The 56,561-nt window shown below is 67.5% G+C and carries 51 protein-coding genes; 26 read left to right on the top strand and 25 right to left on the bottom strand.

Features of this window, described 5'->3' with window-relative positions; translation table 11 throughout:
• Positions 1-43: 43 nt before the first annotated feature.
• The gene (locus QZ588_RS01340) at positions 44-883 is read right to left on the bottom strand and encodes a thymidylate synthase (RefSeq protein WP_295538884.1); all 840 of its coding nucleotides are present in this window, start codon (positions 881-883) and stop codon (positions 44-46) included.
• A 13-nt stretch (positions 884-896) separates the two neighbouring features.
• Positions 897-1,298: a Rap1a/Tai family immunity protein gene (locus QZ588_RS01335; protein WP_295538881.1), complete on the bottom strand. Its 402-nt coding sequence runs from the start codon at positions 1,296-1,298 to the stop codon at positions 897-899.
• A 460-nt stretch (positions 1,299-1,758) separates the two neighbouring features.
• On the opposite strand from QZ588_RS01335, the gene QZ588_RS01330 reads away from it, so the two are divergent.
• Entirely contained in the window at positions 1,759-3,015 is a 1,257-nt protein-coding gene (locus tag QZ588_RS01330) for a glucose-1-phosphate adenylyltransferase (protein ID WP_295538878.1), read from the top strand.
• 135 nt (positions 3,016-3,150) lie between these two features.
• Here the strand turns inward: QZ588_RS01330 and QZ588_RS01325 are convergent, their stop codons facing one another.
• From QZ588_RS01325 to QZ588_RS01305, 5 genes are all read right to left on the bottom strand, one after another.
• The gene (locus QZ588_RS01325; protein ID WP_295538875.1) at positions 3,151-3,933 is read right to left on the bottom strand and encodes an ABC transporter permease; all 783 of its coding nucleotides are present in this window, start codon (positions 3,931-3,933) and stop codon (positions 3,151-3,153) included.
• Positions 3,934-3,975: 42 nt separating this feature from the next.
• A complete protein-coding gene (locus QZ588_RS01320; RefSeq protein ID WP_295538873.1) occupies positions 3,976-4,887 on the bottom strand; it encodes an ATP-binding cassette domain-containing protein in 912 nt (303 codons plus the stop codon).
• A gap of 112 nt (positions 4,888-4,999) precedes the next feature.
• Positions 5,000-5,320 carry a sel1 repeat family protein gene (locus QZ588_RS01315; protein ID WP_295538870.1) on the bottom strand — a complete coding sequence of 107 codons (321 nt, stop codon included), beginning with the start codon at positions 5,318-5,320 and terminating at the stop codon, positions 5,000-5,002.
• 333 nt (positions 5,321-5,653) lie between these two features.
• Complete coding sequence (locus QZ588_RS01310) at positions 5,654-6,556, bottom strand: isocitrate lyase/PEP mutase family protein (protein ID WP_295538867.1); 903 nt, start codon at positions 6,554-6,556, stop codon at positions 5,654-5,656.
• Positions 6,557-7,074: 518 nt separating this feature from the next.
• On the bottom strand, positions 7,075-7,272 hold the full coding sequence (locus QZ588_RS01305) for a hypothetical protein (protein WP_295538866.1): 198 nt from the start codon (positions 7,270-7,272) through the stop codon (positions 7,075-7,077).
• Positions 7,273-7,637: 365 nt separating this feature from the next.
• Between QZ588_RS01305 and QZ588_RS01300 the strand changes: the two genes are divergently transcribed.
• From QZ588_RS01300 to soxZ, 5 genes are all read left to right on the top strand, one after another.
• Complete coding sequence (locus QZ588_RS01300) at positions 7,638-8,681, top strand: MoxR family ATPase (protein ID WP_295538864.1); 1,044 nt, start codon at positions 7,638-7,640, stop codon at positions 8,679-8,681.
• 200 nt (positions 8,682-8,881) lie between these two features.
• On the top strand, positions 8,882-10,243 hold the full coding sequence (locus tag QZ588_RS01295; RefSeq protein WP_295538861.1) for a VWA-like domain-containing protein: 1,362 nt from the start codon (positions 8,882-8,884) through the stop codon (positions 10,241-10,243).
• A 186-nt stretch (positions 10,244-10,429) separates the two neighbouring features.
• A complete protein-coding gene (locus tag QZ588_RS01290) occupies positions 10,430-11,968 on the top strand; it encodes a M48 family metalloprotease (RefSeq protein WP_295538858.1) in 1,539 nt (512 codons plus the stop codon).
• A 565-nt stretch (positions 11,969-12,533) separates the two neighbouring features.
• A complete protein-coding gene (soxY, locus tag QZ588_RS01285) occupies positions 12,534-13,007 on the top strand; it encodes a thiosulfate oxidation carrier protein SoxY (protein WP_295538855.1) in 474 nt (157 codons plus the stop codon).
• A gap of 176 nt (positions 13,008-13,183) precedes the next feature.
• Positions 13,184-13,495, top strand: coding sequence for a thiosulfate oxidation carrier complex protein SoxZ (gene soxZ / locus QZ588_RS01280; protein WP_295538852.1), 312 nt, complete (start codon positions 13,184-13,186; stop codon positions 13,493-13,495).
• Positions 13,496-13,801: 306 nt separating this feature from the next.
• Here the strand turns inward: soxZ and QZ588_RS01275 are convergent, their stop codons facing one another.
• Positions 13,802-14,488, bottom strand: a complete 687-nt coding sequence (locus QZ588_RS01275; protein WP_295538850.1) for an HAD hydrolase-like protein — start codon at positions 14,486-14,488, stop codon at positions 13,802-13,804.
• 337 nt (positions 14,489-14,825) lie between these two features.
• Here QZ588_RS01275 and hemF point away from each other — a divergent pair, with 337 nt between their 5' ends.
• On the top strand, positions 14,826-15,776 hold the full coding sequence (gene hemF, locus QZ588_RS01270; protein WP_295538847.1) for an oxygen-dependent coproporphyrinogen oxidase: 951 nt from the start codon (positions 14,826-14,828) through the stop codon (positions 15,774-15,776).
• A 33-nt stretch (positions 15,777-15,809) separates the two neighbouring features.
• Here hemF and QZ588_RS01265 read toward each other — a convergent pair whose 3' ends face one another.
• On the bottom strand, positions 15,810-16,886 hold the full coding sequence (locus QZ588_RS01265; RefSeq protein WP_295538844.1) for an FAD:protein FMN transferase: 1,077 nt from the start codon (positions 16,884-16,886) through the stop codon (positions 15,810-15,812).
• A gap of 211 nt (positions 16,887-17,097) precedes the next feature.
• Here QZ588_RS01265 and QZ588_RS01260 point away from each other — a divergent pair, with 211 nt between their 5' ends.
• Both QZ588_RS01260 and arfB read left to right on the top strand, forming a co-directional pair.
• Positions 17,098-18,048 (top strand): HAD hydrolase family protein, encoded by a 951-nt coding sequence (locus QZ588_RS01260; protein ID WP_295538841.1) that lies wholly within the window; start codon positions 17,098-17,100, stop codon positions 18,046-18,048.
• Positions 18,049-18,167: 119 nt separating this feature from the next.
• Positions 18,168-18,593, top strand: a complete 426-nt coding sequence (gene arfB, locus QZ588_RS01255; RefSeq protein ID WP_295538837.1) for an alternative ribosome rescue aminoacyl-tRNA hydrolase ArfB — start codon at positions 18,168-18,170, stop codon at positions 18,591-18,593.
• 137 nt (positions 18,594-18,730) lie between these two features.
• On the opposite strand, the gene QZ588_RS01250 is transcribed toward arfB, so the two are convergent.
• From QZ588_RS01250 to pssA, 4 genes are all read right to left on the bottom strand, one after another.
• Positions 18,731-21,058, bottom strand: coding sequence for a multiheme c-type cytochrome (locus QZ588_RS01250; protein WP_295538834.1), 2,328 nt, complete (start codon positions 21,056-21,058; stop codon positions 18,731-18,733).
• 86 nt (positions 21,059-21,144) lie between these two features.
• Positions 21,145-21,801 (bottom strand): cytochrome b/b6 domain-containing protein, encoded by a 657-nt coding sequence (locus QZ588_RS01245; RefSeq protein WP_295538830.1) that lies wholly within the window; start codon positions 21,799-21,801, stop codon positions 21,145-21,147.
• Complete coding sequence (locus tag QZ588_RS01240) at positions 21,798-22,826, bottom strand: cytochrome c3 family protein (RefSeq protein WP_295538827.1); 1,029 nt, start codon at positions 22,824-22,826, stop codon at positions 21,798-21,800. The genes QZ588_RS01245 and QZ588_RS01240 overlap by 4 nt, the downstream gene beginning before the upstream one ends.
• Before the next feature lie 260 nt (positions 22,827-23,086).
• Entirely contained in the window at positions 23,087-23,926 is an 840-nt protein-coding gene (gene pssA / locus QZ588_RS01235; RefSeq protein ID WP_295538825.1) for a CDP-diacylglycerol--serine O-phosphatidyltransferase, read from the bottom strand.
• A gap of 510 nt (positions 23,927-24,436) precedes the next feature.
• Between pssA and hoxE the strand changes: the two genes are divergently transcribed.
• From hoxE to QZ588_RS01200, 7 genes are all read left to right on the top strand, one after another.
• The gene (gene hoxE / locus QZ588_RS01230) at positions 24,437-24,931 is read left to right on the top strand and encodes a bidirectional hydrogenase complex protein HoxE (RefSeq protein WP_295538823.1); all 495 of its coding nucleotides are present in this window, start codon (positions 24,437-24,439) and stop codon (positions 24,929-24,931) included.
• Complete coding sequence (locus tag QZ588_RS01225; protein ID WP_295538820.1) at positions 24,928-26,544, top strand: NuoF family protein; 1,617 nt, start codon at positions 24,928-24,930, stop codon at positions 26,542-26,544. The genes hoxE and QZ588_RS01225 overlap by 4 nt, the downstream gene beginning before the upstream one ends.
• A gap of 103 nt (positions 26,545-26,647) precedes the next feature.
• Positions 26,648-27,379 carry a bidirectional hydrogenase complex protein HoxU gene (hoxU, locus tag QZ588_RS01220; protein WP_295538818.1) on the top strand — a complete coding sequence of 244 codons (732 nt, stop codon included), beginning with the start codon at positions 26,648-26,650 and terminating at the stop codon, positions 27,377-27,379.
• Positions 27,376-27,921 (top strand): NADP oxidoreductase, encoded by a 546-nt coding sequence (locus QZ588_RS01215; protein ID WP_295538815.1) that lies wholly within the window; start codon positions 27,376-27,378, stop codon positions 27,919-27,921. The genes hoxU and QZ588_RS01215 overlap by 4 nt, the downstream gene beginning before the upstream one ends.
• A gap of 173 nt (positions 27,922-28,094) precedes the next feature.
• On the top strand, positions 28,095-29,525 hold the full coding sequence (locus tag QZ588_RS01210) for a Ni/Fe hydrogenase subunit alpha (protein WP_295538813.1): 1,431 nt from the start codon (positions 28,095-28,097) through the stop codon (positions 29,523-29,525).
• Between the two features lie 177 nt (positions 29,526-29,702).
• On the top strand, positions 29,703-30,179 hold the full coding sequence (locus tag QZ588_RS01205; protein ID WP_295538812.1) for a hydrogenase maturation protease: 477 nt from the start codon (positions 29,703-29,705) through the stop codon (positions 30,177-30,179).
• A gap of 255 nt (positions 30,180-30,434) precedes the next feature.
• A complete protein-coding gene (locus QZ588_RS01200) occupies positions 30,435-31,553 on the top strand; it encodes an alkene reductase (protein ID WP_295538811.1) in 1,119 nt (372 codons plus the stop codon).
• 58 nt (positions 31,554-31,611) lie between these two features.
• Here the strand turns inward: QZ588_RS01200 and zwf are convergent, their stop codons facing one another.
• Positions 31,612-33,108: a glucose-6-phosphate dehydrogenase gene (gene zwf / locus QZ588_RS01195; protein WP_295538809.1), complete on the bottom strand. Its 1,497-nt coding sequence runs from the start codon at positions 33,106-33,108 to the stop codon at positions 31,612-31,614.
• A 299-nt stretch (positions 33,109-33,407) separates the two neighbouring features.
• Between zwf and glgA the strand changes: the two genes are divergently transcribed.
• A complete protein-coding gene (gene glgA, locus QZ588_RS01190; protein ID WP_295538807.1) occupies positions 33,408-34,934 on the top strand; it encodes a glycogen synthase GlgA in 1,527 nt (508 codons plus the stop codon).
• A 534-nt stretch (positions 34,935-35,468) separates the two neighbouring features.
• Here the strand turns inward: glgA and QZ588_RS01185 are convergent.
• The 6 genes from QZ588_RS01185 to QZ588_RS01160 all read right to left on the bottom strand — a co-directional run bounded on the left by QZ588_RS01185 (position 35,469) and on the right by QZ588_RS01160 (position 40,999).
• Complete coding sequence (locus QZ588_RS01185; RefSeq protein ID WP_295538805.1) at positions 35,469-36,236, bottom strand: ABC transporter ATP-binding protein; 768 nt, start codon at positions 36,234-36,236, stop codon at positions 35,469-35,471.
• 32 nt (positions 36,237-36,268) lie between these two features.
• Positions 36,269-37,297 (bottom strand): iron ABC transporter permease, encoded by a 1,029-nt coding sequence (locus QZ588_RS01180; protein WP_295538803.1) that lies wholly within the window; start codon positions 37,295-37,297, stop codon positions 36,269-36,271.
• A complete protein-coding gene (locus QZ588_RS01175; protein ID WP_295538801.1) occupies positions 37,270-38,379 on the bottom strand; it encodes an iron ABC transporter substrate-binding protein in 1,110 nt (369 codons plus the stop codon). Before QZ588_RS01175 ends, QZ588_RS01180 begins: the two co-directional genes overlap by 28 nt.
• A gap of 292 nt (positions 38,380-38,671) precedes the next feature.
• The gene (locus tag QZ588_RS01170; RefSeq protein WP_295538798.1) at positions 38,672-39,526 is read right to left on the bottom strand and encodes an extracellular solute-binding protein; all 855 of its coding nucleotides are present in this window, start codon (positions 39,524-39,526) and stop codon (positions 38,672-38,674) included.
• A gap of 50 nt (positions 39,527-39,576) precedes the next feature.
• On the bottom strand, positions 39,577-40,305 hold the full coding sequence (locus QZ588_RS01165; protein ID WP_295538796.1) for an ATP-binding cassette domain-containing protein: 729 nt from the start codon (positions 40,303-40,305) through the stop codon (positions 39,577-39,579).
• Positions 40,292-40,999, bottom strand: coding sequence for an ABC transporter permease (locus QZ588_RS01160; protein WP_295538794.1), 708 nt, complete (start codon positions 40,997-40,999; stop codon positions 40,292-40,294). Before QZ588_RS01160 ends, QZ588_RS01165 begins: the two co-directional genes overlap by 14 nt.
• A 752-nt stretch (positions 41,000-41,751) precedes the next feature.
• Between QZ588_RS01160 and QZ588_RS01155 the strand changes: the two genes are divergently transcribed.
• The gene (locus tag QZ588_RS01155) at positions 41,752-42,498 is read left to right on the top strand and encodes a twin-arginine translocation signal domain-containing protein (protein WP_295538792.1); all 747 of its coding nucleotides are present in this window, start codon (positions 41,752-41,754) and stop codon (positions 42,496-42,498) included.
• 212 nt (positions 42,499-42,710) lie between these two features.
• Here QZ588_RS01155 and QZ588_RS01150 read toward each other — a convergent pair whose 3' ends face one another.
• The 5 genes from QZ588_RS01150 to moaA form a co-directional block, all read right to left on the bottom strand.
• Positions 42,711-43,466 (bottom strand): ankyrin repeat domain-containing protein, encoded by a 756-nt coding sequence (locus tag QZ588_RS01150; RefSeq protein ID WP_295538791.1) that lies wholly within the window; start codon positions 43,464-43,466, stop codon positions 42,711-42,713.
• 166 nt (positions 43,467-43,632) lie between these two features.
• Positions 43,633-44,127, bottom strand: a complete 495-nt coding sequence (locus QZ588_RS01145) for a DUF6505 family protein (protein ID WP_295538788.1) — start codon at positions 44,125-44,127, stop codon at positions 43,633-43,635.
• Positions 44,127-45,038: a helix-turn-helix transcriptional regulator gene (locus tag QZ588_RS01140; RefSeq protein ID WP_295538786.1), complete on the bottom strand. Its 912-nt coding sequence runs from the start codon at positions 45,036-45,038 to the stop codon at positions 44,127-44,129. Before QZ588_RS01140 ends, QZ588_RS01145 begins: the two co-directional genes overlap by 1 nt.
• A gap of 73 nt (positions 45,039-45,111) precedes the next feature.
• Complete coding sequence (locus QZ588_RS01135) at positions 45,112-46,011, bottom strand: formate dehydrogenase accessory sulfurtransferase FdhD (protein WP_295538785.1); 900 nt, start codon at positions 46,009-46,011, stop codon at positions 45,112-45,114.
• A gap of 5 nt (positions 46,012-46,016) precedes the next feature.
• On the bottom strand, positions 46,017-47,039 hold the full coding sequence (moaA, locus tag QZ588_RS01130) for a GTP 3',8-cyclase MoaA (RefSeq protein WP_295538783.1): 1,023 nt from the start codon (positions 47,037-47,039) through the stop codon (positions 46,017-46,019).
• Between the two features lie 516 nt (positions 47,040-47,555).
• Between moaA and QZ588_RS01125 the strand changes: the two genes are divergently transcribed.
• The 8 genes from QZ588_RS01125 (at position 47,556) to QZ588_RS01090 (ending at position 56,387) form a co-directional block, all read left to right on the top strand.
• Positions 47,556-48,113 (top strand): DUF3305 domain-containing protein, encoded by a 558-nt coding sequence (locus QZ588_RS01125; protein ID WP_295538780.1) that lies wholly within the window; start codon positions 47,556-47,558, stop codon positions 48,111-48,113.
• On the top strand, positions 48,110-50,188 hold the full coding sequence (locus QZ588_RS01120; protein WP_295538777.1) for a DUF3306 domain-containing protein: 2,079 nt from the start codon (positions 48,110-48,112) through the stop codon (positions 50,186-50,188). The genes QZ588_RS01125 and QZ588_RS01120 overlap by 4 nt, the downstream gene beginning before the upstream one ends.
• Positions 50,189-50,608: 420 nt before the next feature.
• Entirely contained in the window at positions 50,609-51,259 is a 651-nt protein-coding gene (locus QZ588_RS01115) for a molecular chaperone (RefSeq protein WP_295538774.1), read from the top strand.
• A gap of 20 nt (positions 51,260-51,279) precedes the next feature.
• A complete protein-coding gene (locus QZ588_RS01110; protein ID WP_295538770.1) occupies positions 51,280-51,486 on the top strand; it encodes a hypothetical protein in 207 nt (68 codons plus the stop codon).
• A 49-nt stretch (positions 51,487-51,535) separates the two neighbouring features.
• The gene (locus tag QZ588_RS01105) at positions 51,536-54,424 is read left to right on the top strand and encodes a formate dehydrogenase subunit alpha (RefSeq protein WP_295538767.1); all 2,889 of its coding nucleotides are present in this window, start codon (positions 51,536-51,538) and stop codon (positions 54,422-54,424) included.
• Positions 54,425-54,450: 26 nt separating this feature from the next.
• A complete protein-coding gene (gene fdh3B, locus QZ588_RS01100; protein ID WP_295538764.1) occupies positions 54,451-55,038 on the top strand; it encodes a formate dehydrogenase FDH3 subunit beta in 588 nt (195 codons plus the stop codon).
• Between the two features lie 26 nt (positions 55,039-55,064).
• The gene (locus QZ588_RS01095) at positions 55,065-55,268 is read left to right on the top strand and encodes a hypothetical protein (RefSeq protein ID WP_295538760.1); all 204 of its coding nucleotides are present in this window, start codon (positions 55,065-55,067) and stop codon (positions 55,266-55,268) included.
• A gap of 66 nt (positions 55,269-55,334) precedes the next feature.
• The gene (locus QZ588_RS01090; protein WP_295538757.1) at positions 55,335-56,387 is read left to right on the top strand and encodes a formate dehydrogenase subunit gamma; all 1,053 of its coding nucleotides are present in this window, start codon (positions 55,335-55,337) and stop codon (positions 56,385-56,387) included.
• Positions 56,388-56,561: the final 174 nt, after the last annotated feature.

Genomic DNA, 56,561 nt, shown 5'->3' with positions numbered 1-56,561 from the left:
GGATCGGCCTCCTCAAGGCTCGGGCGTCGCCCGTCGCCGTTGCTCAGACGGCGATGGGTGCGCGAATGGGTGGATGCGGGTCATAACCCGTAATGGCAATGTCGTCGAAGCGGTATCCAAACAGCGTCGGCGGGCGCCGGCGCAGCTCCAGCCGAGGCAGGGCGCGGGGCTCGCGTGAGAGTTGTTCGTAGACGATGTCGGCGGTGAGATGGTTCCGGTAGAGATGCAGATCGCCGAAAGTGTGTATGAATTCACCGGGCGCGAGATCGCACTGCTGGGCCACCATGTGCGTGAGCAGCGCGTAGCTTGCGATATTGAAGGGCACGCCGAGGAACAGATCGGCACTGCGCTGATACAGTTGGCAGGAGAGCCGCCCCCCCTGCACGTAGAACTGGAACAGGCAGTGACAGGGCGCCAGCGCCATGCGACCGGCGGCGGCGTTTTCAGTCGGGGACATGCCGTCGACGGGGAGATCCGCCGGATTCCAGGCGGACACCACCAGGCGACGCGAATCCGGGTCGCGGCGGATGCGCGCGACGAGCTCGGCCAGCTGATCGATACTGCGGCCGTCCGGGGCCGGCCAGCTGCGCCACTGCCGGCCGTAAATGGGGCCGAGCTCGCCGTCCGGCGCCGCCCATTCGTCCCAGATGGTCACGCCCTGGGCATTCAGCCACCGGTTGTTGGTTGCGCCGGAGAGGAACCATAACAGTTCGTAGATGACGCTCTTGACGTGCACGCGCTTGGTGGTCAGTAACGGAAAGCCGGCGGCGAGATCGAAGCGCACCTGGCGACCGAACACCGAACGGGTGCCAACGCCGGTGCGATCCGATTTGTCGACGCCGTTGGCGATGACGTCGCGCAGGAGATGGTGGTATTGCTGCATGCGCGGGTGGGCATCAGGGTGTCGGTGCACCAGCACAGGGATAGAGCCGCGCCATCACCGCCGGCACGACCGCGGCGACCGGGGCCTGCGGGTTGGGCGCACGCCGCAACTGTGCGAGCACCTTCGCCAATACCGTGTCAGTGGATTCAGCCTCCGGCAGACACCAACGCGGCGCAGCCTCCGGTGCCTTGACGGCGCAGTCGCAGGGTACGCCGTACCACTCGCACATGGCAGCATCGACGCCGACACCGCCGGCGATACGAGCGCGCTCACAAACCGCCAGCAGTTGCGCCACCGTCGGGCCGGCCCGCACAGCAGTCGCCGGCTCGGTGGTGAGCAGGGGGGCGGCGAGCACGAGCGATGAAGCCGCGGCCAGCGGCAGTATGAGGATGTGGCGTGCAATCGGCGTGGACATCTCTGCGCTCGCAGCAGGCCTCAGCAGGCGTGATGGCACAAGTTTACCGGAACCGGCGCTGCGCCGTGGCAATGCTCGACGGCGGCGGCTGGTGGGGGCGGCTGGCGGGGACGGCTGGCGGGGGCACCGGCGCCGGGCGCGCCGATCGAGGTCATCCGGTCAGGCTTTTTCATCCATACTTACACGACGAAGCCGGCCGCACGGTTTATCATAGTGTCAGGTAGCTTGATGGTCGCGGGCCGCGCGGCCACTCAAAGCGACGAACCGGCAGCGGCCGGGCCGAGTGCCCGGCGACTGCGCCGTACAGTTCGCCGCCGCCGGCGGTTATCGCCGGCGGCGGCCAGGTCGGCACCGGGGGACGATCCGCCGCACGCCCACGGGCGGCTCGCAATGAGACCGCGGCCGCGACATCGGCTTTCAACCCGCGCAGTCGGCGCCGGACAGAGCGCCTGGAGGACAGATGCCCGACCGAATCATCGCTTTCGTCATGGCCGGCGGCCAAGGCTCACGCCTGCAGCCGTTGACCGCGGCCCGCTCCAAGCCCTCGGTGCCCTTCGGCTCGCGCTACCGCATCGTCGATTTCGTGCTGAGCAACCTGATCAACTCCCAGATCAGGACCATCTACCTGTTGGTGCAGTACAAGTCCCAGTCCCTCATCGAGCACGTCCGCAAGGCCTGGACCATCTCACCGCTGCTCGCCGATCAGTTCGTCACCGTGGTGCCGCCGCAGATGCGGGTCAACGAGTCCTGGTTCCAGGGCACCGCCGACGCCGTGCACCAGAACATCAATCTGGTGGAGGAGCACGCGCCGGACTTCGTCGTCGTCTTCGGCGCCGATCACATCTACCGCATGGATATTCAGCAGATGATCGACGCGCACAAAGCGCGCGAAGCCGACGTCAGTATCGCGGCCCTGCCGGTGCCCATCGAAGACGCCCGCAGCTTCGGCGTCATCGCCGCCGACAGCCACGGCCGCATCGAGGCCTTCCAGGAAAAGCCCGCCAGACCATCGCCACTGCCGGACGACCCGACCTGCGCTTACGCCTCCATGGGCAATTACGTCTTCAGCACCGAGGTGCTCATCAACGCCCTCTACGACGCTCAGCAGGCGGGCGAAACGGACTTCGGCGGCCACGTACTGCCACGCCTGCTCGCAAGCGGCAAGCGCCTGTTCGCCTACGACTTCGCCTCCAACGTGGTGCCCGGCATCAAGCCCTACGAGACGCGGGTCTACTGGCGGGACGTCGGTAACATCGATGCCTATTTCAATGCCCATAAGGACGTGCTCGGGGCAGAGCCGGTATTCGACGCCTTCAACTCGCACTGGCCCGTTTACTCGAGTAATTACCAGGGGCCGGTGGCGCGGGTGCTCGGCGGACAGCTCGACAATACGCTGCTGGGGGCAGCGACCGTCGTCCACGGCAACACCAACATCAAAGAGAGCATCATCCGCCGCGAAGCGGTCATCGAAGAGGACGTCGAGCTCGATGAGTGCATCGTCATGGACTATGTGCGGGTCGGCCGGGGCTCGCGCCTGAAACGCGTCATCATCGACCGCCATAACATCATCGAGCCGGGCTCGGTGATCGGCTTCGACCGTGAGGCGGACTTGGCCCGTGGCTACACCGTCTCGGCGGGAGGCGTGACTGTCATCCCCGCCGGGCAGCCGAATATCTTCGCTCGCTCGGGCGGCGGCTACGGCGGCTACTCGGAGTAAACAGCCCGCGAGCGCCACGTGTCTTCCCGCCGCACATGGATGTTCGGCCGCTGCGGGTCTCGGGTGGTGTGCAGCCAGGGTCAAGCCGCGGGGGCTGGCGTCGATGGCTCGCGCGCGGGGTCAGGCAACAGCCCCTCAGACCAGCAGGCGCCGCCGCGTCAGGGCCAATGCGACGTAGAGCCCGACAACGGCGTAGACCATCAGCACGCCGACATGCAGGGCCACATCGGTCACCGGCAGCCCCGCCACCAGTGGCCGGGCCAGGGCCACCGCATGGGTGAGCGGCAGCAACTGAATGGCCGCTTGCATGGCCGCCGGCAGCCCTTCGATGGGGTAGAAGACGCCGCAGAGGATGAGCATGGGCGTCACGGCCAGCACGAAATAATAGTTGAAGAAGTCGTAGTTGCCGGAGACGGCACTGACCACCAGCGCCGGCCCGGCGAAGCAGAGCCCGATGAGGAATGCCACCGGCAGGGCCCACAGCGCCTGCCAGCCGCCGGCGACCCCGAGCACGCCCGCCACGGCGAGGATCGCGGCGGCGCTGAAGGCGGCCTTGGTGGCGCACCAGAGCATCTCCCCCATGAGGATGTCGTCCAGCGCCAGCGGGGTGGCCAGCATGGCGTCATAGGTGCGCTGTACCTTCATGCGCGTGAACACCGAATAGGTGCCCTCGAAGCTCGCCGTGGTCATGGCGCTGGAGGCGATGATGCCGGAGGCGAGGAAGGCCAGATAGGGCATGCCGTTCATGGTGTCGATGAAGGCACCCAGACCGAAGCCGAGACCGAGCAGATAGAGCGTGGGCTCGCCGAAATTCAGCACGACGGCGGGTGCGATGAGCTTGCGCCAGACGCGCAGGTTGCGCCGCCAGACGGCCCATGCGCCGAGGCCCGGGCGCGGCGGTGTCCAGTCGAGGGCCATCAGGGCTGCTCCGGGGTGGTGCAGGCGGGCATACGAGGGCGATCAGTCGCGCAAATCCCGGCCGGTGAGACGTAGGAAGACGTCCTCCAGCCCCGCCGGACGATGCAGATAGGCGAGCGCCGGATGCCGCTGCAGATACGCCAGCAGTGGCGCGCTCTGCTCGGCATAGCAGGACAGACCCTCTCCCTGCGCCTCGAGCCGGCAGCCGTGGCGTGCGGCGAAGTCGGCGAAGTCGGCGGTATCGCCGCTGCGCACCTCGATGACCTCCGGCTCGACGTGGCGGCGGATCAGCGCCCGGGGCGTGCCGCGATCCAGCATGCGACCATGATCCATGATCAGCAGCTCGTCACACAGGCGCTCGGCCTCTTCCATGTAGTGGGTAGTGAGCAGCAGCGTGGTGCCGCGGGCGCGCAATGCCATGAGCCGGGACCAGATCACATGCCGCGCCTGCGGGTCGAGACCCGTGGTGGGCTCATCCAGGATCACCAGCTCCGGGTCGTTGATGAGCGCCCGGGCGATGGTGAGCCGTCGCTTCATGCCGCCGGAGAGCGTGTCGGTCTTGGCGTGGCGGCGCTCGCTCAGGTTGGCGAATGCCAGCAGCGCCGGTAACCGCGCCCGGACGGTGGCGGCATCGATACCGAAGTAGCTGGCATGCACTTCCAGGTTCTCGTCGACGCGAAAGTCCGGGTCCAGATTGTCCACCTGGGGCACGACGCCGATGCGCCGGCGAATGGCGCGTCCCTGCGCGGGCATCGGCAGGCCGAAGACCTCGAGGCTGCCAGCGGTCATGGGCGTCATGCCGAGGATCATGCGCAGGGTCGTGGTCTTGCCGGCGCCATTGGGGCCGAGCACGCCGATGCAGCGTGCCGGCGGGATGTCGAAGCTGATGCCGTCGACGGCGGTGAAGCCGCCGTAGCACTTGACGAGATCGTTGGCGCGGACGACGGCGGTCATGGGCGCTGGCTTCGACACCCACGCCGGCAGCGACGCAGGCCGTCCCCCATGGCGCGCAACCGGCGCGCCAACATCGGACCCTTCCCGCCGCCGGGCATGTCAGCCGGCCCCCCTATGGCCGGGCGCCGCCGACGACGCGCAGCGACGCCCCGGCGCGCAGGCGCTTGGCCGCGGCGTATTCGTCATCGCTCATCTGGCTGCCGACGATATTGCGCAGCAGATCAGCGTCGGCATCGCCCTGCTCCACCGCCAGCGACAGCCAGAAGTGGGCCTGCGCCAAATCGATGGTCACGCCGCGTCCTTCGGCGTAGATGAGGCCGAGGGCATACTGCGCATCCACCTCGCCGCGCTCGGCGGCCTCGCGCACGGCGCCCACCTTACTCGGGTCGTTACGCAGCAAAATCAGGTCTTTGAGATAACTGTTATCGCTCATGATCAAATGGCTCCGGCGCTGCTGTTGCGCCCGCTCGCTGCGAAATCGCGATCGGTCCTGCGACCGAGCTGGCGTGGGCAATCGAGTGCGCTCGCCCGCCGGACACGGCCCGGGACTCCGATGCAGACGGTGACGCGACAGCCATACATGGTCCGCCGCACAGTGTAGCGTGATGGTTGACGGCCGTCGGGGATCTCAACCGCCGGGATACTATCGCGGCGCCGGGGGGGGACGTCTGTACGGTGTACTCCGGCCATCATCGCCCAACCGTTAGAAACCCGCAGGTGCGGATGCGCCTGACCTCAGAGACAGGACCGGCCCCACGGTTACCGGTTACGCCTTGCGCCCGGTGCCGTAGCGCTCGAGCAGCGCGTCATAGGCGTCGAAGCCGACAATCTCCCGCAGTGTATCGAAGCTTACGCGGCGCTCGGGGCTCTGCCCCGTCGACAGCTGTGCCAGCGCCGTCTGCATGGCATGCACGGCACAGGACAGGAGCGTCAGCGGGTAGGCCGCGAGCCGGTAGCCGAGCGCCGCCAGACGCGACCCCGGCAGCAGCGGCGTGATGCCGTCTTCCAGCATGTTGGCCATGTGCACACCGGGTACTGCGCGGCAGCAGTGCGCCATCTCGTCCTCGTCCCGTGGTGCCTCCAAGAAGAGGACGTCGGCGCCCAGGTCGGCGAAGGCGCGCAGACGCTCGATGGCCTCGCTGAAGGCCCGCTTCGGGCCCAGCGCACCCGCCAGGGCGCTGCGGGCGTCGGTGCGAGCCACGATCACCAGGTCCCCGTGGCGCTCCCGGGCGGCCACCGCCGCACGAATGCGGCGCTCCGCCTCATCGCGGTCCACGACGTCTTTCACGCCGGTGTGGCCGCAGCGCTTCGGCGCCTGCTGATCTTCGAGCATCATGCCGGCGAAACCGGCGCCGGCGAACTGCGCCACCGTCCGTGTGACGTTGGCGGCGTTGCCGTGACCCGTATCGCCATCGCCAATAACCGGAATCGACACGGCATCGCAGATGCTGCGCCCCTGATCGAGCATCTCCGTCACCGACAACAGCCCGGTATCCGGGAGAGCCGCCCGCGCCGCCGACACCGCGAAGCCGCTCATGAAGGTGACCGGGAATCCCGCTTGCTCCACCAGGCGCGCGGACAGCGCGTCGAAGCAGCAGGGCATGGTTTGGCAGCCGGGCGCGGCGAGCAGCGTGCGGAGCCGGTCGGCGGGGGACGAGGTGGCGGGCATGGGCGGTCTCGCAGTCGGTGGCGGTGCCTCGGTCTTTGGGCGCCGGAGAGCGCCCATGGTATACCCGGCCCGCGACAGGATGCCGGGCAGACTGCAGTTGGCCGGTTGTCAGACGCGGATGGCACCTCGACGGCAGGGATGCTGCGGTTCACGCGACAGCGACCTTTCCATGGAGCCCCCGCCGGGCGCAAGCGATCTCGCAAGAACGCCAAGCGCAAGGCGCGCCGGCCATGTCTCGCTGAACGGACGTTAGAGCAACATGATCTTAGGTTCGCGTGGGCGGCCTTGCGCCGCCCACGGCGTGAACAACCCGCTCCCCCGGGTGACCAGGCGTCGGGGGAAGCCTAAAGCGCGTCAATAAAAAAGGGCGGGGATCACCCGCCCTTCGTGTGTTCGTCACGCGAGCCGAGGATGCTTGGTGACACCCTGGCCGGCGATCGCCGACGCGACCGAACGATCCGCCCCGCTTGCGCGAGCGCCGTCGTCTCAGGCCGCCCGGGAGCCACCGCGGACTCGGCTCAGCTCTTCACCCAGTTGCCGAAGTTGTCGGTGCTCTTGTCTTCGCCATCGGTGTAGCCGGCTTCGTAGGCCTCGGTGAGGCGCTGCTCCTCGCGCTTGGGGTTCTGCAGGAAGCCGCATTGCCAACCCTGTACGTATTCGTCGTCGACACCCATCTGTTCCATCTTGGTCACGGCGTCGTAGTAGAACTGATTCATCTCCGCTCTCCGCAGTCGCATTCTTAGGTGTTGGGCATAAGGGCACCGCGGCGCCCTGGGCCGCTGTATAACGTCGCTGACGCGTCCCGCTGCTGCCTGAGGGAACCGCCGCAGGGACGGCGTTGGGATCGACAAGGCCGACCTCGTCAGCTTAACGCATCAGCATACCGTTTTTTTCTAATGCATGCCACGCCAAATCGTCAGCGCCCGCGGCGGGACTTGCGACGGGCGCTGGGGCACACTACATCGTAGGATTGCGGCACCATCGTCAGGCCGCAGTACAACTGTGCGCCAACCCCACGCCCCGGCCGAGTCGGGGCGTCAACACCGACGTCCGCCGGCAACCCCAGAGGAGACCGCTGCGCATGCGCCCCGCCCAACTGCTCCGCGTATTAGAACGTGAATTCGCCAGTACTGCCCAGGGCCACCACACCCCGGTCATGCTCTGGGGCCCGCCGGGGGTCGGCAAATCGCAGATGGTGGCGCACATCGCCGCGCGCCACGCCGTGCCCGTCATCGATATCCGGTTGTCGCAAATGGAGCCGAGCGACCTGCGCGGCATCCCCTTCCGCGTCGACGACAAGGTGGAATGGGCGGTGCCGGCCATTCTCCCGCACGCCGAGCGCCATGGCGCGGCGGGCGTGCTGTTTCTCGACGAGATCACCTCGGCCCCGCCAGCGGTATCCGCGGCGGCCTACCAGCTCATCCTCGACCGCCGCCTCGGCGAATACGAGGTGCCGGCGCACTGGGCCATCTTCGCCGCCGGCAACCGCCAAGGCGACCGCGGCGTCACCTACAGCATGCCGGCACCGCTGGCAAACCGCTTCTCACACTTCGAGGTGGACACCCACCTCGACGATTGGGTGGCCTGGGCCTATGCGACGGGCATCGACGAGCGCATCATCGCCTTCCTGCGCTTCCGCCCGGAGCTCCTGTTCGACTTCGATCCGGCCCACAATCCGGTGGCCTTCCCGTCGCCACGCTCCTGGGAGTTCGCTCACCGGGCGCTGCGCAAGTTCGAGGACGACGCCCAACTGCTGCAAGGCACACTGCAGGGCTGTGTCGGCCCGGCGGCGGGCGTGGAAGTGACGGCGTTCGTCAACAGCCTCGACCAAATGCCGGACCTGGACGCCATTTGCGCCGGCGACGACGTCTCGGTACCGCGGGAAATCGATCTGCAATACGCCGTGGCCGCAGCCCTGGTGGGCAAGGCCATCCGCGCCAAGGACGACGACACCGCCGAGCAGGTGATCGGCAACATTCTTGCCTACGCGGGGCGCTTCCCGCAGCGCGAGATGGGTGTCATGTTGGTCTCCGACCTGCACCGGGCCATCGGCAACGACCTGTTCGAGATACCGGCCTTCGCGGATTGGGCGAGCGCGGTGGCGGATGTGATGCTGTATGAGTGACTCTGGGTGCCGGCCCTGAGGGCCACGGGCTGCGCCCTGCCCCGCCCCCGACCCCCCAGTCCCTGAACGCAGCCCCCTGAACACAGCCTCCGAACACAGACACTGAACACAGACACCAACGCCCAACCGCCAAACCCGGCCCGCGGCCCCCTATCCCCGGATGACCCGACCATGCGCTGTTCGAGGCAACGCGACGCCAAATGACCACCGCAGACGCCCCCATCGACCTGAGCGCCATCGAGACCAAGCTCGCATCGGCGCGCACACGGCTGATCCTCGACAAGCCCTTCCTCGGCGCGCTGGTGCTGCGACTGCCCATGCAGCCGGCGGGCGGCGACTGGTGCCCCACCACGGCGACGGACGCCAAGTGCTTCTACTACAACCCGCGCTACATCGCCGAGCTGTCGCTCGACGAGACGCAGTTCATGCTGGCCCATGAGGCACTGCACTGCGCCCTGTCACATTTCGCCCGCCGCCAGCACCGGGTCAAGCACCGCTGGGATCTGGCCTGCGACTACGCCATCAACCCGCTGCTGGTGGACGATGGCCTCAAGCCGCCGCCGAACGCCCTGCTCATGCCCCTGTACAAGGGCATGACAGCAGAGGAAATCTACCCGCTGCTGGACGACAACGATCAATCCGAGACCCTCGACACCCACGCCTACGACAGCGACGCCGACGGCGGCCAGCAGGGCGAGCAGAGCGACCTGGACGAGCGCGACATCCAGCGGCAGCAGCAGTCCCGCGGCGAGCAGGGCGATGACGGCGAGCAAGGCGGCGCCGAGCCACGTGCCGACACCCCTGCGCAGCCGCGCGACGGCGGCACCAGCCGTAGCGAGTCCGGCGACGACGGCCGCGGTGCGGCCGGCGCCGAGGCCGAATCCGAGCAGGGCGACGACGGCGCGGGCGCCCCGCAGCCGCTCACCCCCGACGAGCGTGAAACGCTGCAGGTGCAATGGCAGCAGCGCATGGCGGGCGCCGCCCAGCAGGCCATGCAGGCGGGCAAGCTGCGCGGCGAGCTCAAGCGCATGATCGACCACCTGCTGCAGCCGCAGCTGCCCTGGCGCATGCTGCTCGCGCGCTACATGAACAGCATCACCCGCGAAGACTACAGTTGGTCGCGCCCCTCCCGCCGCGAGGGCGACTACATCATACCGAGCCTGCGCAGCCATCAGCTGGACCTGGTCGTCGCCATCGATACCTCGGGCTCCATCAAGGACGGCGAGATGCAGGAATTCATCGACGAGGTGGATGCCCTCAAGGCCCAGGTGCGCGCGCGAGTGACCCTGTTGCCCTGCGATGCGTCGCTGTGCGAGGGCGCGCCCTTCAGCTTCGAGCCCTGGGAGCAATTCCAGCGCCCGGAACGCATCGGCGGCGGCGGCGGCACCAGCTTCCGACCCGTATTCCAGTGGGTGGAGCGCCAGGGGCTGCGTCCCGACCTGCTGGTCTATTTCACCGACGCCGACGGCGAGTTCCCCGTCGACGAGCCCGCCTACCCCGTCATCTGGCTGGTGAAGGGCAAGCAACAGGTGCCTTGGGGCCAGCGCATCCAGCTGAACTGACTCCCGCAGCGACGCGCGTTCTGCATGCGCTGACAACCGACGCCCAGGCGCCACGGCGAGCCCCTGGCAGCGCCCATAGCCAACCACGCGCGCCGCGCTGCGTGGCGCCATCGGATCGCCGCCGCGCATTCGCACGAAATTTGTGCGAGCGTAAGGTGTCTGAGTCAGGTCCCGCCGATGCGCCGCATGCCCTCAAGCCCAATCATGTCCCTGCGCCCCAGATCCCCGCGCCCCAGATCCCCGCGCCACGCCACCAGCCCGCCATGGCCCCGGCTGCACGCCGCGCTCACCGGCTGCCTGCTGACCCTCGCCCTGCTGCTGCCGGCGCCGCAGGTCGCCTCCGACCCACTCGACCTGCCGGATTTCGGCAGCGGCGCCGACACCCTCCTGTCGCTGGCGGAGCAGCGCGAGCTCGGGCAGGAGTTCATGAAATGGGTTCGCAAATCGCTGGATGTCAGTGCAGACCCCCTGCTCACCGACTATATCCAGGCGCTGGGACGGCGTCTGGTGCAGGCGAGCCGTGAAACCACCGGGCGGTACGATTTCTTTGTCGTCGACGATCCCCGCATCAACGCCTTCGCCGGACCCGCTGGCAATATCGGTGTCAATGCCGGGCTGATCCTGTCCGCAGAGACCGAGTCAGAGCTCGCCGCCGTTCTGGCCCACGAAATCGCGCATGTGAGCCAAAATCACCTGCTGCGACGCTTCGCGGCGCAAAAGCAGATGGCGGTCCCGGCGACGGCGTTGCTCATCGCCGCCGCGGTGCTCGGTGCCGCTGTGGACGCGCAAGCCGGCGCAGCCGCCCTCATGGGCGCCCAGGGGGCGCTGGTGCAACAGCAGATCAACTTCACCCGCGCCAACGAGCAGGAGGCCGACCGCATCGGCATCGATACCCTCGCCCGCGCCGGCCACGATCCCTATGCCATGCCCGGCTTCTTCAAAAAGCTCACCCAAGCCAACCGCGTCTACGAGAGCGGCGCGCCTGAGCTGCTGCGCACGCATCCTGTGACGACGGATCGCATCGCCGATGCCCTCGCCCGCGCCGAGCGTTTCGGCCCCCATCAAAAGCCAGACAGCCTGCGCTTTCACCTGACCCGCGCCCACCTGCGCGAGCGGAGCTACAAGCGCGCCGAGCAGGCCGTCGACCATTTTCGCGAGACCCTGGAGAAGGGCCGCTATCGCAACGAAACCGCCGAGCGCTACGGCTATGCCCGTGCGCTGACCCGTGCCGGCCGACTGGGCGCCGCCGCCGAGCAGCTCAAGCCATTACTGGGGCGCCACCCAAGCCAGGTGGAGCTCGTGGTGCTGCAATCGCAGCTCGACCGCCGCCGCGGCGATGCAGATAAGGCCGTGCGCGACTTAAAGGGCAGCGTCGGCCTCGCACCGGGCAGCTGGCCACTGCAGCAAGCCTATGCCGAGGCGCTGCTGGACGCGGGCGAGCCCGCCGCGGCATTGAGCACGCTGGAGCGGCTCATCGACCGGCGCCCGAACATTGCCCCGGTGTACGCATTGATGGCCGACGCCGCCGGTAAAGCCGGCGACCAGGCGGCGGCGATGCGCTGGCGCGCCGAGTGGCTGTTCCGTAGCGGCGATCTGGAGCCCGCCATCCGCCAATTGGAGCTGGCGCTGCGCCAGCCAGACGTGGAATTCCACGAGGCCGCGAAAATCCAGGTACGTCTCGACGAGCTGCAAGCACACGAGCGCCAACGCAAGGCCCGGCGCTGAGATCGGCCAGCCAAAACCCCGACAAGTCCAAAGTTTCAGCTCGGAAACTGAGTATTTCCCCGCCCCGCCCAATGCGCTATCCTCTGCGTAGCTGTCGACGAACGTCCATGGGTCAACACCCATGCCGGCGGGAACAACCCACCCGCAATCGCCGGTGACCGGTGACGACGCCATGGACAAAAGCTCCCGAAGACAGGGATCAGCGATCGACACGCGAACACGAGAAACACCTGGAGGCCCTTGTTGTACCCAACGCGCCACCTGCGTAGTGCCGCCCCGATCGAGCCGGAGGTAAGTCTCGCCGCCATGGCGGTCCAACGCAGCAATTGGCCGGGTATCGACACACGTGACGACACGTGCTTCCCCGCAGGACTTCTCCGCTTGTACCGTGCACAGCCTGCGCACCAGGATCTGGTGTCCCAGGCTGCCGCGGCGGGCCGACCCCGGGATGCGCGCCAGCGGCGAACGAGACAGCGCCCTCCCGAAGAAGCCGGCGGCCCGCCGCCGGCGCTGATCGAACCATCGACCTACCCGAACCAACCAAACGATCCAGAGGAGATTCCCGATGATCGATAATAAGCGCAGAATCCTGCTCAAGGGCTCCCTCGGTGCCGGCGCCGTCGGCGTCGCCGTGGGTGCGGGCCTACTGACGCCCGGCACCGTGCTCGCCGCCTGGCCGAAAACGGCCTTCATGGCCGAAGACCAATCCACGGCGCTGAAGGATCTGCTCGGCTCCGACAGCATCGAGGACAGCGACAAGGTCAAGATCAAAGCCCCGGACATCGCCGAGAACGGCGCCGTCGTGCCGGTGACCGTCGAAGGTGAGGTGAGCTCCGCCAAAACCATTTCCATCTTCGCCGCCGGCAACAGCACGCCGCTCATCGCCTCCTTCGAGATGAGCGAGAGCTCCGTGCCCTTCGTCTCCACGCGCATCAAGATGGCCAAGACGGCCGACGTCGTGGCCGTCGTCCAGACGCCCGACGGCCTGCTCGGCGCCGCCAAGCCGGTCAAGGTCACCATCGGCGGTTGCGGCGGCTGACGATCGGCGCTCAGGCTGCCGCGGCGAGCGCCTCACCAGTGCGTGAGCGATCTGCCCAGGAGCCCCGCCAGGAGCCCGGCCCAGGAGCCCCGCCCAGCAGCCATACCGAGCAGCCATCTTCCTCGCCACCCAGCATCACCGATCACCGAAGGCAGCAGCTTCCGAGGTAAACCGATATGTCCGATATCAAGATCCGCGCCAAGAGCAGCAACGGCGTCACCACCGTCAAGTCCCTGATGAGCCACGTCATGGAGACCGGTCTACGCAAAGACAAAGAGACCGGTGAGCCAATCCCGGCTCACTTCATCCAGGAGGTTACCGCCAAGTGGAAGGATCAGGTGGTCATGACCGCACTCTGGAGCGGCGGCGTCTCCAAGAACCCCTACCTGTCGTTCAAGTTCAACGGCGGCGAGCCTGGTGATGCCATCGAAATCACCTGGTTCGACAACCAGGGCAACAGCGAGACCGGCACCGCCGAGATCAGCTGATTCACAGCCGCATCCGGCTGATACAGCACCGAAACGCCGTCGACCCTGCGCGGGTCGACGGTTTTTTTTGGCCCGAACCGACAGGCCAATCCCTCACGCGGCACCTCGCACCGCGGTCGGCTCGGGGTGTGCACAACGCCTCGTACCGCACGCAATCGCCGCCAGTGGTCACCACCGCGGCGCCCGCATCCGCCGGGTGGTCGACGAAGACGCAGGCCTCGGCGGACGCGGGGCGCCGGGACGGCCACACTGTCGAGCGCCAATCGCCGATCGCTGCGCGCGTTTGCTCCAGCGGGTAGGCGCCGTTCAGTACGCATCCAGTCCCAGCGCATGCAGGACCCGCCAGGACAGCTCATCCGGCGTGCGTGAGATCACCTCCGCCGGAATCTCGTGCTTGAGGTGCAGCCGATCGAAGTCCTCGAAGCCATAGGACACCATGAAGGGGTGCATGCCCGTATTGACCGCCGCGCGAAAGTCCTTGGCCTCGTCACCGCACGCATAAGCGCGGGCGGGATTGACCTCGAACTCCTCGCGGGTCCGTCGAAAATACGGCAGCTTGTCCTCCGACAACGGCAGATGGACCAGGAAATCCAGCAGATCCGGCTCGATGCCATGACGGTCGAAGAGCCGGGTCAGCGTCGCCACGGGCTCGTTGGTGATGTTGCGCGTGACGATACCGACTTTGATATCCGTCTCAGCGGCGATGCGGCGGATCAGCCGGGCCATGCCCTCGAACATGATCGCCTCCTCCCGATAAACCTCCGTCAGTGTCTCGACCACCTTGGCACGCGTACCGCGGCCGAGCTGCTGGCGTAGATTCTGGGGCATTTCCTTGAGTCCGCCCAGATACTTGAAGAGATTGCGACGCTTCTGGAAACGGGCCAGGGGACCGATGTCCATGCCGTGATGGGCAAAGGTCTTCTCGATAGCCTTGAAGGCGTCGATGGTGGTGCCGTCGGCATCGAGGATCAGCAGACGGTCATTGGTGTACATGGCGCATGCGTCAACCGGGCGCAACCGCAGCCGTGGCCCTGGCCGCCGGCGGCACTGCTGAGTTCTTGGCGCTGAGCTCTTGGCAAAGCGGCCGGATTGTCGCACATTGCGGGCGATGTGCAGCAGAGGTCAGCGGCGAATCATGGCCGATCGGTCGCCGCGGCGCCACCGCAACCGTCGATCATGATCGCCGCCGCCCACGCGTTCCCACCACTTCCTGACGAATGTGGTGGCATCGACGCCCGTTACGCCACCCCAGCTCCGGCGGCACTCGGCTACCATGCGCCCCACGCCCAACATCCAATGCCCATAGCGACGCCATCCAGGGGAGCCCAGCATGCCCGAACTGCCCGACCAGCCCGATACCAACGCCGTGCGTGACTACCTGCTCGATGTGCAGGACCGTATCTGCCGCGACCTGGCCGCCGAGGACGGCGGTGCCGACTTCCGCGAGGATGCCTGGGAGCGAGCCGCGGGCGGCGGCGGGCGCTCGCGGGTCATGGAGGGCGGCGCCGTGTTCGAGAAGGGCGGCATCAACTTCTCCGATGTCCACGGCGAGCGGCTGCCGCCGTCGGCGAGCGCCTCCCGCCCCGAGCTCGCCGGGCGCAGCTTCCGCGCCATGGGCGTCTCGCTGGTGATGCACCCCTGGAACCCCTTCGTGCCCACGTCGCACATGAACGTACGCTTCTTCATCGCCGAGAAGCCCGGCGAGCCGCCCGTCTGGTGGTTCGGCGGCGGCTTCGATCTCACGCCCTACTACGGCAACGACGAGGACGTGATCCACTGGCACCGTACCGCCCGCAGCGCCTGCGAGGGGTTCGGCGACGCCGGCGAGACGGCAGCCCAGCTCCACGCCAGGCTCAAGCACTGGTGCGACGAGTATTTCTATCTGAAGCACCGCCAGGAGCCCCGCGGCGTCGGCGGGCTCTTCTTCGATGATCTCAACGCCTGGGGCTTCGAGCAGTGCTTCGCGTTCGTGCGCAGCGTCGCCGACCACTACATCCCCGCCTATCGCCCCATCGTCGCCCGCCGCAAGGGGCTTCACTACGGCGACGCCGAGCGCGACTTTCAGTGCTACCGTCGCGGGCGCTACGTGGAGTTCAACCTGGTCTTCGACCGCGGCACCCTCTTCGGCCTGCAATCGGGGGGCCGCACCGAGTCCATCCTCATGTCCCTGCCGCCCGCCGTGACCTGGCGCTACGACTGGCACCCGGCGCCGGACAGCCCCGAGGCGGAGCTCTACGACCGCTTTCTGGTGCCGCAGGATTGGCTGCAGGAGGCGCCCTGAGAGCCGCCCAGGCGCGCGCCCAAAGCCCAAGGCCTATCCGCCCGCCATCCGCGCGAAGGCGGTGCTTTCCGTGATGCGCAGCTCGTCGCCGAATCGCTCGACGAACAGGGCCATGAGGCCGTGATCATTGGCGAGCGCCATGCCGCGGGCCGGCCCGAGCACCAGCAGGGCCGTCGCCCAGGCGTCGGCTTCGGCGCAGCGCTCGGCGAGCACGGTCACAGATGCCAATTGGTGCTCCACCGGCCGGCCGGTGGCAGGATCGATGGTGTGGGAGTAGCGCTTGCCGTCGAGCTCGAAGAAGTTGCGGTAGTCGCCGGACGTGGCCATCCCCAGGTCCGTGAGCGCCACCACCCGCAGCACCGCCCGGCGTCGTGCGTCCGGGCGCTCGATGGCGATGCGCCAGGGCTCGCCGTCGGCATTGCGCCCGCGTCCACGCAGCTCGCCGCCGATTTCCACCAGGTAATCGGTGATGCCGGCCGCCTCCAGCACCGCGGCCAAACGGTCCACGCCATAGCCTTTGGCGATGGCCGACAGGTCGACGTCGATGTCCGGCCGGGCTTTGCGCAGCGCCGGCGGCTCGGCGCGGGTCCTGAGCAGGTCCCAGCCGACGCGAGCCAGGGTAGCGTCGATGTCCGCCTGCGCCGGCAGCTGATCGCCCTTCACCTCGGGCCCGAAGCCCCAGAGGTTCACCAGCGGGCCAACGGTGACATCGAAGGCGCCATCGGTGACGGTGCTGACGGCGATGGCAGTGTCCGCCAGATGCACGAGCGCCGGCGAGACTGCGATCCAATCCGTGGATGCCGCGGCATTGAAGCGCGACAGCTCGGAGCTCGCCCGATAGGTGGACATGCGCGCGTTCACCGTGTCGAGCTCGGCGCTGATGCGCGCGTACAGGTCCGCCTGGTCCAAGCTCCCCGGTGGATGCGGCACCTGCACGCTCCAACTGGTGCCCATGGTGGTGCCAACCAGATTCAGCGTGTGCTCGCGGGGTCCGCAGCCGGACAGAGACAGGAGTGCCAGGGCGGCGACCCCCACCAACAACCGCTGCGCCAGCGAGTGTGGGCCGAGACTCGGCGAAGACAGGGTCGGCACGGGCATGGATGTGAGCACGAGAACATCGGGTGCCGCGGCAACGGCGGCGAGCGCAGGCCAACGCCAGTCCGACCGGCCTGCGTGTTGTAACCGGCGGCTAGGCCAGTCGCTGGGCGTCAATCACCGGACCCATCACTGGACCCATCACTGGGCCAATCACTGGACAGGGGCACCAAAGTCGCCGAAGCTCGCTGTTCACGCGTGCCCCCCTGCCGGAGGCTGCAGAAGTATGTACAAGTTGGTGGTCTCCGACCTGGACGGCACGCTGCTGCGGCCGGATCACCGCTTGGGTGATTATACGCGGGGCGTGCTGGCGCGTTTGCGTGCGTCGGGTGTGGACCTGGTGCTCGCCTCCGGGCGGCACTTCGCGGACATCCGTGTCCTGGCCGCCTCATTGGCGCCCTCATTGCCCGCACAGTCGGCCGAGCCGGGCGAGGCGCCCACTCAGGACACCGCCTTTGTGAGCGGCGCCCCTACCCCGACTTTCTCATTTGGCGTGCGTAAGCCACGCCAGCGCGGCTACCTCGTCAGCTGCAACGGCGCTGCCGTCAACACGGCGGACGGCCGGCTGGTACAGGCCACACATCTGCCCGCGGAGCCGCTGCACTTCCTGCTCCGCGACGCCCTGTGCCTTCACCCCCGGTTCCGCCACGTACATACCAATGTCTTCCTCACCGATGCCTGGCTGGTGGAGGAGGCGAATCCGAGCCTGCTGCGCTATCACCGGGACTCGGGCTTCCACTATCAGGTGGCGGACTTCGCGGCGCTGGACGGCACCGATGTGCTCAAGGTCGTCTACCATGGCGAGCCCGAGCAATTGCTGGCGCTGGAAGCGGCGCTGCTGGCCCGCTGGGGCGATGCCCTGGGCACCACCTTCTCGTTACCGCAGACGCTGGAAGTGATGGCCCCAGGCGTGAGCAAGGGCGCAGCGCTGGCGGCGCTGCTCGATGACCTGGGGCTGACGCCCGCCCATGTGGCCTGCTTCGGTGACGGCCTCAACGACCTGGAGATGCTCCAACTCGTCGCCGACGGCGGCGGTCTGGCGCTGCTGATGGATAATGCCGACCAGCGGCTCCACCAGGCCCTGCCGCAGGTGCCCCGCATCGCCAGCCACGCGGACGAGGCGGTGGCGCGCTGCCTGGCGCGGCTGCTTGCGGCGGGTGCCCTGCAGCCGACGTGAAGGGCGCCCGTGGACCGGCCGGCGGGCGGCGGACATCAGCCCCGCGCCGGCCCCGGCACAGTGTTGCTGCGCCCCGGCCCCTCGGGGCCGTTGCATGAACCAAACCCGAGCCCACCGCCATGACCCTGCAAGTCACCCCCGACATCGCCATCGCCGAAGACGAGCTCAGTGAGCGCTTCGTGCGCGCGCCGGGGCCCGGCGGCCAGAACGTCAATAAGGTGGAGACGGCCGTGCAGCTGCGCTTCGACATCCGCCGCTCGCCGTCGCTGCCGGCGGGCGTGCGTGCGCGGCTGGAGCAGCTCGCGGGCTCCCGGGTGGACGCCGATGGCGTGCTCACCATCCAGGCCCACCGCTACCGCACCAGGGAGCGCAACCGCGCCGACGCCCGCGAACGGCTGCTCGCGCTCATCGCCAAGGCGAGCCACGTACCCAAGCCCCGGCGACCCACCAAGCCGTCCCGGGCCGCCAAGGCCCGGCGGGTGGACGAGAAGAAGCAGCGGGCGCGGGTCAAGCGATTGCGGGGCGGCGTGCGGGGCGAGGACTGACCGGGCAATCCCTCACCGCAGTCACCGCCGGGAGGGCCAACGTGCATCGACCGCGGACGTCGCCCGGAGATCGAGCACTGGGATCGAATGCCGCACCGGGCATCGGCGCGTGCTCGCGGGCCGCCCGCCCGGCCCGGTCAGCGGCGGTCCGACAGCGCTGTGTCCATCGAAGGGATGGTCGCAGCACTGGTCGCAGGGCTGGTCGCAGCACTGGGCGGCTCCACCGCGAAGTCCTCATCGATCTCTTCGGCGATGTCCATGGACGAGAGCTCCTTGATACGCTCCGGCGGATAGCCCAAGGCCGCATAGTCCAGGATGCCGTCGGGGCTGTGACAATCCTTGCAGGTGTGGCCCTGGCGCTGGATGCCGTGGTTGACCATCAGTGTACCCATCTGGCGCATCCAGTTGGCCTTGACGTTGGGTGTGGTGCCGTCCGGCAGCAGCGGGAACTCGGTCTTCCAGCCACCCTCGACGCCGAAGTAAGACATGAACTCATCCATCATGTACAGCTTGAAGGGCTCTTGGTACATGCGCCGGACGATGGGGTTCTGGATAGCCACCTTCATGGCCGCCAGCGGATCACCCTGCTCGTAGTAGGTGGCATAGTCGAAGGGCAGGATCATGGCGCCGAACGGACCCTGGTTGGTCATGTCCTCGTACATCATGGCGTTGAAGGGCTTGAACGGGTAAATCCGGCTTTCGCCGTCCTCCATGGCTGCCCGCAGGTTCTTCTCGATCATGGCCCTGCGCTTTTCCAGCATCTCCGGCGAGAGCTGCGAGAGCGGCTGCGTGGCGGCCTTGACGTATTGATCCACATCCAGGCCCGGATAGGTCTGCTTCAGTTCCTCGGCCTTGGCGCGGACGGCGGCGATGATCTCCGGGTCGGTGATCTCGGCCATCTGCTGCATCAGCGGGTTGTAGCTGCCGTCGCCTTCGGGATTGCTGCCGAGCGCATTGGCGAGGAAGGTACCGTTGCCGTTGAACCACAGATAAATGATGCCGCGGCCCGGCTCACCGGACTTGTAGACATCGGTGAATTCCCACAGGCCCTCTTCCTCGTTCCAGGTGGGGTGCACCCAATCACGGAGGACGACGTTGTTGTCTTCCAGCTTTTTGATGTGGCACGTCTCGCAGGCGATGCGGGCGATGTGGCCGTTGAGCAGCGCGCGATGGTCGGAGGCGTTGTGCGGCGTCTTCGTGTGGCAGCTCTCGCAGGTGACGTCCTTATCGGGCAGGTCATTGGCCACCAAGTCGACGCCCATGCGCCCGCGCGGGATCTTGTGCCCTTCCGGCACATGGCAGTCCGTGCACTGGATGTTGGCGGCCGCGTGGGCGTCATGCTCCGGGCTGAAGGGGTTACCGCGCTTGGCGCCGGTGTGCAGGATGCGCTGGTGCTTCTCGCCAAGGCTCTTGGCGGCGACGTTGTGCACATAGGCGTCGCCGCCCATGTTGTGCTGGTGGCAGTTGAGGCAGTTCTCTTTCGTGGTCTGCCCCACCGTCAGCGCCGCACGCATGCTGCGGTCCTGGTTCCAGCGCGTGCCGTGATCGTCCTGGATGACATAGCGCTGGTTCATATCGTACTCGCGCGAATGACAGATGAGGCAGTCGATGCCCTGCTTCGCCGTCTGCGGCACATCGCCGACTGGCATCATCTTCTCGGTGGCGGGGTGATAATTGCCGCCGATGTGGCACTGCCCGCAACCCTCACTGCGCAGGACCGCCTGCTCGCCATTCGGGTCCGACGGTGCGGCGGCCACCGCCTCGATCGCCGTCCGCGGTGGCGCGGTGGTGGGCGCCGCGTGCGGCTGCGTCTCCACCAGTGCGGCCCAGCCGGTCCAGGAGAAGCTACCGGGAATGCCGCAGGCGCGGTTGATCTTGCCGACGGGAATCTGCCTGTTCTCCGGGGCGTTCACCAGGCGGCCGTCATAGCCGTAGGTGGAGAAGCCGCCGGCGGTGGTGCTCTGGAACTTGAAGTGCACGGAATTGACGATGTCGTGCAGGGTATCGACGGTCTCCAGGCTGCCGTCGCCGTGCTGCACCTGCATGGTCTCGTGGCAGGTGAGGCAGGTGGCCGGCCCCTCGTAGGTGCGGATGCCCGCCTCCCGGAAGTACTTGATGTGGCTGTAGTCCGTGTCCTCCATGAAGGAGGGCGTCTGCATCAGCATCTCGACCTTGAGGTCGCGGGCGAACGGATCCTGGTCCGTGGCGACGATGGCTTCGGCGCGGGCCAGGCGGGATTCCCTGGTCAGCTCCAGCGCCAACTGCTCGAACTCGGCGTCCGACAGGGTGTCGCTGTTCGGATAGGTGAGCGGGGCATTGGTGACGCCGGTATAGGCGTCGAAGGCCATCGGGTACACCAGCTTGTAGAGCAGATAGCCCACCGCGAGCACGGCGATGCCGATCAGCACCCAGCGGTCGGCCCGGGGCAGTTTGGCTTTGGCTTTGGCTTGTGCGGAGGTATTCATGGTCTGGCAAAAGTCCGGTTACGGCTCGGGCTGGTCTCGAAAGCTGTCCGATTTGCACGCCGCGGGTGTCGGCATCCGGCGATGGTCTACCTTGAGTCGGCGGCGCCTCCCCTGGCACCTCGCGCCTCGGCACGCGCACCTTCCCGGTGCCACCCCGTCACCATGGCCTTGAGGTTGGTGGTGGGCGTCTCGCCGGTGGTGATGATGTACACATGCACCACGAGGAACAGCAGCATCATCCAGGCCAGCAGCAGGTGGGCCATGGCCACCAGCCAGATGGTACCGACGCCGAACAGGGTCTCGGGCAGCTGCGCGGAGAACAGAAAGGCCCAGCCGCTGACGATCAACAGCGGCATGAGCAGGTACATGACGCCGACGTAGCTCAGGGTCTGCAGGGCGTTCAGCTTGTGCTCGGCGCTCACGTGGAACGGATGCGGCTCGTTCACGAAGATGCCGTAGACGTAGTAGCGCACCTGGCGGAACAGGTCCATCGGCAGGCGGCGCAGATCGATCAGGTAGTGCTTGCCGTTGCCGCCCACCAGGTTGCCCAGCAGAAAGGCAGCCCAGGACACCGTCAGCAGGATGCCGCTGGTGTTGTGCACTGGCACCGCGACGTCGAACGGGATCAGCCAGCCCAGGGCGAAATGCATACTGATGCCCGTCACCAGCGATACCAGGAACAGCAGGGCGTTCAGCCAGTGCCACAGCCGCAGCCAGACGGGGTAGAGATAGAGCGCGCTCATGCGGCCTCCTGCTCAGACGGCCGGGTCTTCTTGTGGGCAAGATACCGACCATAGCCGTGGGCGGCGATGCCGAGCACCATCAGCCCGACCACCGCGAGTCCGATGAGGTCGATGAGGGGGCTACGGCTCATGCCGATGACGTAGGCATCGTTGTAGAGGGCATGGGCGAAGAAGCCTTCCTGCTCGCGCTCCTGCGCTGCGCGGTGGACATACAGCTGCGCCAGCAGCTGCCCGCCCTGGCTGTGGCACTCGACGCAGTTCTGATTGCTGTCCCCGGCGCCGAGCAGCTCGTGTGAGGGGGCGTAGAGATCGCGCCCCGCCACCGGCGTATGGCAGTCGATGCAGCGTACCGAGGCCCAGTGCTGCTGCGGGCGGGGCAGCCACTCGTGCCCACGGGGCACCGGCGAGCGCAGCTCGGTGTGACAGTCCAGGCACAGATTGTTGTTGGCGGCCACCACCTGCGGCACCGGCGTGTCGTTGGGCAGCGGGCGGAACTCGTGCGGGTTGTGGCAAGAGAAGCAGCTGAAGGACTCGAGATCCTGCTCGGCATGGACACTGTTTTGGTACTGGATCGCAAAGGCGTCGAGCTTGGGCGGATGGTGGCGCTCGTCGCCCTGGTGCTGTTCGTGGCACTGCACGCATTGCAGGGCTTCATCGGCACTATTGGTGCGGTGCGGATAGTGCTTGTAGCCACGACCATGGCAATCGCGACAGCCGAGCTCGCGGTGGACCGAGCGCTCGTAGGCATCGCGATCGATGGAGAGGTTCACGATCTCCTGCGTGTCGCGGTCTCGGTAAGCCATGGTCTCCATCCAATGGCAGCGCATGCACGCTGGGCTGTCGCCGCTTGTGATGCCACTGGCGTGTGCCGCAGCGTCCTGCGCCGCGGCGACGCTCGCGCCCGGCGTCGCTGCGCCATCGATCGCGTAGACGGCGCCGGGCACCACCGAGACCGGCAGCGCCAGCAACAGACCAAGCGTCCAAGTAACCGCCTGGTGGTGGAGGTGATTCGGGATACCGCTCATCTGGGCCTACTCATGCTCTTTCACGGAATCTGGACCGGGCTCGACCGGCCGAGTTCACGCTACAGGGCACCATGAACTCAGATAATGATCCACGACAAAAAGCAAGCGCGGAAACGCCCGGGCGTGAGCCGGGCGATGCGGCCGCATCGACGGCATCGATTCGCCATTGATCCGAAACAAGTGGGCGTCGCCCGGCGCACGGCGACACCGACGGCGGCTCGCCTTCGGCTCGTGGCTCTCAGGGCGGGTCCGGGACCGCCTCAGGACTGGCCCAGGGTAGACTCGCGCCGGCGCTGGCCGCGGCGGCGGCGGCGCTGGATGAGCGTCAGCACGGGTCCCGACAGGGCATAGCCAACAAACAGCAAGAACAGCACGATGGGCGGATCGAGCACGACCAGGGCGAAGCCGAGCATCACCGCCACCAGCACCATGAAGGGGACCTGGCCCTGCAGATCCAAGAGCTTGAAGCTGTGATAACGGAAGTTGCTCACCATGAGCAGCCCGGCACCCGCAGTGAAGAGGGCCACCAGCAGGCCGACGCTGCCGCCGGCGATGTCGTTATCGACGCCGATCCACACGGAGGCGGCGATGATGGCCGCCGCCGACGGGCTCGGCAGGCCTTGAAAGTAGCGCTTGTCGGCAATGCCGATCTGAGTGTTGAAGCGCGCCAGGCGCAGTGCCGCGCCGGCGGTATACACAAAAGCCACGAGCCAGCCGAGCTTGCCGAGCCCGCCGAGCGCCCACTCATAGGCCACCAGCGCCGGCGCGACGCCGAAGGCGACCATGTCCGAGAGGCTGTCGAGCTCGGCGCCGAAGTCGGTCTGGGTGTTGGTCATGCGGGCGATACGCCCGTCGAATCCGTCCAGCAGCATGGCTGCGAAGATGGCGAGCGCAGCCGCCTCGAAGCGCCCGGCGTTGGCGGAGAGGATGGCATAGAAGCCGGCGAAAAGCGCCGCCGTGGTCACGAGATTCGGCAGCAGGTAGATGCCGCGCCGGCGCTGGTGTCCGCGGTCGGTCGTGCCCTGCCCGGGGCGAGCGCCGGTGAGCGCGGAATCAGGGGCGGGCGCCTCTGCGTGCCTGTTGTGAGTGGGCTCTGGCATCTGCGCTGGCACGACGATCACGGATAGTCCGACCGCCCCGGAAGGCGGCTGAGTTGTGGGATACGCCGCGCATCTCAACGCGGCTTGGCAGTCGATCCCGAGACCGGGGCATGTGTGCCGTCGTCGCACATCATCGTGGCCCGGCAAACACCTGCCGGGTGGCCGCTGGCGGGGTCTCGACGGCGGGCATGGACCGCTTGGCGCCGCCGGTCGGCGCCCAGGATAGCAGCATCGGACTCGGCGCCGGCGGCTTCGAGCGCCAGCCAAGCCGCCTGATACGCGTCGCCGCCGGCGGTTGCGATACGCAACCGGCAGTATAGTCGCATCGCGACGCTTGCCTCCAGCGCACAAAAGCAGTGCGCAAGTACCGTCGAGCCGCTGATTGCGCACCAGAAACGGTCATGCAATCTTTATTTTGACAATGCCGCTCAGCGCGTTTTAATGGGGGCGTGTGCATCGCCTCGGGCCATGCCCGGAGGCCGCGCGACGGCAGCCTAATGGGGGCCCTTCATGCAGCGAATCCGACCGGACCTGCCCAGCACCGACAAGCGCTGGAAATTGGTCAACGCCACCATGCGCCGCAACGGCTATGCCGGGCACGCGCTCATCGAGGCGCTGCACGCGGTGCAGGACGCCTTCGGCTTTCTGGACGAAGACGCCATGACCTTCGTCGCCGACTCCCTGGACCTGCCCCTCAGCAAGGTCTACGGCGTCGCCACCTTCTATCACCTGTTCATGCTGAAGCCCCAGGGCCGCCACGCCTGCGTGGTGTGCACCGGCACGGCCTGCTATATCAAAGGTGCCGGCGCCCTCATCGAGGGCATCGAAGAGCGCTTCGGCGCCGCCCCCGGCGAGACCACCGAGGACAAATCACTCTCCGTGCTCACGGCGCGCTGCGTCGGCGCCTGCGGCTTGGCGCCGGCGGTGGTGCTCGACGGCAACGTCATCGGCAAGCTCGGAGCCGAAGCACTGTGCGACCGGCTTGAGCAGGAGATCGCCGAATGAATCTCGACGACCTCGAAGACCTCGCCGCCAAGTACCGCGCCGACGCCGGTGACCACGACACCGAGGTGCGCGTATGCCTGGCCGCGAGCTGCCAGTCCTCCGGCGCGCAGCCGGTGTTCGATGCGCTGAGCGCCGGCTGCGACGATGGCGCCGCGGCCGCCCCCTGCAAGGTCAAGGGCGTGGGCTGCATGGGACTCTGCTCGGCGGGGCCGCTGGTGGCCGTGGCGGCGCCGGAAGCAGCGCTGGAGGCGGGCGTCATCTATCGCGACGTGAGCGCCGCCGACGCCCCGGATATCCTCGCCAGCACCGCACCTGGCGCGGCGCCGGTGGAGCGCCTGCGCTGCCCGAGCGACATGCCCTTCTTCGCGCGCCAGCACAAGATCGTGCTGCAGAACGCCGGCATCGTGGACCCGAACAGCTTCCGCGGCTACGTCATGGCCGGCGGCTATGCAGCCATGGTGCAGGCGCTGACCGAGATGACGGCCCAGGACGTCATCAACGAGGTCACCGCCAGCGGCCTGCGGGGACGCGGCGGCGGCGGTTACCCCACGGGCCTCAAATGGTCCACGGTGGCGAAGATGCCGGCCGGGCAGAAATATGTCATCTGCAACGCCGACGAGGGCGACCCGGGCGCTTTCATGGACCGCGCCATCCTGGAGTCCGACCCGCACCGGGTGCTGGAGGGGATGGCCATCGCCGCCTACGCCATCGGCGCCAACAAGGGCTACATCTACGTGCGCGCCGAGTATCCGCTGGCCGTGGAGCGCCTCAAGACGGCCATCCGCAAGGCCAAGCGCTCGGGCTTCCTCGGCAATCATATCTGCGAGACCCAGTTCAACTTCGACGTGGAGATCCGTCTCGGCGCCGGCGCCTTCGTCTGCGGCGAAGAGACGGCGCTCATGGCCTCCATCGAAGGCGGACGCGGCCAGCCCCGTCCGCGCCCACCCTACCCGGCGGAGTACGGACTCTGGGGCAGCCCAACGCTCATCAACAACGTCGAGACCTACGCCAACATCGCACCCATCGTCAGCCAGGGCGGCGACTGGTTCGCCGGAATCGGTACCGACAAGTCCAAGGGCACCAAGGTGTTCGCGCTCGCCGGCACCATCGTCAATACGGGCCTCATCGAGGTCGACATGGGCACCAGGCTCAGGGACATCATCTTCGCCATCGGCGGCGGCATCCCCGACGGCAGGGCCTTCAAGGCGGTACAGACCGGCGGTCCGTCCGGCGGCTGCGTACCGGAGGCGCACCTTGACATGCCGGTGGACTACGACAGCCTGAAGACGCTCGGCACCATGATGGGCTCCGGCGGCATGATCGTCATGGACGAGACCGCCAACATGGTGGACGTGGCCCGCTTCTTCATGGAGTTCTGCATGGACGAATCCTGCGGCAAGTGCGTCCCCTGCCGCGCCGGCACGCAGCAGATGCACGGGCTGCTCGAGCGCATCGCCAAGGCCGAGGCCAGCCGTGCCGACCTTGAGCTGCTGGAAGAGCTGTGCGACGTGGTGCAGGCCACCAGCCTCTGCGGCCTCGGGCAGACGGCACCGAATCCGGTGCTGTCGACGCTGCGATATTTCCGGCACGAGTACGAGGAGAAGCTCGGCTGAGCCGCACAAGCGCACCTCGCAAGGCAGACCATCAAGGGGCTGAGCTGATCGCTCCCCACTGACAGCAAAGAGTCCAGACTTAACCTCCGGACGAGGACACCCCATGCCCATCCGTGCCCAGCAACCCGACGTCAGCGTCGTCACGCTGACTATCGACGGCCAGGACCTCTCCGCCCGCGCCGACGAAACCATCATCGAAGTATGCCGGGAGAACAAGATCCCCATCCCCAGCCTGTGCTGGATGGACGGGCTGTCAGTCGTCGGCGCCTGCCGCCTGTGCGTGGTGGAGGTCGACGGCGGACCGCGCCTGCAGGCCGCCTGCGCCACGCGGGTGCGCGAGGGCATGTCGGTGCAGACCAACACCGACAAGCTCCAGCGCTACCGCCGCACCCTCGTGGAGCTGCTCTTCGCCGAGCGCAATCACGTCTGTGCCGTATGCGTCTCCAACGGCCATTGCGAGCTGCAATGGCTGGCGCAGACCTGCGGTGTGGACCACGTGCGCATGCCCTACCGCAACACCGGCTACAACGTGGACTCCAGCCACGAGATGTTCCGGATAGACCACAACCGCTGCGTGCTATGCACCCGTTGTGTGCGCGTCTGCGACGAGATCGAGGGCGCCCACACCTGGGACGTCATGGGCCGCGGCAGCGGCTGCCAGGTGGTCACGGACCTGGCCAAGCCCTGGGGCGAAAGCGACAGCTGCACCAGTTGCGGCAAGTGTGTGCAGGTATGCCCCACGGGCGCCCTGGTGAAGCAGGGCACTTCCGTCGGCGAGATGGTCAAAGACCAGCAGTTCCTATCCATCCTGGCGCGGCGGAGGAGCAGCCGATGAGCAGCGGCAACAACAAGGTCACGGTCGCCACCACCTGGCTCGACGGCTGCTCGGGCTGTCACATGTCCTTCCTCGACATGGACGAGCGGCTGGTGGATCTGGCCGCGCAGATCGACATCGTCTACAGCCCCTTCGTCGACGCCAAAACGCTGCCTGAGCAGGTGGATTTGGGCATCCTGGAAGGCTCTGTCAGCAGCGACGAGGACCTGCACAAGGCGCGTGAGTTTCGCGCCCGCTGCAAGGTGCTGCTGAGCCTGGGCGACTGTGCCGTCAACGGCAACGTCCCCGCCATGCGCAATCCCTTCAAGCTCGACGCCGTCATCGAGCGCGCCTACCGCGAGAACGTGGACCTCAATCCGCAGATTCCCACCGAGGGCGTGCCGCGGCTGCTCGCCACCGTGCGGCCGGTGCACGGTGTGGTGGACGTGGACATTTTCGTGCCCGGCTGCCCACCACAGGCGGACGCCATTCACTATGTGCTCACCGAGCTCATCGCCGGGCGCACCCCAGACCCCAGCCAAGTCACGCGCTTCGGCGCCTGATGGGCGCACGCCGGATGAGCACGCGCTCGCTGGGCAGGATGGCCGCGGAGACCAGAACCGCCAAGGGACATCCACCGCGGCGAGCCAGAGCGTCCTCGCGCACGCGGACTGAGCCCGCGACGCCTGCGGGCTCACACATCTTCAGTTTCTGAGCAATCATCGGGCCCAGCACCATGAGCCGCACCATCAGCATCGAACCGGTCACCCGCATCGAGGGCCATGCCCGCATCACGCTGCAACTGGCCGACACCGGCGAGGTGGAAGACGCCAAGTTCCACCTGACCCAATTCCGTGGCTTCGAGAAGTTCTGCGAGGGCCGCCCCTACCGCGAAATGCCGGCCCTCACCGCCCGCACCTGTGGCATCTGCCCGGTGAGCCACCTGCTCGCCTCCAACAAGGCCTGCGACGACCTGCTCGCGGTGACCATCCCGCCAACGGCGGAGAAGCTCAGGCGCATCATGAACCTGGCACAGCTGCTGCAAAGCCATGCGCTGAGCTTTTTCCACCTCAGCTCTCCGGACCTGCTGCTCGGCTGGGACTCCGACCCCAAGGACCGTAACATCTTCGGTGTCATGCGCGCCGATCCGCAACTCGCGAAGAACGGCATCCGCCTGCGACAGGTGGGCCAGACCATCATCGAGATCCTGGGCGGGAAAAAGATCCATCCCACCTGGGTCGTGCCCGGCGGCGTCAACGAGGCGCTCACGGTGGACAAGCGCGACGCCATGCTCGCCATGCTGCCGGAGGCGCTCACCATCGCCAAGGACACCTACGCCTTCTTCAAGACCCTGGTGCCCAAGTTCCGGGACGAAGCGCGTCACTTCGGCACCATGCAGACCATGTTCCTGAGCCTGGTGTCGCCGGAAGGGGCTCTCGAGCACTACGACGGTTTCCTGCGCCTCAAAGACGCGGATGGGCGCATCGTCGAGGACAAGGTGCCGCCGCAGGACTACCCGCGGATCATCGGCGAGGCGGTGGAAGACTTCAGTTACATGAAGTTTCCCTACTACAAGCCACTCGGCTATCCCGGGGGCATCTACCGCGTCGGACCGCTGGCCAGGCTCAACAACGCCGACACCTGCGGCACGCCCTTCGCCGATGTGGCGCTGGCGGAATTTCGCACGCTGCAGGAAGACGCCGGCCCCATCGCCTCCAGCTTCCATTACCACTATGCGCGGCTGGTGGAGATCATCTTCGCCATCGAGAGCATGCAGCGGCTGCTGAAGGATCCGGCCATTCTCGACCCCCGCGTGCGCGCCCGCGCCCGGGGTAACAAGAGCGAGGGCCTGGGCGTGTCCGAAGCCCCCCGCGGCACCCTGATGCACCACTACAAGATCGATGACGCGGGCCTCATCACCTGGGCCGATCTCATCATCGCCACCGGCCACAACAACCTCGCCATGAACCGCAGCATCAAGGAGGTCGCCGACGCCTATGTGGACGGCACGGATGTGAAAGAGGGCATGCTGAACCGCGTCGAGGCCGTCATCCGCTGCTACGACCCCTGCCTGTCCTGCGCCTCCCATGCCTTCGGCCAGATGCCGATGGTGATCGATATTCAAAGATCAGATGGGAAGGTGCTGCGGCAGATCACCCGCGATTGACGTCATGAGCATAGCGTGGGCAGGCGCCGCCGGTGGCGCAAGGCCGAGCCAGTGCATGCGCCGGCACCCGCGCCGGTCGGGCCGTGCCCGTCTGTAACCACGTCACGGCGCGCACCCGCACTCACGCTTGCACGCCCGGCGGGCTTGCCGCCGGTGCGGCGCGCCGCGCACGCGACCATGCACACCCTGATCATCGGCTACGGCAGCCCCATCCGCGGCGATGACGCCCTGGGGCCACTGCTTGCGGACCGCATCGCCGAGCAAGTCGCCGGCGGCGGCTGGACGCCGGACACCGACGTCCAGGCCCGCCACATTCTCACGGCAGAGCTCGTCGCCGACCTGGCACAAGCCGCGCGCGTGATCTTCATCGATGCCGCCGCCGACACCGCGCCTGGTGCGCTCCGCACGCGCCAGCTCCACCCCGATGCCACCGCCCTGTCCACCATGGCCCACTTCCACGACCCGCGGGAGCTGCTCGCCTGGTGCGAAGGGCTCTACGGCAGCGCCCCGGAGGCCTGGCTCGTCTCAGTGGGCGGCGCCGCCTGGGACTATGGCCATTTCGACCTCAGCCCCGCGGTGCAGGCGGCACTGCCGGCGGCGCTGGATGCGGTGCGCGCGCTCTGCATCCGCCAGCCTGCATCGACTCACGGTTGAGACCAAAACAACGGGGACCGTCCCCTCGAGACCGGGCGGTCGCCGCCGGTTGGCAGCAATCACGGACCGCGGCGGCGCATGCGCGCCGTTGCCTCACCCCCCCGGCAGCCGGAGTGCCCGCCGGCGCGCACGGCGGCCCGGCTCCATGGATCAGGCCGCGTTGTGCGCGCGCCAAAGCGCTTGTGCCCGCATGGCAACGCCGGATCTGCCATCATCAGCGACGGCTTATCGATCCAACCTGCCGGAGATTCCCCCATGAGCACCACCCAAGCCATCGATGACCCTCTCTTCAAGCCGCTCCAGGCCGGCGAGCTGCGGCTGGCGAACCGCATCGTGCTCGGGCCCCTCACCCGCTCGCGGGCGCAGCAGCCCGGGGATGTGCCCGGACCGCTGAACGCCGAGTACTACGCCCAGCGTGCGGGCGCCGGCCTCATCGTCTCCGAGGCCACCAACATCTCCCAGGTGGCCATGGGCTATGCCCTCACCCCCGGCATCTTCACCGACCAGCAGGTGGCCGGCTGGCGACTGGTGACCGACGCCGTGCATGCCGCCGGCGGGCAGATGGTGCTGCAGCTCTGGCACTGCGGGCGCATGTCCCACGAGGCCCTGCACCCGGGCATTGCGCCCATGGCGCCGTCCGCGGTGTCCTGTGATGCCTGCCAGGTGTTCTATGTGGATGATGCGGGCCAGGGTGGCCTGCGGCCCGTCTCGCCGCCCAAGGCCATGACAAAGGCCGACATCGACGCTACCATCGAGGACTATGTCACCGCCAGCCGCAACGCCATGGCGGCGGGCTTCGACGGCGTCGAGGTGCACAGCGCCAACGGCTATCTGCTGCACGAGTTCCTGGCCAGCAATACCAACCAGCGCACGGATGCCTACGGCGGCAGCGTGCAGAACCGCTCGCGCATGCTGTTCGAGGTGATGGACGCGGTGCTGGGCGAGGTGCCCGCCGGGCGGGTGGGCGTGCGTATCTCGCCGCTGTTCAAGCTGAACGGCATCGATGATGCCGACCCGGCTGCGACCTTCGGCCATGTCTCGGCGCATTTGAGCGAACGCGGCATCGCCTACCTGCATGTGGCCGACACCGACGTAATGCGGGGCGCCGAGCCCACGATGGCGCAGATGCTGCCATTCACCCGCGGCAAGTTCACCGGCGTGGTGATGCTGAACGGCGCCTACACGCCCGAGCGGGCCCGTCGGGCCATTCAGCATGGCGATGGCGATTGCATCGCCTTTGGCCGGCTCTTTCTCGCCAACCCGGACCTGCCCGCGCGCATCCGCCAGAACGGCCCCTACAACGAGCCCAATCCGGCCACATTCTATGGCGGCGGCGCCGAGGGCTACACGGACTACCCCGCCCTCGACGACTGATCACCGGCGGTGCCGGGGCGTCGGCAGACGCCCCGGCCAACTGGCGCACCGGCGCGGATTACTCATCCAGGCCGTTGCGCCAATCCTGATCCTCCTTGTCGAACAGACGGGTGGCCTCGGTGGGTCCCCAGCCACCGGCCTCATAGGTGTGGATGTAGTCCCGCTCGGTGGCCCAGAGCTTGAGTACCGGGTCGACCACCCGCCACGCATGCTCCACCTCGTCGGCGCGCAGAAAGAGTGAATGGTCGCCCGACAGCACGTCCAGGATCAGCGCCTCGTAGGCATCGATCTGGTCACGGCCGATGGCGCAGGTGCTGGCATCCAGCCGTTCGGTCTGGGTGCGCATGGTCAGCCCCGGCTGCTTCACCAGCAGCTCCAAGCGCATGCACTCGTTGGGCTGGATGTTCAACAGCAGCCAGTTGGGCTTCAGCTGCTCGATGGGCGTATCGCTGAAGAGCTGCTGCGGCGGATGACGGAAGCGGATGGCGATGAGCGAGCGCGACGCCCCCAAGCGCTTGCCGGTGCGCAGATAGAAGGGCACGCCCCGCCAGCGCCAGTTGTCGATATAGAGCTTGAGCGCGGCGTAGGTCTCGGTGCTGCTGCGCGGGTCCACACCCGCCTCTTCCAGGTAGCCCGGCACACGCTCGCCATTGCTCTCGCCGGCCCGGTACTGGGCGCGGAAGGCTTGGGCATGCACCGCCTGACGCGGAATGGGCCGGATGGAGCGCAGCACCTTGACCTTTTCGTCCCGCAGGGCCTCGGCGTCCATGCTCGGCGGCGGCTCCATGGCCACCAGGGTCAGCATCTGCAGCAGATGGCTCTGGATCATGTCGCGCATGGCGCCGACGCCGTCGTAGAACCCCGCACGACGGCCGATCCCCTTGTCCTCGGCATGGGTGATCTGCACGTGGTCGATATAGTTGCGATTCCACAAGGGCTCGAGCAGCAGGTTGGCGAAGCGAAAGACCAGCACGTTCTGCACCGTGCTCTTGCCCAGATAGTGATCGATGCGATAAATCTGCGCCTCGCGGAAGTGCCGTTGCAGCCGCTCGTCCAGAATCTCAGCGCTCTCCAGGTCATAGCCGAAGGGCTTTTCCACCACCAGCCGGGCCGATCCGTGCTCCGGGCGGTGCAGGCCGCGGGCGGCGAGACGATCGGCTACCTCGCCGTAGTGCGCCGGCGCAATGGCGAGATAGAACACCAGATTCGGCGCAAAACCCTCGCTGTCGCCATCATCCCGGGATGCTGCGCACAGGCGCTGGGCCAAACGCTCGAAGCCGGCATCGTCCTGGAGATCGCCCGCAACGAAGTGCAGCCGCGCCATCAGGCGCTCCAGCACCTCGCCCTCCAAGCGTTGGCGCAGCTGCTCGGCGAGGATCTCGCGGACCTCGCCGCGCCATTGGTCATCCGACCAGTCGCGGCGACCGAAGCCAATCACCCGCATCGACGGGGCCAGATGCCCGCCGCGCTCCAGCTGGTAGAGCGCGGGCAACAGCTTTATTTGCGAGAGATTACCGGTGGCGCCGAAGATGACCAATGTGCAGGATGCGGACATGGCAGGCTCCTGAAGTTCGATAGGCGTCGTGCATTACCTGAACTTTGTGCTAGCTTGACCGAACGAAAGCTCAGGGGCCGCCCGAGCCAACCCTCCGGGGATTCCCCCATAGTGGCACCGATTGCAGGCGAGCGCTGGATCAGCCCGCCGCCGCGCATGGTGCCGTGGGCGCCCGGGCAGGGCGTACGCCGCGCCACATGCCGGCGGACGACATCGGGCGCCGCCCGATGCACGGACAACGCCCCTGACTGCGAGCCGCGACTCGACCCCGCTAACACTCACAACTTGCGCCGACAGCCATGGATCACAACACAATGCATCCTGAGCCGGACCCAAGTGGTTACAGTATCCTGATCGCAAGCAGCGAGGCCCATCCGCTGGTGAAGACCGGCGGGCTCGGCGATGTCGCAGCCAGCCTGCCCATGGCGTTGCGCGAGCTCGGCCACGATGCCCGACTCATCTTGCCCGCCTATCCTAGTGCAAAAAAGCTGGTACGCGAGCTGAAGCCCCTCATGGAGCTGCGCATACCGGGCATTGTCGGCCAGGCCCAACTCTACGGCGGCCTGCTGCCGGACCGGGATCTGCCCGTCTACCTGGTGGACGCGCCGGCTTACTTTTGCCGCGAGGGCAACCCCTACACCGATGTCAGCGGCCGTGATTGGGGCGACAACGCCGAACGCTTCCTGCTGTTCAGCCGGGTCGTCGCCCATGTCGCCATGGGTCTGCCGCCACTCAACTGGCGCCCGCACGTGCTGCACTGCAACGACTGGCAGACCGGGCTGGCACCGGCCCTGCTGATCGACAAGGACGAGCGCCCGGCAACGGTGTTCACGATTCACAACCTCGCCTACCAGGGCCTTTTCGACCGCAGCACCTTCGATCGGCTGCACCTGCCGGCGGCCCTGTGGTCCGTCAGCGGGCTCGAGTTCCACCAGCGCATGTCCTTCATCAAGGGCGGCATCGTCTTCTCGGATCGGGTCAACACCGTGAGCCCCAGATACGCAGACGAGGTCCGCACCCAGCGCTTCGGTTGCGGGCTCGACGGCCTGCTGCGCCAGCTGGGCGGGCGCTTCCGCGGCATCCTCAACGGCATCGACTATCGGGTTTGGAATCCCGCCGCCGACCCGGCTCTGCCACAGGCCTACGATGCCGAGCACGTGCACCTGAAGGCCGAGAACAAGCTGGAGCTGCAGACGCTGTTCGGGCTGCCCCGGGACGAGCACGCGTTCGTGCTCGGCCACGTCGGCCGTCTGGTGGAGCAGAAAGGGGTCGACCTGATCATCGACATCCTGCCGCGACTGGTGGCCGCCGGCCGGGTGCAGCTGGTGATGCAGGGGGCCGGCGACCGCGCGCTGGAGCAGGCCCTGCAGGAGGCGGCCGCGGCACACCCCAACCACGTCAGCGTGCATGTGGGCTATGACGAGATCCGCGCCCACCTGGTCGAGGCGGGGTGTGATGCCTTCCTGATGCCCTCGCGCTTCGAGCCCTGTGGACTCAATCAGATGTATAGCCTGCGCTATGGCACCGTGCCCATCGTGCACAACACCGGCGGACTCGCGGACACCGTACTGGACGCCAGTGATGCGGCGCTGGCCGCCGGCACCGCCAACGGCTTTCTGTTCAACGATCCCAACGCCGACGGCCTCTGGTATGCGGTGGAGAAAGCACTGCACATGCACCGCGAGCAACCGACGCAGTGGCGCGCCCTGATGCTCGCCGGCATGCGCCAGGATCTCAGCTGGCAGGCCAGCGCCCGCCACTACGCGGCGTTCTATGCCGAGGCCATCGCCTGCCGCGAGCACCAGCCCGCGGCGGCCATGGCCTAATGACCGCCGGCCCCGGCTGTACGGTGCCTGTGCGGACGGCGATCAGGTGTCCTGCGGGTAACAAGTCGCTCGCCCCTGTCGTGCTCACCCGGCCGAGCGCCAGTTACGGGCGTGCCCTGGCGGGCTGCGACCCGAAGCCGTCGCGCCCATCGCGCAGCAGCCGTCAGCGCTCTTCCATGCGCGAGCGCTCGGTCTCCGCCGCGTCACGCATCGGGGGAGAGGCCATTGGTACGACGTGCCCCACTCGCCTCGGCCTGACGCGCCCCCTCGATGGCCAGCACCAAGCGGTTGGTCGGCTCAGCCGTCGTGCGGAGGTGGGTGTGGTATCAACCATCGCGTGAAACACCTGCTCGGCGCTGAGCTTGTGCTCGAACAGCGCCTCCCGCTCGGGACACAGCGCCCGCGCTGCCCAAAGCCCCGCGCTCAGGGGATGTCAGTGCCGGGGAGACCCGCACCCCGTCGCTGGAGCACACCAGGGAGCCCGGCCAGTTCCTTCTGCCGCGAAGTCCAGCCGCGCGCGGGGCGGCGCGCGGGTCATTGTGCGGGGACGCAGAGGCGATGCCCATCCGCGAGTTGACGGACCTCGATCGGAACCCCGTAGACCCGGCTCAAGAGGGCGCCGGTCAGAGTCGCATCCGGACACCCCTGCGCCTGCGTCTGGCCGTCGGCCAGCACGAGCACGTCGGTGCCGCAGGCGAAGGCGTGGTCCGGATTGTGCGTCGAGAGGATGACACCGAGACCGCGTGCCGCGAGCCGCCGCACCAGCGCGAGCAGCAGCATCTGATTGCCGAAGTCGAGACTCGCCGTGGGCTCGTCCATGACGATCAGTGGCGCCTGCTGCGCCAGCGCCCGGGCGATCAGCACCAGTTGGCGTTGGCCACCGCTGATGCGGCTGTAGTCGCGTCCGAACAGGTGGCCGATGCCGAGCAGGGCCAGGGCCTCCTGCGCCTGCGCATGATCGTTGTGGCCCGGCCCCGAGAACAGGCCGCGATGGGCGGTGCGACCCATGAGCACCATGTCGTGCACGCTGTAGGGGAAGACGGCGGCGTGTGCCTGTGGCACATAGGCGATGCGGCGGGCGATCTCGGCGCGCGCCAGGTGGCGCAGCTCTTCACCATCGAGGGCGATGCGACCGCCATGGCGCGGCAGCAGGCCGAGCAGGGTCTTGAACAGCGTGGTCTTGCCACAGCCGTTGGGACCGAGCAGGCAGAGCACCTCGCCCGGGCCGACGCGCAGGCCCAGGTTGCTGCCGACGCGTTGCCGGCGGTAACCGAACGCCAGTGCGTGGGTCTGCAATTCCATGGTGTCGGATACGACGGCCGCCGACCGCGGCCTCACCAGCCGCGGCGGCCGCTGGCGAGCAGCCAGACGAACACCGGCGCGCCGAGGCATGCGGTGAGCACCCCGAGCGGCGTCTCGGTCTCGGCCAGGGTGCGTGCCAGGGTGTCGACCGCCAGCATGAACCCGGCGCCGATCAGCATCGCGGTTGGCAGCAGCCGATTGAAGTTGGGCCCGACCAGCAGGCGCGCGATATGTGGAATGACCAGACCGACCCAGCCGATGACGCCGGCGATGGCGACGATGCTCGCCGTCATCAGGGTCGCCGCAGCAATGAACAGCAGCCGCAGCCGGCGTGGATCGACGCCGAGGGCGGCGGCCTCCTCGTCGCCGAGGCTCATCAGATTGACCCGCCAGCGCAGCAGCACCAGCGGGACCAGCGCGACCAGCACCAGCGGCGCTGTGGCGAGCACGTCCGCGGCGCGGACACTGGCGAGGCTGCCGAGCAGCCAGAAGGTGATGGCTGGCAACTGATCGTAGGGATCGGCGAGGATCTTCAACAACGACAGGCAGGCACCCGCGAGGGCGCCGAGGACGATGCCGGTGAGCACCAGCACCAGGGTGGGTTCATGGCCACGCACGGCGCTCGCCAACAGATAGACGATCGCCACGGTCGCGAGTCCGCCGACGAAAGACAGCCCCTGGATCGCCGGGACCGGCAGCGACAGGAAGATGCCGAGCACCGCGCCCAGGCCGGCGCCGCTGGAGACGCCGAGCATGTCCGGCGAGACCAGCGGGTTGCGGAACAAGCCCTGGTAGACGGCACCGGCGGCGGCCAGGGCGGCGCCGGCGAGCAGGGCCGCGGCAACCCGCGGCAACCGCACCGAGAACAGCACCGTGTCGGTCGCCGCCAGGGCCGGATCGATGCGCCCGGTGAGCCGCTGCGCGAATGCCTGGATCAGCTGCGTCGGGCTGATGCTGTAGGGGCCGATCAGTGCGGCGGCGATCGCCAACAGCGAAACCAGCATCACCAGCAGCACCAGGGTGCGCTGCAGGCTCAGTTCGGCGGGTGACCCTGGGTCCATTGGAGCAACTGCTCGAGTGTGTTGTCGTCGAGGTCGACGTGGTAGAAGCGACGGTAGAAGGCGCGGGTCTCGGCGCGCAGATCCATGGGCATCTGGTCGGGGTAGAACAGGCTCGCGAGCCATTTCAGGCCGATGATCCGGTTCAGCGACGGCGGCCGGTCGATCCAGCCGAAGGGCACGAGGGGGCTCAGGAAGACGCGCTGGCGCTGCACCGCCTCGATACCGGCCCACAGGGGATCGCGCCAGACGCCACGGTAGAAGTTCGGGTCCCAGGTGATGATGGTGTCCGGGTTGGCGACTATGACCTGCTCCACCGACACCTGCACGATGCCGCGGCGCAGCGAGGCGTCGCCGGGATCGGCGACGTTGCGACCGCCGGCACGTTCGATGATCTCGGTGTTGATCGAGCCCTTCAGGCCGGTTTCGAGTCCGTTCGGGCCGCGCGCCATGTAGACCCGGGGGCGCTCGCGCTCGGGGATGGTCGCCAGCACGTCGTCGAGGGTCGTCAACAGGGCCTCGACCTCGCTGGCCCGGGCTTCGCCGCGGTCGCCGACCCCAAGGATGTCGCCGACCAGACGCAGGGCCGCCGGCGTCTGCTCGAAGCGGCCATCGATCAGCAGGTACGGAATGCCGGTCTGCGCCTGCACCTGATCGGCCAGCGACACGTAGGTGGCGTTGACGGCGCCGAAGTCGATGATCAGGTCGGGCCTGGTGCGCAGCATCACCTCCAGATTGGTGGTATTGCCGCGCCCGGTGAGGCGGCCGGTCTCCGGCAGGTCACGGGTCGCCGGTGCCAGGTAGGGCCGCTCGTCCTTACGCGGTGCCCGTGGCCATCCGGTGAGCTTGTCCGGCGCCAGCACATAGACCAGGATCGAGGCCGGCGGGCCGGCGGCGTAGACCCGCTCGATCCGCTCCGGTATCGCGACTTTGCGCCCGGCAGAGTCTTCGATCAGACGCGCGGCTTCGGCACCGAACGGCAGCCAGCAACAGAGTGCGAGTAGCCAGCAGCGCAGCCGGCGATGCCGGGCTGCAGCGCCGCGCCTGTGACAGGCGTGGCGGTTGCATCCGCGGCCCTGGTCCATCCTTGCGATTCTTCGGAGCATCATGATTGAGTGCACGCAATCGGTTGAGGGGCAGCATTGGCAGCATCACACCCGGGGCGGTGAACGTCGGGATCGGCATCGCGGCGGTACCCCGGGTGCTGCTTACGGTGATCATCGCCCGGTTGTTGGTTGTTGGTTGTTGGTTGTTGGTTGTTGGTTGCGGGCCTCGGCCTGCAGGTCCGCCAGGAGGCCGACGCCGTGATCGAGGCATGAGGCATTGGACGTGATGACCGGCGTCGATCACCGATCACCGATCCATCGTCGGTCGCGGTCACTTTGGCGGCCAGGGACCTTCGTAGTTCGGATAGAATAATTGCTGGCCATCGACCTGATAGGACGCGATCGCGGCCTGTCCCTCGGGGCCGAGCACCCAATCGATGAAGGCCTGACCCGCATCGACCTTGACATTGGGATGACGTGCGGGGTCGACCAGGATGATGCCGTATTGATTGAACAGTCGCGGGTCACCCTCGACCAGGATGCGATAGTCGCCCTTGTTCTTGAAGTTGATCCAGGTGGCGCGGTCGGTCAGCGAATAGGCGCCCATGCCGACGGCGGTGTTGAGTGTGGCGCCCATGCCCGAGCCGGTCTCGCGGTACCAGCCGCCACTGGCGTTGGCTGGATCGACGCCACTGGCCTGCCACAGCGCCAGTTCTTTCTTGTGGGTGCCGGAATTGTCGCCACGCGAGGCGAAGACGCTGCCGGATGCGGCCAGCTCCGCGAGCGCGGCGGCGGCGTCCTCGGTATTACTAAGACCGGCCGGATCGGCGTCTGGGCCGACGATGACGAAGTCGTTGTACATGACATCGAAACGGGCGACACCATAGCCTTCCTCGACGAACTTCTCCTCCGCCGACTTGGCATGCACGAGCAGCACGTCACCGTCTCCGTTCTGCGCATTCTTGATCGCCTGCCCGGTACCGACGGCGACGACGTTCACCTGGATACCGGTCTTCGCCGTGAACTGGGGCAGGATATGATCGTACAGCCCCGAGTTCTGGGTCGAGGTGGTGGACTGGACCAGGATGGCCTCCTCCGCCAATGCCTGGGCACCACCGATCAGGGCAGCGAACAGCACGATGGCCCGTGCCGGAGTGAACAGTCGTCGACGGTGGTTGTGCATCATGAGGGTATCTCCCGTGGTGGTGTCGCGCAGCCGGGTTGCGCGTGTGTTGGTCAATGCGGGACGAGGCGTCCCGCCAGATAATCGCCCGCCGCGGCGGATGCCGGGTTGGCGAAGAACTGGTCGGCCCTGGTCTGTTCCGCGATCCGCCCGCATTGCAGGAAGATCACCTCGTCCGCCAGTCGCCGGGCCTGGCCGAGGTCGTGGGTGACGAACAGGATCTTGGTGCCGCGTGCCTTGGCGCGCAGCACGATGTCCTCGATCGCCTGGGTCGAGGCCGGGTCCAGGCTCGCGGTCGGTTCATCGAGGAACAACACCTGCGGCCGCAGCGCCAGCGCGCGCGCCAGGCTCAGTCGCTGCTGTTCGCCTCCGGACAACAGCCGTGCCGGCTGTCGCGCCTTGGCGCCGAGGCCGACTTCCGCCAGCAGCTGCTCGGCGTCCCTGTCACTGTCACCGCCCCTGAGCCGGAGCGCGAAGCGCAGGTTGGCGATCACCGACCGGCGCAGCAGCACCGGCCGTTGGAACACCAGCGCCTGGCGTCGGCGGACAGCGATGTCCTGTAGCCGCCCACCCCAGCGGACCTCGCCCTGGGTTGGCCGCAGCAGCCCATGCAGCAGCCGCAGCAGCAGGCTCTTGCCGGCGCCATTGGCCCCCATGATCAGGCTCAGCCCCTGCGCCGCGATGCGCAGATCGATACCATCGATCAAGCGCCGCTCGCCGACCTGGTAGACGAGCCCGCGGGCCTCGCCGAAGGCCGCCGCGGTCGCCTCAGGCGAAGGCATGGCGGGATGCCGTCAGCCGCAGGCTCATCACCGCCGCATTGATGCCGAGGGCGATGCTGATCAGCACCATGCCCAGCGCCAGCGCCAAGGCCAGTTCGCCCTTGGAGGTCTCCAGCGCGATGGCGGTGGTCATCACCCGGGTCAGGTTGGCGATGTTGCCGCCGACGATGATGACCGCGCCCACCTCCGCGATCGCGCGACCGAAGCCGGCGAGCGCGACCGTCAACAGGCCATAGCGCGCGTCCCAGAGCAGCGCGCGCACGCTCTGCAGCGGCGACAGGCAAAGCGATTGAAACTGTTCGGCATACTCGTCGTGCAGCTGCTCGATCAATTCGCGCGACAGCGCGGCGATGATCGGCGTGATCAGGACCGCCTGGGCGAGGATCATCGCCGTTGGCGTGTAGAGCAGCCTGAGCCAACCGAGCGGACCGGCGTTCGACAGCAGCAGGTAGATCGCCAGTCCAACGACCACCGGCGGCAGCCCCATCAGCGCGTTCATCAGCACCAGCACGGCGGAGCGGCCCCGAAAGCGGGTGATGGCGATCAGGGCCCCGAGCGGAAACCCGACCAGGCAGGCGATCACGACCGCGCTCAGGCTGACCCGCAATGACAGCAGCACGATCTCGAGCAGCTCGGGGTCGAGTGACAGGACCAGTCCGAAAGCCAGGCCGAAAGCACTGCCGAAGTCTTGCATAGGGTCGCCGCCGGGCCGCAGCCCGACACGGGCGCGGTCTTGGGGTGGATCATGGGTTCCGGGCAATCGCCTGCTGCGGCGATCGCATCCTGGGCCTAGCGCCGCAAGCCCCCGGGGAGGCTCGGCGCAGACGCCGTCTGGCGGCGATGAAGCAAGGTGTGGGCCAGTTCTGTCGTGGGAGAGGATGCGGTCGCGCAGGCATCGGGTGCTGGCCCCGGCCACCCACCGGAACCTATTGTTGATGCGGGCCAGGCGCCTGCGCGTGGGCGCGACGGACACCGCCTGCGGCCTCAACGGGTGTCGGGATGCGGGAACAGAAACGACCGGTGAGGTAAAGAATCGCCCACCCCCGGGAAAAAAGTGCGTCATTCTGACCTGGCATGACGCTGGGCCATGGCCCCACATCCACATCGATCCGTCGCACGGGCCATGTTGTGTGCCGCGCGATCGGTGCCGCCGGCGAGCTCCCTGCGGGCGGCGACGCGGATGGTCGTCGAGTGCGTGCCAGGCCCGGGTCGGTGATCAGCGAATGGCGACCCACCGGGGCAGGGCGCGCTGTATCGGCGACCATTCATTCGAAGACCGCAACTGTGGCAAACGCGGGCTTGGTCGGAAACAAATCCGAAATCGAGAGCGATATCGCCCTTCAAGGCCGCGTCGGTCTCTGCTCTAATAGCCAAATGACGACCGGGGCCTCACAGCATGACGAAGCGGGGCCCAGCGCATGCTTCGACACGGACCCGGGGATGTCCATGAACAAGCCGATTGGCGGTGATCGCCGCGATTTCATCAAACTGTGCAGCAGTGCCGGTGTTGCCCTTGCCTGCGGCGGGGCCGCCGCCCTGGCGGCCCCGCAGGCACCCGCGCAGGCCTTTCCACGCGCGCTTTTGGTGGATACCCAGGGCGAGCCGCTGCGCCCCGAGGCACTGCCGTCGGGGCAGGCGCAGATCTTCTTCTACCCCTATCGCTCGACACCCTGTTTCCTGCTCGATCTCGGTGAGGCCTTGCCCGGCGGCGCCGAACTGCAGACCGAGACCGGCGTTCCCTATCGCTGGCAGGGCGGCGTCGGTCCAAACCGCTCGGTGGTCGCCTTCTCGGCGATCTGTGCGCACAAGCTGACCCACCCTTCCCCCATGGTCAGCTTCATCGGCTATCGCGAGCAGCCGGTCGGATTCGTCAACCGGGCGCAGCAGGTCGAGCGCCGCGGGCATGTGATCCAATGTTGCTCGGAGCACAGCCTCTACGATCCGAAGCGCGGTGCGGCGGTCATCTCCGGGCCCGCCCCCCAGCCCCTGGCGGCGATCGAACTGGCCTTCGTCGATGGTGCCTTCCATGCCACGGGCGTCTATGGCGGGGACCTGTTCGCGCGCTACTTCGAGCAGTTCGGCGATCGCTTGCAGTTGGAGTACGCCGGCGACGGCTACGCCGAGCCGGCGGGCGAGCAGTGCGTGGTGCAACCGATGGAGGGCTACACACGTAACCTGATCCGTTGCGGTTAGTGCGAAGGCGAGGACCGCGACCCGAGGTCGGCCAGCGCTCCTGGTGCCCGGGGTGGTGCCACGGGTCGCGCCAATGACGACGCCCGGGGCCGGGGCGGCTGGCGCGATCGGGCGCGGGCACGCTGTTTGCCCTTACGCCGCGGGCAGGCGCCGGCGCAGTGTCCGTGACCGTGCCCGCGCCCATGCCCGTAATCGTGCCGTCTGCCGGCGGCTCAGTCGGGGTCGATACGCTGGACGATGGCGATGGCGCGCGGTGTTCGCCCGGCGAAGTCGGCCCGATCCGGATCGCCGCCCAGGCGCCGCAGCAGTCGGAAGGTGCTGGCGTTGCCGGCGGCGGCCGCCAGATGCAGCGCCGTCTGTCCACTGGCATTGATGGCATGGATGTCGGCGCCGCCGGGCCCGGCGAGCAGTTCCACCAGGGCGTCGCGGCCGAGGTCGGCGGCCCGCATCAATGGCGTCCAGCCATAGACATCGCGCACATCCACCTCGGCCGCTGCGGCGAGCAACAGCCGGGCGGCCTGTCGATGCCCCTTGGCGGCGGCCATGGTCAGTGCGCTCCAACCGTTGCTGGCCCGCCGCCGCACATCGGCGCCGTGCGCGAGCAGGGTCGCGACGATCGCGGCATCGCCGCGCCAAGCCGCATAGAGCAGTGCCGTCGCCTGCTTGTGATTGGCTGCGTTGACGTCGGCGCCGGCGCGCAGCAGGCGTCGCAGCAGTTCCGGATCGCCGCCGGCGGCTGCCGCCATCAGCGCAGTCTTGCCGTCGCGGCCCGGTTGGTCGATGTCGCCGTCAAGCGTCGGCAGCAATCGCGTCAGGGTCTCGGTGTCGTTGGTGTCGATCGCGGCACGCCATCGCTGGGCGTGGCGTCGCGCCGCCTCACCCGTCGCCGGTGGGGCCTGACCGACCTCGGGCCGGCTCCCCGTCGCATCGATGCCGGCGTTGGTTTGGACGCGGACCGGGGACGTCAACCCCTGGCTGGAGTCGGTCGGCGCCATGGTCGCGGCCGGCCCGGGTGCTGGCGTTGCCAAGGTGGCACCAGGGACCGTCAGCAGTAGCCCGACCAAGACGCTGATCAGGTGCCGCGTGCGGTCGGCAGCCACAGCCGCAGCCGGCCGACACCGGCCGCGAGTCACCTCAAGGCTCATGTTCCGGGTCGCTGCCGAACATGCGAAGCTGGCTGTGATCGAGCGGGTTCGGCGCCGGCTGCAGGCGGTGGACGTTCTCCTGGATGTCGCCATCGCGCCATTCGCGTTCGAGCAGCAACTGGGTTCCGACCGGCAGCACCGCCAACGACAGCGCATAGGCGATTTCGTCCTCGGCCACCGGCAGTGCCGCGCCCAATCCGGGTGCACCCAGACGCTGCACCATCGCCAACGCCAGTTGCAACCGCAAACCGTCCAGTTCCGCCTGGTCGATCTCCGCGACCTCGACGACACTGGCGTGGGCGAAGCTGTCGATGCCGAGGAAGCAGTGCGCAAAGCTCGCCTGCAGGCTGTCCGGTAGCGATGCCGGATCGACGCCGGCATAGGCGAAGCTGCCCGGCACGGCCCATTCGTCACCGGGCGAGACGGGGGTATACAGCTGCCGGTCTTCGTCGCTGGGTGGCAGCGTGCGCAGGAACTTGGGCATCATTCTTCTCCGAATACCAGGCGTCCGCTGTCGGACAGGTCATAGCCACCGAGTTGCTCGGCGATGATGCGGCACTCGGACGTCTTCAGTCGCTTCAGGAGTTCCTGGAACAGGCGCCGGAAGTAGATGTCGCGTCGCAGGGCGATGTCGAAGGACTCCCAGCCGAAGGCGGCGAACCCGAGCCCGAACTCGCGCGCGGCGGCGCGCGCCCCCGGGGCCACGTCGGCCTGATCCATCGCGATCATCGCGGCCGCCTCACGCTCTGAGGCGGCGGTGCCGACGGTGTCCAGATCGAGCTGTTCGAGCCCGAGCCGGGCCTGGATCTCTTTCAGGTAGCGTTGCGCACCGGCGCCCTCCTGACGCATCGCCCAGCGCAGTGGCGCCGCCAGCAGCGCGCTGGCATCTTCGCCGCCGCGCCAGCGATCGGCCGCGTACATCAGCCCCTGCTCGCGACGGTAGGCATGGATCAGGACCCAACGCGAATGCTGGTTGTATTGGCGCAGCAGCGCCGGGTGACGGGTATGACTCTCCTCGCTGGGTCCCCAGTGGATGCAGCTCGCGTCGACGCGGTTCGCCGCCAGCAGGTCGAGCCCGAGCCGCGTGCCGGTGGCGGTGTAGCTGATCAGCGCGTGCGAGCGGGTGTCCTGGGCAAACTTGAGGATCATCCGATAGAGCAGGGGGTCGTCGCTGCCGGCGACCACCAGGCGATCGGTCATCACCCCGCCATGACTGGATTCCAGAATCCAGTGGTCGATCAGTTCACGCGGAAACATCCACTTGCCGGTGACCTTGGTCCCGGGGATCTTGCCTTCGTTGACCAGGGTGTAGACCTTCTTCTCGTTCAGGTTGAGGTAGTCGGCGACCTGTTTCACGCTCATGAACGGCCGGGTCGCCTCGGGGATCACGGCCATGATGGCCGGCCCTCCCGGACCCGGTCGCAGGGAGCATCGGCGGGCCGGCGGCACCAGGGTGCGCCATTCAGGATCATGACAGCGACTCGCCGGCGCTTCGATGCGCCTCTCGGCCGGCGCGAGCGCGCGGCGCCGCCGGGCGCGCATCGAAGTGGAAGCGCTCGACCCCTTCGTAGAGCAGGAAGTGGCGGCCCTTGGCGCGGGCGATGGTCATGACACCCACCTGTCGCGCCAGCTCCAACCCCTTCTCCGTCACCCCGGAGCGCGACAGCAGCACCGGGATGCCCATCTGCGCCACCTTGATCACCATCTCCGAGGTCAGTCGGCCTGTGGTGTAGAAGATTCGGTCAGCGCCATCGATGCCGTGCAACCACATGTGGCCGGCGATGGCGTCGGTCGCGTTGTGGCGGCCAACGTCTTCGACGAAGATCTCGGTGCCGGGCGCGCCCTGTGCGTCGACCTGGCAGAGCGCGCAACCGTGCACGGCGCCGGCGCGTCGGTAGACCTCGTTGTAATCGTTCAGGAAGTCGAGCAGCCGATAGAGCTGCGATTGGCGGAATTCGACCGCTGGCAGGCGCAGTGATTGCAGCTGATCGGTGATACGGCCGAATACCGTTCCCTGACCGCAGCCGCTGGTGACGGTCCGGTGCGAGAGCTTCTCGTCGAGATCGGCGATGGTACTGGTGGTGGTCACCGCGGCAGCATCCGTGTCCCAATCCACCTGGACGGCGGCGATGGCGTCGAGGCCGGGCACCAGGCGCTGGTTCAGCAGGTAGCCCAACACCAGCAGCTCCGGATGGGTGCCGAGGGTCATCAGGGTGACGATCTCGCGCTTGTCCAGATAGAGCGTCAGTGGTCGCTCGCCGGCGACATGGCCTTCCCGGACTGCGCCGGACTCGTCCCAGGCGAGCACGGCATGCGAGGGTTTCAGCCCGGCGGCGGTCATGACGGGCCGATGGGGCGTCTGTCGCATCGGCGTCAGCCTCCGGTCATATTCATGTGGCGAAAGATCACCGGCCGCTCGTGCAGGTCGAAGTCGTGGCCGTGCGGTTTGATCTCCATGGCGTCGACGATGGCCCGGCGCAGGTGGGTGTCGTCCTGCGGATGCGCGCGCAGTTCGTGCCGCAGATCGGTGGAGAATTCCTGGCCCAGACAGAGCAGCAGCCGGCCCTCCGCGGTGACCCGCACGCGGTTGCAGTCGCCGCAGAAGTTGTGGCTGTGCGGCGAGATCAGGCCGACGCGGCCGTGATAGCCGCGGACGCGGTAGTAGCGGGAGGGGCCGCCGGTGCGCTCGGTGCTTGGCAGGAGCTCGAACGCCTCGGCGAGCATGGCCAGGATCTCGTCGCTGGAGACATAGGCGGCGGCACGGTCGTGATCGCCGATGACCCCAAGCGGCATCTCTTCGATGTAGCTGATGTCCATGCCGCGCGTGAGCGCGAAGCGGGCCAGATCCCGTACCTCGTCGTGATTCATGTGCCGCAGCACCACGGTATTGAGCTTGAGGCGCCGGAAGCCTGCCGCCAATGCCGCATCGATGCCGGCGAGCGTCTTGGACAGATCGCCGAACCGGGTGATGCGCTTGAAGCGATCGGGGCGCAAGGTGTCGAGCGAGATATTGATACGCGCCACACCGGCATCCCGCAGCGGTGCCGCCAGCGCCGCCAGTCGCGAGCCGTTGGTGGTGAGCACCAGTTCCCGCAACTTCGACAGTTGCCCGAGCTGCTCGAACAGCCACATGACGTTGTTGCGCCGCAGCGGTTCGCCGCCGGTGATGCGGATCTTGGTCACCCCCAACTCCGTGAACACCCGCGCCAACCGCGCGATTTCCTCCAACGTCAGGATCTGGCTGCGGGGCAGGAAGGTCATGTCCTCGGCCATGCAGTAGACACAGCGCATGTCGCAGCGGTCGGTGACCGAGATACGCACATAGGTGATCTTTCGCCCGAAGCGATCGATCAGTGTCGCCGACCCGGGTCGGTCATGCGTGGTTTCGCTCGTCATGGTGTCGTCTCCTCCGCCAGGGCCGACCGGCGGTCACAAACGCCGCCCGCTGTCGGGCCTTTGGTTCACTCCAGCTCGCGCCCGCGCCGTCCGGACTGCGACCTGCGCCCCAGGTCATCGAGGCGTCTGCGCCTTCGGCAGTGGTCGCAGCTATAAGCAAGACTGATGCCGAAAAGCCACGGCCGCGGCTACGCAGCCGGACGGCAGGACGCGTCCCACGCCCCGGCCCGAGGGGGACGAAATTGCCCAGTCGGGTCCGTCGGGGCGGGGCATTTTGTCCGTCGTTCGTCGCTGCGATCCACGCACGGCGCATCACGGTGTTTTTTTCCCGATGCCGGCGCGGGCCCGCCGCCGATCCTTGTGCAGACACGCTAGGACGGGCCGGACGGGCGGGAAGGCCGCCGCGGCCCGGGCACGCGAGCAGCCGATTGGTACAAAAGCTGCTTATTAGCGCCGCTGAGCAAGGTGCTGGCGTCAGCACCCGCGGCCCTAGCGCAGCACGGCGGTTCGACAGCGATGAGCGAGCATCCACCAACGACGGATCCCACCACCACGAGCACGGTGCCGACCCAGGCACAGGCGCGTCACTATGTGCCGCTGGCCGACCAGCAGGATCGTCCGCCCGACTGCTTCCCGGTCAGCGTGCTGGTGCGGGTCACGCCGGTCACCGACCATCCCTGGCTGCGCGAACGCCGGCAGTTCGTCGGCATCGTCCTGGCCCAGACCGCGACACGGGCGCGCGCCGACGATGCTGCCGATGCCGACCACCTGCTGCGTATCGATGGCCTCACCCTGCGATTGTTCGCCGACGAGGCCGAAAGCTACTACCACAACCTCACCGTCGAGGCGCCCCGGTGTTTCCTGGTCAGCCGACCCGATGCCGACGGTCGCCTGCAACCCTTTCTGGTGACCGCGAGCTTCGATCAGGCGAACGCCTATTTCGAGGGCGACGAGCAGGTGGACGCGCTGCCGATGCCGACGGCGCTGTGTCAGGCGCTCGAGCGCTTCGTGCTGACACACTATGTGCCGACCGAACGGAAGAAGCGCAAACGCAAACAGTGGGTCAAGCCATGAGTGATGCCGATCGAGACTCCGGGGACCCGCCGGCGACCTCCTCCGCAGAGCCGCTACTGACGCGTTGGTCGCGTCGCAAGCATGCGGCGCGCGCCGAGGTACAGCGGCCGGCGGCGACGACAGCGACAAGTCCCGAGGTATCAGAGCCGCCCGGCGACGACGACATGCCGCCCCTGGCGTCGCTCGACGCCGACTCCGACTACAGCCCCTTTCTGTCGCCCCGGGTCAGCGAGGAGCTGCAGCGGTTGGCCTTGCGCAAACTGTTCCACAGTCCCGGATTCAACGTGCGCGACGGCCTCAACGACTACGACGAAGACTTCACCAACTTCCAGGCGCTTGGAGATCTGGTGACCGCAGACATGCGTCGGCAGCAAGCGCGCGAGGCGCAAGCGTCGGCGGATGCCGATAACCCATCGCCACGCAGCACCCAGGATTCCGATACGGCTGCCACGGCGGCAACGCAGGTGCCGGCGACCGACCGGCCGGAGGACTCGATGAATCTGACGCCAGCCGACGCGCTGGACGGGCCGGCACACCACGCACCCTCGCCGAAATCCCAGGCCATGGCCGCCGCGGCAGCCGTCAAGCCGACGCCGACCGGTCTCATTGGCTTCAGTTCCAGCGGTCGGCTATTGCTGATCGGTGATGCCGCCGAGGTCGGCGGGGCCGTCACCGAGCTCGCGCCCGGGCTGCAGCCGAGCTACCTGCTGACCGACGCCGGGCCGGCGCCCGACGAACGCCCCGCCTGGCGCTGCGCACGCAGCGCCATTCGCCTATCCGGTCACCTGGGCGACTTTCGGGTTGCCTGCGAGGCCGGCGACGGCCCATCCCTTGATGCGACCTTCGACCTGGTGCTGGATCTTTGCGCCGAGCCTCTGCTGTCGATGCCGGTGAAGCCAGTCGGCTATTTCGCACCGGGCGCGGATGCGAACGCCCTGCACGAGGCCCTTGCGCAACTGCCAGAGCTGATCGGCAGCTTCGAGAAGCCGCAGTACTTCGGTTACGACCCGAACATCTGCGCGCACGGACGCAGTGGCGTCACCGGCTGTCGGCGCTGTCTCGATGTCTGTCCAACGCAGGCGATCCGCTCGCTCGCCGAGCAGATCGAGGTGGACCCGAACCTCTGCCAGGGCGGCGGCAGTTGCGCCACGGTTTGTCCAACCGGCGCGATCAGTTACCAGTATCCGCCCACCAGCGACAGTCTGGAGCGGGTGCGGCGCATGCTCGGCGCCTACGCCGAGGCTGGCGGCAGCGATCCCGTGCTGTTGTTACATGCGATGGCCGACCCGCCGGCGAGCGACGCTGACCGGGTGCTGCCGTTGCCACTCGAGGAACTGGCCAGCGTCGGTCTCGAGTGCTGGCTGTCGGCCCTCGCCTATGGTGCGAGCCGGGTTCTGCTGCAGCCGCAGGACGGACTCGATGCGACGACGGTCGCCGCCTTGGAGCAGGAACGCCGGGTGGCGAATGCGCTGCTCACCGGGCTCGGTTATCCACCGGCGGTGCAATGGGTCGGCGAGCAACCGGACACGGCGCCGCTGCGCCTGGCACGTGCTGCGCGTTTCACCGCCGGCGCCGGCAAGCGTCAGACCCTGTTCCTGGCGATCGACCACCTGTTCGAGCAGGCGCCTGCGCCGGTGACCAGTGCCGCGCTGCCGGCGGGCGCGCCCCTGGGCCAGGTTCGGGTCGATCGCGACGGCTGCACGCTCTGCCTGTCCTGCGCCTCGGTGTGCCCGGCCAAGGCCCTGTCGGCGCTCGGTGACCGGCCCGGGTTACTCTTCTACGAGGCCAACTGCGTGCAATGCGGGCTCTGCGCCAAGGCCTGTCCCGAGCAGGTCATCGCGTTGGAACCGCGGGTGCTCTACGACCCGGCACAGCGGCGTCAGCCGCGCACCCTGAACGAGGAGGCGCCGTTTTGTTGTGTCAGTTGCGGCAAGCCGTTCGCCACCCGCTCGGTCATGGATCGCATGGCGCAGAAGCTGGCCGGGCACCACATGTTCCAGGACGAGCGCTCGCGGCGTCGGCTGCAGATGTGCGGCGACTGTCGCGTCGTCGACATGATGCGCGACCAGGCCTGACCGGCCCCACTGGCTGCGCCGACACGTCCCCGTAGCGCATCACCGGGGGCCGGTGCCGTCGCTCGTCCCATCCCTGCGTGGCCCCGATGCGCCGTCCCGCCTCTCGTCCCCGACCGCACCGGTGGCCCCCGCTGCCCGTCGTCCGGCCTCCTCGTGATCCCCCTGCCGGCTGGCGCTTGGACCGGTTCGGTGGCGCCTGCCCGGGTGTCTTCCGGCGTCGTCCGGGGCGGGCCGTTGCGGACCTGCGCGCCCTGTCGCAGCCGGGACAGGCTGATGCAGCAAGTTTGGGCCGATGTGCGTCATCCGGACCCAGCGCTCGTCATCCGTTGGGTGTTTGATCCCCTCCCCGTCATTTTTTTCCTTATCAAACTGGCCTGTTGCTTGCTCTCTTCAGGCCACTCGCCAAGGTTCGGTCTTGCCATGTCAGCTCACCCAAACTCCATTCGCAGCGACTCGCCGACGGTTGCAACGGCCACGACGACCACGGCCGCGCTCCCGCCCGAAGTCCGTTCCCGAGCCGGCGGCTACGGCCTGCTGGCGGCGCTGTTGCGGGCAGCACCGGACGCGGCGCTGTTGGCCCTGTTGCGGCAATACGATCAGCCCGAAGGCAGCGGCGAGGACGCCGTCGCCCGCGCGCTGCGCCTGCTGGCGCTCGCCGCCCGGCAGCCGCAGGGCGGCCGGCTCGAGGACGAGTATCACAACCTGTTCATCGGCCTCGGTCGCGGCGAGCTGGTGCCCTTCGGGTCCTGGTACCTGACCGGCTTCCTGATGGAGAAGCCACTGAGCATCCTGCGCGCCGATCTCGCCGCGCTGGGGTTCGAGCGTCAACCTGAGGTGTGCGAGCCCGAGGACCATATCGCCGCGCTCCTGGAGGTGATGTCGCTGTTGATCCAGGACGATGTCGAGCACCAGACCCAACAGCACTTCTTCCAACGGCACCTGGAACCCTGGGCGGATCGCTTCTTCAACGATCTCGAGCACGCCGAGTCCGCCTGTTTCTACCGCGCTGTCGGCCGCTTCGGCCGCAGTTTCAACGACCTCGAGAGCCGCTACTTCGCCATGCGGCTCTAGGCCACACCGGAGGATCATCCATGCAACGAAATGCATCCCACGATAGCCGTCGTCGCCACTTCCTGCGTGGCCTCGCCAACATGCCCGCCGCCGCCGCCGTGGTCGCGCTGCCCGGCGTCGTCGACGCGGCGCCGGTGGCCGCCCCGGAGCCGGCCGACAAGCACGACGGCAAGGGCTACCGGCTGACGAGACATATCGTCGACTACTACAAGACCGCGGCGCTCTGAGCCGTCATCGAAATCTGAACCCGGAATCACCGATCGAGGACTTTTGCTGATGAAACTGAGAAAGCTCTCCAGTCAGCCACAGGCAGTCACCGCCGTCGACGGTTCGCAGGCGGAGACGGTCGCGACCGGCCAGGGCATCAGCCGCCGCGAGCTGATGCGCAATTCGGGCCTGATGGCCGGGGGCGCCGTCCTCGGCACCATGCTGACGCCGGGCATGATGCGCCGCGCACAGGCCGCCAGCCCCGCCGACCGCACCGGCCCCACCAAGGTCGTGCGCTCCGTCTGTACCCACTGCTCGGTGGGCTGCGGCGTCTACGCCGAGGTACAGAACGGGGTCTGGACCGGCCAGGAACCGGCGTTCGACCACCCCTTCAATCTCGGCTCGCATTGCGCCAAGGGGGCCGCGCTGCGCGAGCACGGGCATGGCGAGCGGCGCCTGAAATATCCGATGAAGCTGGTCGACGGCAAGTGGCAGCGGATGCGCTGGGACGATGCCATCGAGGAGGTCGGCAACCGCTTGCTGTCGGTGCGCGCCGAGTCGGGTCCGGATGCGGTCTACTGGCTGGGATCGGCCAAGCACAACAACGAGCAGGCCTACCTGTTCCGCAAGTTCGCCGCCTTCTGGGGCACCAACAACGTCGATCACCAGGCACGTATCTGCCATTCCACCACGGTCGCCGGCGTCGCCAATACCTGGGGGTATGGCGCCATGACCAATTCCTACAACGACATGCACAATTCCAAGGCGATCCTCATCATTGGCGGCAACCCCGCCGAGGCGCATCCGGTGTCGTTGCAGCACATCTTCCGTGCCAAGGAGGCGGGCGCCAAGCTGATCGTCATCGATCCGCGCTTCACCCGCACCGCCGCGCACGCCGACCACTATGTGCGTATCCGTCCCGGCAGCGATGTGCCCTTCGTCTGGGGCATGCTCTGGCACGTGTTCGAGAACCAGTGGCAGGACGACCAGTTCATCGCCCAGCGCGTCTTCGGCATGGACCAGATCCGCGAGGAGGTGGCGAAGTGGACGCCCGACGAGGTCGAGCGGGTCACCGGCGCCGACGAGGAAACGGTGCGCACCGCCGCCAAGCTGATGACCGAGCACCGTCCCGGCACCTTCGTCTGGTGCATGGGCGGCACCCAGCACACCATCGGCAACAACAACACGCGCGCCTACTGCGTGTTTCAGCTCGCGTTGGGCAACATGGGCGTCGCCGGTGGTGGCACCAATATCTTCCGCGGCCACGACAATGTGCAGGGCGCGACCGACCTCGGCGTGCTCTCGCACACGCTGCCCGGCTACTACGGTCTCTCCGAGGGTGCCTGGAAGCATTGGGCCAAGGTCTGGGGCGTGCCCTATGACTACCTGGTCAGCCGCTTCGACAACAAGGCCTTTGAGGGTGACCAGAAGCCGATGAACACCAAGGGTATTCCGGTGTCACGGTGGGTCGACGGCGTGCTCGAGGACAAGGACAAGGTCGCCCAACGCGACAATGTGCGGGCGATGGTGTTCTGGGGTCATACGCCCAACTCGCAGACGCGCGGCCCGGAAATGAAGGAGGCGATGGAAAAGCTCGATACCCTGGTCGTCATCGATCCTTATCCGACGGTGACCGCGGTGATGCATGATCGCACCGACGGCGTCTATCTGCTGCCGGCCTGCACGCAATTCGAGACGCGCGGCTCCGTCACCGCCTCGAATCGCTCGGTGCAGTGGCGCGACCAGGTGATCGAGCCGCTGTTCGACTCCTTGCCGGACCACACCATCATGTATCGGCTGGCGAACAAGTTCGGCTTTGCGGTGACCATGTTCAAGAACATCGCAGTCGAGAATGACGAGCCGGTGATCGAGGATGTCACCCGCGAATTCAATGGCGGCATGTGGACCGTCGGCTACACCGGCCAGAGCCCGGAGCGGTTGAAGGAGCATCAGCAAAACTGGCATACCTTCGACACGACGACGCTGAAGGCGGAAGGCGGACCGGCCAATGGCGATTATTACGGCATGCCCTGGCCCTGCTGGGGGACGCCCGAGATGCGCCACCCCGGGACACCCAATCTGTACGACACCAGCAAGCCCGTCGCCGATGGTGGCCTCGCCTTCCGGGCCCGCTTCGGGGTCGAGCGCGATGGCGTCAACCTGCTGGCCGAGGGCTCCTATACGAAGGGCTCCGAGATCAAGGACGGTTATCCGGAATTCACCGCCGACATGCTCAAGCAGTTGGGCTGGTGGGACGACCTCTCCGCCGAGGAGCAACGGGCAGCCGAGGGCAAGAATTGGAAGACCGACCTCTCCGGCGGTATCCAGCGGGTGGCGATCAAGCATGGCTGCGCACCCTTCGGCAATGCCAAGGCGCGTACCGTGGTCTGGACCTTCCCGGATCCGGTACCCGTGCATCGCGAGCCGCTCTACACCACCCGCTACGACCTGGTGGAGAAGTATCCGACCTACGAGGACCGCAAGAGCTTCTATCGGTTGCCGACGCGCTATGCGTCGATTCAGGCGAAGGATTTCTCCAAGGAGTTCCCGATCATCCATACCAGCGGTCGCCTGGTGGAGTATGAGGGTGGTGGCGACGAGACCCGCTCCAACCCCTGGTTGGCGGAGTTGCAGCAGGACATGTTCGTCGAGATCAATCCGGTGGACGCCAACAACGCCGGTGTGCGCGATGGGCAGATGGTCTGGGTGGAAAGCCCGGAGGGTGGCCGGATCAAGGTCAAGGCCATGGTGACGCGGCGCGTCGCCCCGGGTGTGGCGTTCACGCCGTTCCACTTCGGTGGTCACTTCCAGGGTGATGACCTGCGAGACAAGTATCCGACGGGCTCGGATCCCTACGTGCTCGGTGAGGCCTGCAATACCGCATTCACCTATGGCTACGACTCGGTCACTGCCATGCAGGAGACCAAGTGCTCGCTGTGCCGCATCATCCCCGCTTGACCCGCGCAATCAGAGGACATTGAACCATGGCGAAGATGAAGTTTCTCTGCGACGCCGAGCGCTGCATCGAATGCAACGCCTGCGTCACGGCTTGCAAGAACGAAAACGAGGTGCCCTGGGGCATCAACCGCCGCCGGGTCGTCACGCTCAACGACGGCGAGCCCGGCGAGCGATCCATCTCGGTCGCCTGCATGCACTGTACCGACGCCCCCTGCAGCGCGGTCTGCCCGGTGGACTGTTTCTACACCACCGCCGACGGTGTGGTGCTGCACGACAAGGACCAGTGCATCGGCTGCGGCTACTGCTTCTACGCCTGCCCCTTCGGCGCGCCCCAGTACCCGCAGGAGACCGCCTTCGGCGTGCGCGGCAAGATGGACAAGTGCACCTTCTGCGCGGGTGGGCCGGAGGCGGACAACTCGGCTGCCGAGTACACCAAGTACGGCGCCAATCGGTTGGCACAGGGCAAGTTGCCGCTCTGCGCTGAGATGTGCTCGACCAAGGCGTTGATCGCTGGTGACGGCGATCTGGTGGCGGATCTGTATCGCCAGCGCATCCTGCGCCGTGGCGGTCGGCCCCAGACCTGGGGTTGGGAAAAGGCCTATGGCGCCGCCTGAGGCGGCGCCCTGCACCGGAGACAGGTATGCAGAGCAAAGTTCGGCTGATCGCCGTCGCATGGGTTGCCGGGTTGGCACTGGCCGGCTGCTACGGCAAGGATGGTGGGTTGCAGTTGCACCAGCCCGGAAAGTATGTGGGCGCCAACGACCCGCTGCTCGAAATCGCGGGAACACCCGAGTTCGAGCAGCGGCTCGAACGACGGTTCAATATGGTCCAGACCGACCGTTAGGGGGGCTTCGTGAAATCGACGAAACAAGCATCGAAGCGGCGTGGTATCAGGCGCGCCATCAGAGCCATGCTCTGGTCGGCCGGCCTGGTGCTGCTGACGGCCGCGGCGCTGCCTTTCACCGGCCTGCTGCTGAGTGATGGCGGCGCAGCGGTCGCGCAGGTCGCCGGTGGCGGCGCCACCGGCTTCGGCGAGGATCCGAATCCCCGCTCGGAGTTCTGGCGCGAAGTCCGCCAGGGCAATGCCGGATATACGGCGGTCAAGGGCAAGGAAACCGGCGTGCTGATCCAAAACGGTGGCGAGAATTACCGCTCGTTGCGCAACGGGCCGGTGGCGATCCTGGGCGCGGTGCTGCTCATCGGCATGCTCGGGATGATCACCCTGACCTATATGCTCCAGGGGCCGATGCGGATCGAGGGCGGGCCCCGGGGTCACTGGCTGCCGCGCTGGAGCGTCGTCGAGCGGGTGCTGCACTGGGCCACCGCGATCAGCTTCCTGATCCTGCTGATCACGGGTCTCAGCCTGCTGTACGGGCGCGCGAGCCTGATTCCGCTGATCGGCAAGGACGCCTTCGCGGCCTGGGCCTATGTGGCGAAGAACCTGCACAACTACACCGGCATCCTGTTCGCCGCCTCGCTGCTGTTGCTCCTGGTCAAGCTGATTCGCCACAATTTCCCCAATCGGACCGACCTCCAATGGTTCGCGAAGGGTGGTGGCATCTTCGGCGGCGGGCACGTCTCCGCGGGACGCATGAACGGTGGCGAGAAGGCGTGGTTCTGGCTGCTGGCGACGGTGGGCGTGACGGCGGTGGTCAGCGGCCTGTTCCTGAACTTCCCGCAGTTCCTGGAGCGCAGCGACGCCCAGCTCGCACACCTGGCGCACGCCGCCAGCGCACTGGTGATGGCGACCGTTGCCCTGGGTCATATCTACATCGGCACCATCGGCTCGGAGGGATCGTTCAAGGGCATGGTGACCGGCAAGGTCGATGTCGTCTGGGCGGAGCAGCACCACGACCTCTGGTACCAGGAACTGCAGGCGAAGGGCGTGCAGCCGCAACCGGACGTCGCGGCTCGGGCTGGCGCCGGCATCGGTGGCGCTCACCAACAAGCGCAGGCCAACTGAGATCGGCTCGGGTCGCCGGCGCCCGCCGGCGCCCGGCGACCTCCCCCGGCCAACGGTGATGGACCTTATACCCGTCGCATCTCGGTTTTCGCTTTCCGCGGGCTGGGTTGCGGCTGGCGGGGGACGCCGTGAATACGTCCCTGTAGGCTTCACGACAGCATCCCTGCTGTCGAG

This window comes from uncultured Thiohalocapsa sp. (assembly GCF_913062725.1).
Lineage (GTDB): Bacteria > Pseudomonadota > Gammaproteobacteria > Chromatiales > Chromatiaceae > Thiohalocapsa.
This window is presented reverse-complemented; position numbering and strand designations above follow the sequence as displayed.

Bases quoted from the DNA above. Each gene is read 5' to 3' on its own strand.
- QZ588_RS01340 (WP_295538884.1), bottom strand. From the start codon at position 883: ATGCAGCAATACCACCATCTCCTGCGCGACGTCATCGCCAACGGCGTC.
- QZ588_RS01335 (WP_295538881.1), bottom strand. From the start codon at position 1,298: ATGTCCACGCCGATTGCACGCCACATCCTCATACTGCCGCTGGCCGCG.
- QZ588_RS01330 (WP_295538878.1), top strand. From the start codon at position 1,759: ATGCCCGACCGAATCATCGCTTTCGTCATGGCCGGCGGCCAAGGCTCA.
- QZ588_RS01325 (WP_295538875.1), bottom strand. From the start codon at position 3,933: ATGGCCCTCGACTGGACACCGCCGCGCCCGGGCCTCGGCGCATGGGCC.
- QZ588_RS01320 (WP_295538873.1), bottom strand. From the start codon at position 4,887: ATGACCGCCGTCGTCCGCGCCAACGATCTCGTCAAGTGCTACGGCGGC.
- QZ588_RS01315 (WP_295538870.1), bottom strand. From the start codon at position 5,320: ATGAGCGATAACAGTTATCTCAAAGACCTGATTTTGCTGCGTAACGAC.
- QZ588_RS01310 (WP_295538867.1), bottom strand. From the start codon at position 6,556: ATGCCCGCCACCTCGTCCCCCGCCGACCGGCTCCGCACGCTGCTCGCC.
- QZ588_RS01305 (WP_295538866.1), bottom strand. From the start codon at position 7,272: ATGAATCAGTTCTACTACGACGCCGTGACCAAGATGGAACAGATGGGT.
- QZ588_RS01300 (WP_295538864.1), top strand. From the start codon at position 7,638: ATGCGCCCCGCCCAACTGCTCCGCGTATTAGAACGTGAATTCGCCAGT.
- QZ588_RS01295 (WP_295538861.1), top strand. From the start codon at position 8,882: ATGACCACCGCAGACGCCCCCATCGACCTGAGCGCCATCGAGACCAAG.
- QZ588_RS01290 (WP_295538858.1), top strand. From the start codon at position 10,430: ATGCCCTCAAGCCCAATCATGTCCCTGCGCCCCAGATCCCCGCGCCCC.
- soxY (WP_295538855.1), top strand. From the start codon at position 12,534: ATGATCGATAATAAGCGCAGAATCCTGCTCAAGGGCTCCCTCGGTGCC.
- soxZ (WP_295538852.1), top strand. From the start codon at position 13,184: ATGTCCGATATCAAGATCCGCGCCAAGAGCAGCAACGGCGTCACCACC.
- QZ588_RS01275 (WP_295538850.1), bottom strand. From the start codon at position 14,488: ATGTACACCAATGACCGTCTGCTGATCCTCGATGCCGACGGCACCACC.
- hemF (WP_295538847.1), top strand. From the start codon at position 14,826: ATGCCCGAACTGCCCGACCAGCCCGATACCAACGCCGTGCGTGACTAC.
- QZ588_RS01260 (WP_295538841.1), top strand. From the start codon at position 17,098: ATGTACAAGTTGGTGGTCTCCGACCTGGACGGCACGCTGCTGCGGCCG.
- arfB (WP_295538837.1), top strand. From the start codon at position 18,168: ATGACCCTGCAAGTCACCCCCGACATCGCCATCGCCGAAGACGAGCTC.
- QZ588_RS01250 (WP_295538834.1), bottom strand. From the start codon at position 21,058: ATGAATACCTCCGCACAAGCCAAAGCCAAAGCCAAACTGCCCCGGGCC.
- QZ588_RS01245 (WP_295538830.1), bottom strand. From the start codon at position 21,801: ATGAGCGCGCTCTATCTCTACCCCGTCTGGCTGCGGCTGTGGCACTGG.
- QZ588_RS01240 (WP_295538827.1), bottom strand. From the start codon at position 22,826: ATGAGCGGTATCCCGAATCACCTCCACCACCAGGCGGTTACTTGGACG.
- pssA (WP_295538825.1), bottom strand. From the start codon at position 23,926: ATGCCAGAGCCCACTCACAACAGGCACGCAGAGGCGCCCGCCCCTGAT.
- hoxE (WP_295538823.1), top strand. From the start codon at position 24,437: ATGCAGCGAATCCGACCGGACCTGCCCAGCACCGACAAGCGCTGGAAA.
- QZ588_RS01225 (WP_295538820.1), top strand. From the start codon at position 24,928: ATGAATCTCGACGACCTCGAAGACCTCGCCGCCAAGTACCGCGCCGAC.
- hoxU (WP_295538818.1), top strand. From the start codon at position 26,648: ATGCCCATCCGTGCCCAGCAACCCGACGTCAGCGTCGTCACGCTGACT.
- QZ588_RS01215 (WP_295538815.1), top strand. From the start codon at position 27,376: ATGAGCAGCGGCAACAACAAGGTCACGGTCGCCACCACCTGGCTCGAC.
- QZ588_RS01210 (WP_295538813.1), top strand. From the start codon at position 28,095: ATGAGCCGCACCATCAGCATCGAACCGGTCACCCGCATCGAGGGCCAT.
- QZ588_RS01205 (WP_295538812.1), top strand. From the start codon at position 29,703: ATGCACACCCTGATCATCGGCTACGGCAGCCCCATCCGCGGCGATGAC.
- QZ588_RS01200 (WP_295538811.1), top strand. From the start codon at position 30,435: ATGAGCACCACCCAAGCCATCGATGACCCTCTCTTCAAGCCGCTCCAG.
- zwf (WP_295538809.1), bottom strand. From the start codon at position 33,108: ATGTCCGCATCCTGCACATTGGTCATCTTCGGCGCCACCGGTAATCTC.
- glgA (WP_295538807.1), top strand. From the start codon at position 33,408: ATGGATCACAACACAATGCATCCTGAGCCGGACCCAAGTGGTTACAGT.
- QZ588_RS01185 (WP_295538805.1), bottom strand. From the start codon at position 36,236: ATGGAATTGCAGACCCACGCACTGGCGTTCGGTTACCGCCGGCAACGC.
- QZ588_RS01180 (WP_295538803.1), bottom strand. From the start codon at position 37,297: ATGGACCCAGGGTCACCCGCCGAACTGAGCCTGCAGCGCACCCTGGTG.
- QZ588_RS01175 (WP_295538801.1), bottom strand. From the start codon at position 38,379: ATGGACCAGGGCCGCGGATGCAACCGCCACGCCTGTCACAGGCGCGGC.
- QZ588_RS01170 (WP_295538798.1), bottom strand. From the start codon at position 39,526: ATGATGCACAACCACCGTCGACGACTGTTCACTCCGGCACGGGCCATC.
- QZ588_RS01165 (WP_295538796.1), bottom strand. From the start codon at position 40,305: ATGCCTTCGCCTGAGGCGACCGCGGCGGCCTTCGGCGAGGCCCGCGGG.
- QZ588_RS01160 (WP_295538794.1), bottom strand. From the start codon at position 40,999: ATGCAAGACTTCGGCAGTGCTTTCGGCCTGGCTTTCGGACTGGTCCTG.
- QZ588_RS01155 (WP_295538792.1), top strand. From the start codon at position 41,752: ATGAACAAGCCGATTGGCGGTGATCGCCGCGATTTCATCAAACTGTGC.
- QZ588_RS01145 (WP_295538788.1), bottom strand. From the start codon at position 44,127: ATGCCCAAGTTCCTGCGCACGCTGCCACCCAGCGACGAAGACCGGCAG.
- QZ588_RS01140 (WP_295538786.1), bottom strand. From the start codon at position 45,038: ATGGCCGTGATCCCCGAGGCGACCCGGCCGTTCATGAGCGTGAAACAG.
- QZ588_RS01135 (WP_295538785.1), bottom strand. From the start codon at position 46,011: ATGCGACAGACGCCCCATCGGCCCGTCATGACCGCCGCCGGGCTGAAA.
- moaA (WP_295538783.1), bottom strand. From the start codon at position 47,039: ATGACGAGCGAAACCACGCATGACCGACCCGGGTCGGCGACACTGATC.
- QZ588_RS01125 (WP_295538780.1), top strand. From the start codon at position 47,556: ATGAGCGAGCATCCACCAACGACGGATCCCACCACCACGAGCACGGTG.
- QZ588_RS01120 (WP_295538777.1), top strand. From the start codon at position 48,110: ATGAGTGATGCCGATCGAGACTCCGGGGACCCGCCGGCGACCTCCTCC.
- QZ588_RS01115 (WP_295538774.1), top strand. From the start codon at position 50,609: ATGTCAGCTCACCCAAACTCCATTCGCAGCGACTCGCCGACGGTTGCA.
- QZ588_RS01110 (WP_295538770.1), top strand. From the start codon at position 51,280: ATGCAACGAAATGCATCCCACGATAGCCGTCGTCGCCACTTCCTGCGT.
- QZ588_RS01105 (WP_295538767.1), top strand. From the start codon at position 51,536: ATGAAACTGAGAAAGCTCTCCAGTCAGCCACAGGCAGTCACCGCCGTC.
- fdh3B (WP_295538764.1), top strand. From the start codon at position 54,451: ATGGCGAAGATGAAGTTTCTCTGCGACGCCGAGCGCTGCATCGAATGC.
- QZ588_RS01095 (WP_295538760.1), top strand. From the start codon at position 55,065: ATGCAGAGCAAAGTTCGGCTGATCGCCGTCGCATGGGTTGCCGGGTTG.
- QZ588_RS01090 (WP_295538757.1), top strand. From the start codon at position 55,335: ATGCTCTGGTCGGCCGGCCTGGTGCTGCTGACGGCCGCGGCGCTGCCT.